The sequence below is a fragment of the Streptomyces sp. NPDC006283 genome (assembly GCF_040613325.1).
Lineage (GTDB): Bacteria > Actinomycetota > Actinomycetes > Streptomycetales > Streptomycetaceae > Streptomyces.
In genome coordinates, this window is record NZ_JBEXRZ010000004.1 from 1 (window position 1) to 57,369 (window position 57,369).

The following is a 57,369-nucleotide window of genomic DNA, read 5'->3' on the forward strand; positions in this document are numbered from 1 at the left end:
GGTCCACCACCCGGCCGGCCGCCTCGCTCGCCGCGAGCTTGGCCGTCGAGGCCTTGGCGTGCAGGGTCTTGCGGTCGGTGTCCGGCTGATCCGCCTCCCAGGCGACCTGGTGGGTGTAGGCGCGGTTGACGGCGATGTCGACGGCACAGTCGGCGAGCATGCCCTGGATCAGCTGGAAGTCGGCGATCCGCGAGCCGAACTGACGCCGTTCCAGGGCCCAGTCACGGGCCAGCTCCAGCGCACGCTCCGCGGCGCCCGTCGTGCGGGCGGCGATCATGAGCCGTTCGTCGGTGAACCACTCCTTGGTGAGTTCGTAGCCGTTGCCGACGCCCCCGAGCACGTCCTCGTCGGGGACGAACACGTCCTCGAAGACGAACTCCGGGTGGCCGTTGACCGCGGAGTGCATGAACCGCGGTACGCGGGTCATCCGCACGCCCGGCGCCTGCTTGTCGACGAAGAAGAGCGTCGGCTGCCGCTCGGGGCCCGCGTCGGCCTGCACCAGCAGGAAGTCCGCGATGTCGCCGCAGGTGACGAACCACTTCTCCCCGTTGAGCAGCCAGCCGTCCTCGGCCCGGTCGGCTGTGCTGGTGCCGGAGCCGGGGTCCGACCCGGCATCGGGCTCGGTGACGGCGAAGGCGTCGAAACGCTCACCGCGGATGACGGGCAGCAGGTACTTCTCGCGCTGAGCCGGTGTGCCGTACGCCAGGACGTTGGCCGGGCGCCAGGGGATGTCCCACAGGCAGTTGGTGACCTTGCCGAACTCCTCCTCGACGATGACCTGGTCGAGCAGGCTGAGCCCGGCGCCGCCCCACTCCGCGGGCATGTTGATCGCGAACACGCCGGCGTCGATGGCCTCGCGGGTCAGCTCGCGGACGGTGTCGGCCGGCAGCGGTCCGCCGGCCTCCTCCGACGCGTTCTCGTACTCCATGAGCCGCTGGGAGTAGGCGGCGGCGCGGGCCTTGAGGTCGGCCTGCTGGGGGGTGTAGCGGAAGTCCATGGGCGTCCTTCTGGGCGTGATTGAGGGTGGTCGGGCGGGTCGGGCGGGCCAGGCAGGCCGGGTACGGCAGATCGGGCTGATCAGGCGAGTACGGCGCGCGCGTCCAGGGCGAGGGCGCCGTCCGGGCGGACCAGGAGGGGATTGACCTCGAGTTCGGCGAACTCGGGGTGGGCCGCGGCGACTTCCGTGACACGGGCGACGGCGTCGGCGGCCGCGGCGATGTCGACGGCGGGCCGGCCGCGGACACCCGCGAGCAGCCCGGCGGTGCGCAGCCCCCGCAGCAGCCGCTCCGCGCGTGCCGGTGGTACGGGAGCCAGCGCGAACGCGACATCGTGCAGGGTCTCGGTCAGGACGCCGCCGAGTCCGACCATCGCGACGGGACCGAAGCGGGGGTCCCGGTCGACGCCCACGATCAGCTCGACGCCGTCGGTGAGGTCGGCCATGGCCTCGACCGAGTAGGAAGGCGCGCCGAGCCGGGCGTGCATGTCCCGGTACGCGGCCAGCAGCGCGGCCGCGTCGGGCAGCCGCAGGGCGACACCGCCCGCGTCGGACTTGTGCAGCAGGTGCAGCGCCTTGAGGACGTACGGCCCGTCGAACTCGGCTGCCGCATCGAGGAGTTGGGACTCGTCGGTGATCTCGCGGGCTGGGGGGAAGCGTACGCCGGCGGCGGCGAGGAGTGCCCGTACGGAGTGGTAGCCGGGATCGGTCAGGGGCACGGCGGGCGGCGGCAGCGGCGGGATACCGGTCGGCTCGACGGGCTCGGTGACGGTGAGCGCGGCAAGGGCGCGCGCCGCGTCCTCGGTGGCGCCGAAGACGGGGATGCCGGCGTCGGCGAGGATCCGGCAACTGGGCGACGCGGGGTACATGGACTGCACGACGAGGGGCTTGGAGGACTCGGAGCGCAGTCGGGCGATCTCCTGGGCGGCCCGGACCTCGCCCTCGGACAGGGCCGTTCCGCCGCCGCCGAGACCGCCCGCCGAGGCGGCGTACCCCCCGAAGTAGCCGGTCATGAGGACCGCGTCGATCTCGTCGGTGGCCAGCAGGGCGCCGGCGGTGGCGGCGTACGAGCGGGGATCCTGCTCGCCCATTCCGGCCAGGTCCACGGGATTGCCGACGGCGGACTGCTCCCACAGCACGGTGCGCAGCCGGTTCTGCGCGCCGTCGCCGAGTTCGGGGACGTCGAGTCCGGCGGTTTCTGCCGCGTCGGCGGCGATGGCGCCGTGGCCGCCGCCGTCGGTGAGGATCGCGGTGCGCCGCCCGGCCCCGGGCCGCTGGGCGTCGAGGGCGGCCAGCACGACCGCCATCTCCCGGGGTGTGCTGACGAGGTGGACGCCCGCGTCACGGCAGGCGGCGGCGACGACGTCGGCGGAGGTCGTCAGGGCGCCGGTGTGGGACTGGGCGCTTCGGGCGGACGCGGTGCCGCGTCCCGCGGTGAGCAGCACGACGGGTTTACCCGCTGCGGCAGCGGCCTCGGTGAACGCGCGGCCGTCACCGAAGTCCTCGGCGTACACGGCGATGGCGGAGGTGCCGTCGTGGTGGGCGCAGTCTTCGACGAGGTCGACGAGGGTGATGTCGGCCTGGTTGCCGAGGGAGACGAAACGGGAGAAGCCACAGCCGTGCGGGGCGAGCCGGAGCTGGAGTTCGAGGGCGAGGTTGCCGCTCTGGCTGAGCAGCGCGACACCGCCGGGGGCGAAGGTGTCGGAGGCGAGATACAACTCGGTGGTGTTGTCGGCGATGCCGAGGCAGTTGGGGCCGACGAGGACGGCTCCGGCGTCGCGGACGCGGGCGGTGATCGCCTGCTGTCGGGCGAGGCCGGCGGCGCCGGTCTCGGCGAACCCGGCGGTGATGGCCACCAGGGCGCGGGCGCCGCAGGCCAACGCGTCGTCGACGGCTGCCTCGAACCCGGACCCGGGAACGGAGATGACGACCAGGTCGACCGGCTCACCGACGGCGGCGACGCTGGTGGCCGCGGTACGGCCCAGCACGGTGCCGCCTCGGCGGTTGACGAGGTGGACGGGGCGGCGCCCGAGGGCGCGCAGGGCCTGGGCGGCAATCGCGTGGCCGTATTTGGCGGGGTCGTCGCTGGCGCCGACCACGGCGACGGACTTGGGATCGAAGAGGGACGTCAGGTCCCGGCCAGGGATGCGGGGCATGTCACTTCTCCAGCCGGAGCGCGGAGTTGGGACAGCTGTCGGCGCAGGCGCGGGCGGCGCTCTCCTCGCCGGGCGGAACGTCCGCGGCGACGACGGAGGCGTAGCCCCACTCGTCGAGTTCGATCCGGTCCGGGGCGTGTTCCTGGCACAGGCCGTAGCCCTGGCACCGGGTGGAGTCCAAAAGGAGTTTCATGGTGGTCCTTTCGACGGTCCGTCTCAGGGACGGCGAGCGGGCGCGAGCGCGGCCGTGGGGACGTGGACGGGCAAGGAGTTGTCGGACACCTCGGGCACGGGGACGGTGAGGCGGGCGCCCGTGGCCACCGGATGTGCTTCCGCATGTGCACCCGGCGTGCCGGCAGCGGCGGCGCAGGCGGGGCAGGGGGCGGCGAGATGGGCGTCGACGAGGGCGGGGAAGGTGTGGAGCAGGCTGCCCGCGTTGCCGGCCGCGGCATCGAGGAGGCCGCAGGCGCCGCGGCCGGGCAGCCCCGCGGACCAGCGCCCCAGCGCGCCGACGACGTCGTCCGCGGCGGTCCCGGTGGACAGCCTCTGCAGGGCGTCGCGGATCGATCCCGAGCCGGCGACGCACACGCCGCACTGGCGGGCGCTCTCGGCGGCGAGGTGCGCGGCGGCCTCCGCGGCGGCGGTGACGGGACAGTCGTGCGGGCCGAGGAAGCGGACGGCGCCGCAACCCAGCGCGGTGCCCGCGTCCGCGAGACGGCCGGGGTCGACCGGCAGGTCGAGTGAGCGTTCGGCGACGAGACCGCCGAACAGCCCGCCCATGAGCGCGGCGTGGACGCCCGGGCCGCCGTGGGCGAGCGCCAGGCTGCGCAGGGTGGTGCCGTAGGGGACCTCGGTGAGCAGTGGGGCGACGCCGGCTCCGGAGAGGGTCATCAGGGTGGCGTCGGCGATCCGGCGGCCGAGGGCCGGACGGGCGGCGATGAGCGCGATGCGGGCGAGGGTCTCGACGTTGGAGACGAGAGTGGGCTCGTCGCCGACGCCTCGCTGGAACGGCCGGGGCGGCTTGGCGAGCGGCAGCGCCGGGCCGCCGTTGATGCGGCGCACCACCGCGGTCTCCTCGCCGGCGACATAAGTGTGCTCGGTCTCGACGATCTCGACGGGCAGGGGCGGAGGATGCTCCGCGAGGGCACGTCGCACGCGGACGGCCGCGGTGGGGTCGGCGAGGTAGACGTACGCGCGCCGGGCCCCGACGACGGCGGCCGCTCGTGCGAGTCCGTCGAGCACGAGGTGGGGGCGGGCCCGGAGCAGCCAGCGGTCCTTGACGGAGCCGGGTTCCCCTTCCTCGCCGTTGGCGACGACGACGGGGGCACCGCCGGCGTCACGCACGGCCGCCAGTTTGGTTGCGGTGGGAAAGCCGGCACCGCCGCGGCCGCGCAGCCCGTTCGCGGCAAGATGCCCGAGCAGCGCGTCGGGGGTGGTGGCTGCGCCGTATCCGCCGTGGGCGACGTACGCGGCGGCGGTTTCGAGACGGTCGGGCCGCGCGCCGAGGACCGTGCCGAGGTGGACGGACGCTTCGGGCAGCGGGCCGTGCTCGGGCCCTTCGGTGCCCGAGCCCTGGCAGGGCCCGGGCACAGGACCGTGACCGTGCACTTCGGTCGTGGGGCGGACGGCGGGCATCAGGGACCGGACGGCGGTCCGCGTGAGCGTGAGGGCTCGCGTCGTGGTCATGCGCGCCCTCCGGGGCGTGGGGTTGCGGGGTGGCCGGCGGGGTCGCCGGCGCGCAGGGTGCGCAGCGCGCACTCCAGGGCGCGGCGCTGCGGGGCCGTACGGGCATAGGCGCTCCCCGGGAGGCCGATGAGCATGTGGTGGTGGTCGAGGACCACCTCGGCGGCAATGCGGGCCGCGCGGCGGTCGCCCGGCCGGGTGCCGTCCGCGACACCGGTCACGAGGTCGGTCACTTCGGCGAGGTACCGCAGCCAGCTGCGTTCACTGCCGTGCAGGATCAGGCGCTGCACCCGGCGGTTCTCGACGGCGGATGCCGCCGGCGGACTGCGCAGGGCCGCCACGTTCGCGGGCAGTTCCCGTTCCGGCTCGGGCGTGAGGCCGAGCCAGACCAGACTCCGACGACCGCTCATGCGTGCCTCCGGTCAGAGGTGTGCGGACCCGGTCGATGCCGGGAGTGACCTGTGGGTGCCGAGAGCCCGGACGGGCCGGGTGCGGCGTGGTGCCGGGAGCCCGGGGCCACCGGGTGCCGGCGGGATGCCCGGAGGCCCCGAAGGGCCGGCGCCTCGGGCACCGCGAGAGGAGAGGGAGTCGCGAGAAGACAGGGAGTGAAGACAGAGGGGCCGTGACGAGTCGCGGCGAGGCCGGACGAGATGCGCCCGGGGCGGGCCGCGTTCGGAGACCGGCCCGTCGCGGCGACAACCAGAGACTAACTAACTGATTAGTCAGGCCGCAACCCTTGACAAGAAACAAGCCAGGTCCCCAGGCTAACTAATCAATCAGTCAGCGTTGGGCGCTCACCCTGGAGTCAGCCGATGCACGCGAAAGCCCCCGCCACTGCCCCCGCGACCACGGGCCCAGCCCCCGCCGCACCACCGGGTTCTCTCCCGTCCGCGGCCGCCGAGGCCGCCCCGCCCTCCCCCGGCGAGGCCGCCCCGCCCTCCCCCGGCGAGGCTCTGGCCGCCCGCTACTACACCGACCCGGCCGTCGCCGCCGACGAGAACCGGCACATTTTCGCCAAGTCCTGGCAGCTCGTGTGCCACGAGTCGGACCTGCCGGGCCCGGGCGCCCGGCTCACCGCGACCGCGGCCGGCCGCGAGGTCCTGGTCGTCCGCACCGAGGACGGCAGTCTCGCCGCTCATCTCAACGTCTGCCGGCACCGCGGCACCCGCCTGGTCTCCGCACCCGAGCCGGACGGCAAGGCCATCCGCTGCCCCTATCACGGCTGGACGTACAAGCTCGACGGCCGGCTCGTCGGCGCCCCGGAAGCCCGGCAGATCCCGTGCCTGGACAAGCCGAAGCTCGGGCTCTTCCCGGTCCGCGTCGAGTCGTTCCTCGGCTTCGTCTTCGTCAACCACGACCCCGGCGCCGTGCCGCTCGCCGAACAGTGCGCCGGACTCGCCGAGGCCGTGGGGCACTATGCGGGGACCGATCTGGTGCCGGTCGGCCGCAGCCGTATCCATGACCTCGACGGCGCCGAGGTACAGCACGCCAACTGGAAGGTGGCCGTCGACAACTACCTGGAGGGCTATCACGTACCGGTCGCCCACCCCGGCCTGATGCGGCTGCTCGACTACCAGGGCTACACCTGCGAGATCGACGAGTCCTACGCGCTGTTCGCCTCCCCGCTGCGCGACAAACCCTCGTCGAACTGGCCCGAGCGCCTCTACCAGCGCATCGCCGCTCCCATGCCCGGCCTGACCGAGGCCGATCGCCGGGTCTGGCGGTACGCGGTGATCTATCCGAACACACTCATCGACTTCTACCCCGACCATGTGCTTGCCTGGACCGCGATCCCCACGGGAGTCGACCGCGTCGCCGTACCCGGCGCGTTCTACACCCGGCGCGGCACTTCGCTGCGGACCCGCATCGCGCGGCGGCTCAACATCCACATCGGCTGGATCACCAACGACGAGGATGCCGAGCTCGTGGCCCGCGTACAGAAAGGACTCTCCACCCCGGGATTCGAACCGGGTCCGCTGTCCCGGCGCGAGTCGGCGGTCGGCTGGTTCGCCGGACGGGTACGGGCGGATCTCGCCGCGGATCCCCCGGACGGAACGGCCTGAGCCGCGAGCCGCAGCCACGGACGACGCCACCCGCCCCGGCACACCGGCTTCCCGCCCGCACCCGGCACCCCTCACGACACAACACCGCACCCGATTCCGAGCCGCGTCCACAACGGCACCGCCCCCGAACGGCGCCGGCTCCCAGGTCCCGCACGGCCCACGCCGCCCCACGTGTGCGCACGGACCCCAGCTCCCCTGATCCGTGTCCGTCCCCAGCACGGACCCCACGGAGAGGACCACCGATGTCCCCCGAGGCACTCCCCCTGTCCCGCCGATCCTTCCTGCGCACCGGTTCCGCCGCGGCGGCCGGGCTCTCTCTCGGCATCACCGCGGCCGGTTGCGGGTTCACCTCCGCCGCCCCGGCCGCACAGGAGACCAGCGACGAACCCATCGAGATGAAGATCGACGGCGACCTGGTGTACTTCAACTGGGCCGACTTCGTCGACCCGGCCATCTTCGCCGGGTTCGAGAAGGAGTACGGCGTGAAGGTCGTGCAGTCGAACTTCGACTCCATGGAAGGCATGGCCGCCAAGCTCAACGCCGGCAACCGCTACGACATCATCTTCCCGACCGCCAAGTGGGCCCAGCGGCTGACCGAAGGACACCGGCTGCGCCGTATCGATCACTCCCGGCTGCGCAACGCAGACGCCGTGCTCGCCCACTACGACTACTTCGCCGACCCCTGGTACGACCCCGGATCGCGGTACACCCTGCCGTTCACCATGTACAAGACGGGCATCGGCTGGCGGAAGGACAAGATCGGCGACGACCTGTCCGGCTCCTGGGACGACCTGTGGGCGCCGCGCGCGAAGGGCCGTGTCTTCGTACTGGACGACCGTGACGAGGTCCTCGGCATGGCCGCTCTGAAACTCGGCCTCGACATCTCCACCACCGACCCGGACGGCCTCGGTGAGATCACCGGGACGCTGCGCTCGCTCCGTCCCCATCTGCGCGGCTTCTCCAGCGACAGCTACAACAACCTGCTCACCGGCAACGCGGTCATGACACAGGCCTGGAGCGGTGACATGGCCGCCATGCTGAACCAGGCCGAGGACCCGTCGGTGTTCGGCTTCCAGACGGCGAGAGAAGGCGCGCCCGTCAACTCCGACTGCTACGCCATCCCGTCCGACGCTCCTCACCCCGGCACGGCGATGCTCTTCATCGACTACATGCTCCGCCCGGAGAACGTCCGCAAAAACATCGAGTACATCGGCTACCCGATGCCGGTCCACGGGACGGAGGACACCTACGCCGCGCTGGTCGAGCCCTTCCCCGAGTGCCTGGTCTCCTCCGACGACCTGAAGGACGACCTGTATTTCCGCAACGGCGACGCGCAGGGCGAACGGGCCCGGGACGCCGCCTGGACCCGCGTGAAAGCCGGCTGACGCCATGGCCGGCTCCAAGACACCGGTCCCGGCGCGGCCGGGGCCCGACACGCACCGCCTTCCTCTCGGGAAGGCCGCCGGGGAACCCGGCCCGGACGGTGCCCCGACGCAGCCCGCACGCACCGGCCCCTCCGCCGCGGGCAACCGTCTGTGGACCGTGCTGATGCTGCCCGGCACGCTGTGGATGGCCGCGTTCCTCATCGGCTCGCTGATCCTGGTCGCCACGCTGGCGTTCGGCACCACCGACCCGCTCGGCAACCCGCGCTTCGGCTTCAATCCGGAGAACTTCGCGGCACTCGCCGAACCGGCCTACCGGGCCGTGATGGTGCGCTCTCTCGGGTACGCACTGCTGACCTGTCTGATCTGTCTTCTCGTCGCGTATCCCGTCGCCTACGCGATCGCCCTGCACGGCGGGCGCTTCAAGACGCTCCTGATCGCCGCGATCGTCGTGCCGTTCTTCGCCAACTACCTGGTGCGCATGTACGGCTGGTCGGTGGTCCTGTCGGACGACGGACCGCTCCTGAAGGCGCTGCGCGGGATCGGGCTCGTCGGCGACGACGCCAAGGTCCTGCAGACCGGGGTCGGGGTCGTGGCGGGGCTCGTCTACGGCTTCGTCGTCTTCATGATCATCCCGCTGTACGCCGCGCTGGAGCGCATGGACGTGTCCCTGATCGAAGCGGGACGCGACCTCTACGGCGGTCCACTGCGGACCTTCGTCCACGTCACGCTCCCCGCCACGAGACAGGGCGCGGCCGCCGGCTGTGTCCTCGTGTTCCTGCCCGCCATGGGCGACTTCGTCAGCGCCCAGTTGATGGGAGGTCCCGACCAGATCATGATCGGCAACCTGATCCAGGACAAGTTCTTCCAGGGCCAGAACTGGCCGCTCGGCTCGGCGCTGACGATGCTGATGATGGCCGTGCTCTTCCTCGGCATGCTGGGCTATCTGCGGCGTGCCCGCAAGGACGAGGCGGAGGCGGTCCGATGACGGCCCGAGCCGCCGGCTCCCGGCGGACACGCCGCGGCACCGACCGCAGGCCCCGGTTCGCGATCGCCGTCACCGCCGCCTTCTTCGCACTGCTGTATCTGCCCATCGGCGTGGTGGTGCTCTTCTCCTTCAACTCGCAGAAGTCGCTGACCGTCTTCAAGGACTTCAGCCTGCGCTGGTACGGAGCGTTCTTCCGGGACCAGGTGCTGCTCGACTCGCTCGGCATGAGTCTGCGGGTGTCCCTGGTAGCCATGGCGGGCTCGCTGATCCTCGGTGTGACGCTCGCCCTCGGCCTGGTCCGCTGCCGGAGCCGGCTCGGTTCGCTGGCCGGTCTGATCATGCTCGTTCCGCTCGTCACGCCCGAGATCGTCACCGGCGTCGCGGCGATGCTCCTGTTCAAGGGCATCGGGATCCCACTGTCCACGGGCACGGTGATGCTGGCCGAGATCACCTTCTCGATCTCGTACGTGACCGTCATCCTGCGCTCCCGGATCGCGGCGCTGAACCCAGAGGTGGAGGAAGCGGCCATGGACCTCGGGGCGACGCGCTGGCAGTCGTTGCGGCTGGTCACCCTCCCCGCGCTGCTGCCCAGCATTCTGGCGTCCGCGGTGCTGATCTTCGCGCTGGTCTTCGACGACTTCGTACTCGCATACTTCACGACCGGTGTCGATCCGCAGCCGCTGTCCGTGCGCATCTACTCGGCCATCCGCTTCGGTGTGCAGCCGACCATCAACGCGGTCGGCACGCTGATGCTCGTCGGGTCGATCACCCTCATCGCCCTCGCGTTGTTCATTCCGCGCCTGTTCGGCCGGCGCGGCGGCCTCGATCTCCTCTCCGGGAAGTGACACCCGTGACCACGACGACCACGACCACAGCCGCCACGACCGGCACCGACGACGCGCCCGCCGTCCGGCTCGACAACATCTGCAGGAGCTACGGCGACTCCTACGCCGTCCGGGACCTGTGCCTGGACATCGCGCCGGGCGAGTTCTTCTCACTGCTCGGCCCTTCCGGCTGCGGCAAGACAACCTCACTGCGGATGATCGGCGGGTTCACCGATCCCACCGAGGGCGCGATCCTGCTGAGCGGCAAGGACGTCACCGCCCTGCCGCCGAACAAGCGGGACGTCAACACCGTCTTCCAGAGCTACGCCCTCTTCGACCACCTCTCGGTGGCCGACAACGTGGCCTTCGGCCTCAAACGCAGGGGTGTGGGCCGAGCCGAGATCCGCGAACGGGTCGCCACGATGCTGGACCGGGTGCAGCTGGGAAGCCTGGCGGACCGCAAGCCCGCCACCTTGTCCGGAGGCCAGCGCCAGCGCGTCGCTCTGGCCCGGGCGCTGGTCAACCGGCCGCAGGTGCTGCTGCTGGACGAGCCACTGGCCGCGCTGGACCTGCGGCTGCGTCGGCAGATGCAGGTCGAACTGAAGCAGATCCAGCGCGAGGTCGGCATCACGTTCGTCTTCGTCACCCACGACCAGGACGAGGCGCTGACCATGTCGGACCGGATGGCGGTGATGAACGAGGGCCGGGTGCAGCAGTGCGGCACACCCGAGGACGTCTACGAGCGGCCGGCGAACAGCTTCGTCGCCTCCTTCATGGGAACGTCCAATCTGGTGCCCGGCACCTATCGGGCCGGTGCGGTGGTCATGGACCAGGGCCCTGCGCTGCCCGTCGGCCCCCGGGAGGGAATCGCCGAGGAGAGCCGTGTGAATCTCGCGATCCGGCCAGAGAAGATCTGGCTGTCCGACCTCGGGCCGGGGATGGCGCGGGTGAACGGGGTCGTCCGGGAGACCGTGTACTCGGGTCCGACCACGACCTATCTGATCGAACTCGCGCCCGGCGTCACGGTGTCGGTGCTGGAGCAGAACACCGACCGTTCGCGGATGGAGGACCGCTGGAGCGGCGGCGAGCACGTGGAGATCGGCTGGCTGCCGGAGCACTGTCTGGTCCTCGACTGAGGCGCCCTCTTCCCCCGGATCGAGCTCGAACGAAGGAACGCTTCTCCATGCATCATGACGTGATCGTGCTCGGCGCCGGACTCGCCGGACTCGCCGCCGCGCGGGACCTCGCGGCCGGCGGCGCCGACGTGCTGGTCCTCGAGGCCCGTGACCGGGTCGGCGGCCGGGTCGAGCAGACATCCCTCCCCGACGGGCGGCTCGTCCAGCTGGGCGGCGAGGTCGTCGGCCGCGCCCACACCGCGTATCTGGCCCTGGCCGCCGAACTGGGTCTCACGCCGATTCCCAGCTATGTCGCCGAGCCGGGGGTCATCGCCAGGGCCACGCCCGAGGGCGTCTCGGCCGGGGACCCGCCGCACTGGTTCGGCCCCGGCGACGACGCCTGCCACCGCCGCGTCACCGGCGTCTTCGCCGCCCTCGCCCGGACCGTCGACCCCGACGACCCCTGGAGCCACCCCGAGGCCCCGTCCCTCGACAAGGTCTCCGTCGCCGACTGGCTGCGGGCCGAAGGCGCCTCCCCGAGCGTCGTACGCCTCTGGGAGATCGGCCAACTCGCCCTGGCGAGCGGGTCGTACGAGCGGACGTCCCTGCTGTCCGCCCTGCGCAAGCACGCGGCCGTGCCCGGCGGTGACCGGACAGCCGCGGGCGGGCACTCCTCGGACCAGGTCGAGCACTACGACTACGAGGACTGGGAGGGCCTGCGGATCGCGGAGGGCTCGGCAACCGTGGCCCTGCGCATGGCGGACGAACTCGGCGCACGCATCCGGCTCGGCGCGCAGGTCGAAGCCGTCGACGTCCGCCCCGCCGGCTGCTCGGTGCGCCTCTTCGGCGGCGAGAGAGTGACCGCGGACGCCGTGGTCAGCGCGCTTCCCGTCGGCCCGCTCCGGTCCATCGCCGTCACCGGGGTGTCGGACCGCCGGATCGCCTCGCTGCACCGCCAACGGCAGGCCGTGGCAGCCAAGTTCGCCGCCGCGTACGACAAGCCGTTCTGGCGGGAGTCCGGGTACAACGGTCTCTCCGAGTGCGAGGGCGTCCTCGGCAGCACGTGGCCGCAGAACGAGGGTGTGCTGTCGGCTCTCGTCCCGCCCGAACGGTACGGCGTGCTGCTGAGCACGCCCCAGGAGCGCAGAGAGCGGGAACTGCTGGCCGAGATCGCCCGCCTGTACGGCGACGACGCACACCGTCCGCTCCGTTGCTGGGTCCGTATGTGGGGCACCGATCCATGGACGCAGGGCTACGTCACGCAGTGGACACCCGGCGACGTCATGGCGGTCGGACCGCTGCACGGCACCCACGAACCGCCCTTCTACGTCTGCGGCTCGGACCAGTGGGTCGCCGGCTATATGGAGGGCGCGGTCCGTACCGGACGCGCCGCCGCGAAGGAGGCGTTGCGCCGTGGCTGAGCGACGACACCTCACCGTGCACAACCACATCGGCGGCGACGACCTGCCCGCCGCGACCGGTGCGACCATGCGTCTGACCGACCCGGTGACCGGCACCACCCGCCGCACGGCGCCCCTGTCGGGGCCGACGGACACCGACGCCGCCTGCGCGGCGGCAGCCTCGGCGTACGAGCGCTGGTCGGTGACGACGCCGGCGGAACGGCAGACCGCGCTGCTGCGCATCGCCGACGCACTGGAGGCGCACGCGGACGAGCTGGTCGCGGCGGAGACGGCGGACACCGGCAAGCCGTCGGAGCTGTTCCGCTCCGACGAACTGCCCGCGATCGTCGACACCGTGCGGTTCTTCGCCGGCGCCGCCCGGAATCTGCCAGGTGCCGCCGCAGGCGAGTACACCGAGGGGCGGACCTCGTTGCTGCGCCGTGAGGCGGTCGGCGTCTGCGCCCAGATCACCCCCTGGAACTATCCGCTGATGATGGCGGTGTGGAAGGTGGCACCGGCGATCGCCGCCGGGAACACGAGTGTTCTCAAACCGGCGGACACCACACCGTCGTCGTCCGTGCTGCTGGCCCGTATCGCCGCGGAGCACCTGCCGCCGGGCGTACTCAACGTGGTGTGCGGCGACCGTGACACCGGGCGGGCGCTCGTCACGCACCCGGCGGTCCGGCTGATCGCGGTCACCGGCAGTGTGCGGGCGGGGCGCGAGATCGCCACCGCCGCGGCCGCCGACCTGAAGCGCGTGCACCTGGAACTGGGCGGGAACGCCCCCGTCATCGTGCACGACGACGCCGATGTGGAGTCGGCGGCCGCGCAACTGGCGGCAGTCGCGTACTACAACGCGGGCCAGGACTGCACGGCGCCGACACGGCTGCTGGTCCATGCGTCGCTCCACGACGCCTTCGTCGACGCGTTCGCCGCCCATGCGTCGGCGCTGCGGCCGGGAGTCGACTTCGGCCCGCTCAACAGCGCGGGCCGGCTCGCCGACGTGGAGGGCCTGCTGAGCAGACTGCCGGGCCGGGCGAAGGTCCCACTGGGCGGCACGCGCATCGAAGGGCCCGGCTGCTTCCACGCCGCGACGGTGGTCACCGGGGTCCGTCAGGACGACGAGATCGTGCAGGAGGAGATCTTCGGCCCCGTCGTCACCGTTCAGTCCTTCACCGACGAGCAGGAGGCTCTGCGACTCGCGAACGACACCCGCTACGGCCTCGCGGCGAGCGTCTGGACCGCCGATCACGACCGCGCCATGCGGGCGACGCGAGCGCTGCACACGGGCATCGTGTGGGTGAACACGCACGGGACCACGGTGTCGGAGATGCCGCACGGCGGCGTGCGGCACTCCGGATACGGCAGCGATCTTTCGATGGCGGGGCTGCTGGACTACACGCAGGTCAAACACGTGATGCTGTGAATGAACGCCATGCTGTGAACGGGCACCACCCGCCGGGAGCAGGTGGCGGCCCGTGTCAGCGCAGCGGGTCTTCGACCTTCGCCGCGGAGAGCAGCTCGAGCGAGAGGTCCCACAGCTGTGCCGCCAGGGCATGCCGGCGTGCCGTGCGGCTGGGCGTCTCCGGTCCGGCGGGCCCGAAGGCGAGCCGGCGCGGACCGTAGAGGGTGCCGTTGCGTGCGGCCGGGTCGGTCGCGGCGCGCAGTGTCGGCCAGGCACCGGCGGCGGCGGGCTGCGCGGCGACCCTGTCGAACAGGGAGAGCACCCGGGCCTGTACGCCGGTGTCCTTGCCGAGCTCGGTGGCCGCGTAGCCGGGGTGCGCGGCGAGGGACAGTGCGCCGCGGCCCTCGTTTCGGCGGGCGAGTTCGGCGGCGAAGAGCATGTTGGCCAGCTTGGACTGGAAGTAGGCGATCCAACGGTTGTAGCGGCCGTGCTCGAAGTTCAGGTCGTCCAGCCGGATACGGCCGGGGCGGTGTCCCATGCTGGTGAGGGTCACGACACGGGCGCCCGGTGTGGCGTTCAGCCGCGGCAGCAGCCGGAGCGTGAGGGCCATGTGGCCCAGGTGGTTCACACCGAACTGGGTCTCGAAGCCGTCGGCTGTCCGGGAGCGGGGCACGGCCATCAGGCCCGCGTTGTTGATGAGCAGGTCGACGCGCTCGTCCGGCAGGTCTTCGGTGAATCGCGCGATCGACTCCTGGTCGGCGAGGTCCAGCGGTGCCGTGCGCAGGCGGGTGGGTTCGATGCCGAGGCCGACCAGCGACCGGCGTGCGGCTGCGGCCTTCTCCTCGTTGCGGCAGGCCATCACCACAGTCGCCCCTTGCCTCGCGAGGACGCGGGTGGTGTGGAGCCCGAGTCCGGTGTTCGCACCGGTCACCACGGCGAGGGTGCCGTCGGCGAGGCGGGGGACGTGTTCTTCGGTCCAGCCGGTCATGGCGCATCTCCTTAACATGAACTCAGGTTCACCATCTATAGTGAACCTGAGTTCATGTTCGGTCAAGCAGGCGACAAGCAGGCAACAAGCATCCAGCGGGAGACTCCAGTGGTCCGTGCCGACTCACTGCGCAATCGGGAACGCATCCTCACCGCCGCCGGCGCTCTGCTCGCCGCCCGGGGCGAGGGCGTGGGGATGGACGAGATCGCCGCGGAAGCCGGGGTGGCCGTAGGGACGCTGTACCGCCACTTCCCCACGAAGTCCGATCTGATCGCCGCTGCCCTGGCCGAACTCACCGAGCGACTGGTCGCCGATGTCCGGTCCGCGGCCGACCGGGTGGACAACGGTGCCGACCCGGTCGCGGAACTCCGCGGCCTGCTCGAGTGGCTGATCACCAAACCGGCCGCTGACAAAGCGATCAAGGCGGCCGCGACCGGACTCGCCTCCGACGCCCTGCAGGAGATGGAGAGCCGCGGTTTCGCCGAACTGGACCGCATCACCGCCGTCGCACACGCCCGCGGCCTCCTCCACCCGGACATCACCACGGCGGACTTCGCCCTCATCGCCGCCACGGCGCCCGACGACACCCTGCCCGCGGCGGCCCGCGACCGCTGGATCGAACTGGCGCTCCGCTCGGTCCTGGCCTGACACCGACAGGGCACGCGAACCGACGTCACGGCCACCGCCCCGGACAGGGCCCAAGTGGTCGGGGTTCACCGAGGTGGCGATACCAGGCCTACCTCGTAGGCCGTGATGACGAGTTGGACCCGGTCGCGGGCTTCGAGTTTGGCGAGTAGCCGCGCTATGTGTGCCTTTGCGGTGGCCACGCTGATGTAGAGATGAGCGGCGATCTCGCTGTTGGACATGCCGCGTCCGACGAGGGTCAGTACCTCGCGTTCCCGCTCGGTGATGTTCCCGACCGGTCGTGGATGCGGGGCCGGTTCGGGGCGGGCGGCGAACTCTGCGATCAGGCGGCGTGTCACGCTCGGTGCAATCAGGGCGTCCCCTGCGGCGACCACGCGGATCGCCACGAGGATGTCGTCCAGCGCCATGTCCTTGACGAGGAACCCGCTCGCACCTGCTCGGAGCGCGCCGTAGATGTACTCGTCATCATCGAACGTGGTGAGGACGAGGACGCGCGTCGCCCCGCCGGATGCCGTAATCATCCCGGTGGCCTCGATGCCGTCCATGCCGGGCATGCGGATGTCCATGACTGCCACATCGGGCTCGGCGTCGCGGACCAACTGGACCGCTTCGGCGCCGGTTCCGGCCTCTCCCACGACGTCGATGTCGGGAGCATCGGCCATCAGAACGCGCAGGCCGTTGCGGACGAGCGGCTGGTCGTCGGCGAGCACAACGCGGACCGTCATCAGATGTGTACTCCTTCGGGGAGGGGAAGCCGGGCCGCCACGCGAAAGCCGCCCTCGGGCCGTGGCCCGGCGGTGAACTGGCCGCGCAGCAGGCCGGCGCGTTCCCTCATTCCGGTGATGCCGTATCCGGTGCCGGAGGTGATGCCGCCGCGGCCGTCGTCAGCGACCTCGATAATCAGTTCGCCGTCGTGACAGCCGATGGTGACGCGGCAGTCGGGTGTGTCCGCGTGGCGTACGACGTTGGTGAGGGCCTCCTGGACGATCCGGAAGGCGGCCATGTCGATATCAGGAGGCAGGGGGTGTCGTTCTCCGAGCCATCGCACGTCGACATGGACGCCGGCGTTCCTCGTCGACGCGGCCAGCCGCTCGAGATCGGCCAGCCCCGGGGCCGGCTCGCGTGGCGAGGCCTCCGGCCCGGCGCCCGGTTCGGCGCGACGCAGTCCGCCCAGAGTGCGCCGCAGCCCGGCGAGGGTCTCCCTGCCGGTGTCCTCGATGGTGGCCAGCGCGTTGCGGGCTTCGTCCGGCTGCGTGTCGATGACCCGGCGGCCCACGCCCGCCTGGATGGCGATGACGCCGATACTGTGCGCGATCATGTCGTGCAGCTCGCGGGCGATCCGGAGCCGTTCGGCGGCGACGGCCTGGGCGGCGGCCTGGGCGGCGGCCTGGGAGCGCAGCGCCGCGGCGTGCTCGCGGCGTTCGCGAACCGAATGGCCCGTCATCCAGGCGGCGGCGAGCGCGAGAACGAGGACCACGACCGCACGGGCGAAGCCGTCCGTCCCCGTCCCGAGGCCCGCGGCGACGGCGACCTGCACGCCGAGCGTCATCACGGCAGCCGTGACCGCGATGCGGCGAGGCCGGGTGGCCACGATGTGTCCGACGGCGAGATCGTTCGCCAGAACCAGCAGATATACGACTTGCCAGAACGGGCTTGTCGTCGCCGTGAAGTACGTGCCGAGAAGCATCGGCGCCAAGGCCGGCAGTGGGTGGCGGCGCAGCAGTCCGAGAGGCAGGACCGTGACCGCAGCCGCTGAGAGAGACGGCAAGGCGGGGGAGTCGAAAGGCGTGCCGCGTGCCGCGAAGAACAGTGCGAACGGGTAGGCGATGGCCCCGCACCAGGCCAGAGCCGCCCGCGCGGCCGGCCGCAGGTGCCAGGACAGCAGGGGTCGCGGCTTGGCGGACATGAGGCGATCGTAACCGCCTGAACAGCGGCGGAAATTGGCCTGCGGGCGTACGCCCACGGGATACAAGCTTTCCCGCGAGTGCAGCCGACGGGCCGTTGCCGGGCGGAGTGACTCCCCGGCACCGTTGGCCGGGTGATCGAAGTCAAGAAACTGACCAAGCGATACGGCAGGACCACTGCCGTCAACGGCCTGACCTTCACCGTGCGCCCCGGGCACGTCACCGGATTCCTCGGACCCAACGGCGCCGGAAAGAGCACCACTCTGCGGATGCTCCTCGGCCTGACCGAACCAACCAGCGGCACCGCCACCGTCGACGGCCACCTGTTCCGGGACCACCCGCGCGGCATGCGCCACGTCGGCGCCCTGCTCGATGCCCATGACGTCCACGGCGGACGCAGCGCAGCGGCCTACCTGTCCGCCCTGGCCCGCAGCAACGGCATCCCGCGGCGGCGGGTGGACGAGGTCCTTGAGGAAGTCGGACTGGCTCCCGTGTCCCGGCGCCGCATCGACGGGTTCTCCCTGGGCATGAAGCAACGGCTCGGCATCGCCACGGCACTGCTCGGCGACCCCCCGGTGCTGCTGTTCGACGAGCCGGTCAACGGCCTGGACCCGGAGGGCGTGCGGTGGGTACGCGGCCTGTTCAGGCGGCTGGCCGCCGAGGGACGCACCGTGTTCGTCTCCAGCCATCTGATGAGCGAGATGCAGAACACCGCCGAGCATCTGATCGTCATCGGCCGGGGCGAGCTGATCGCCGACGAGAGCGTGACGGAGTTCGCGGCCCGCGGCACCCGCCGGAGCGTGACCGTGAGGACGCCCGACGCCACCGCGCTGGCAGCTGTGCTCAAGGCCGAGGGCGCTTCACTGCAGCAGGACGGCTCGGGCGCAGAGGAGCCGCTCACCGTGTCCGGCCTGAGTGCGGCTCGCATCGGGGAGCTCGCCTTCCACCACCGCATCGTGCTCCTTGAACTGGCCACCCGCACCTCCTCGCTGGAGGAGGCATTCATGGAACTCACCGCCGACAGCGTCGAATACCTCGCAGGAGAATCCCGATGACCCCGACCACCACGCAGCCGGCGGCCGTATCCACCGCCGTACGCGCCCCCGTGCCCCGCGCCCGCTTCCGGGACCTCCTCGCCGCCGAGTGGATCAAGCTGTGGTCGCTGCGCTCCTATGCCTGGGCGTTCGGGGCCAGTGCGCTGGTCGTCATCGGAATCAACATCAGCGCCGCCGTCGCCGACTACAAGAACTGGCCGACCTACAACGAAGGGATCCGGGCCCTCTTCGTCCCGATCTGGGCCATGCGGGACGCCTTCACCATCGGCGCCTCCATGGTCCTGATCCTCGCCACCGGCAGCATCGGTGCCCTCATGATGGTCGGCGAGTACAGCACCGGACAGATCCGTACGACCTTTGCCGCCGTACCGGCCCGCCGTTCGGTCGTGGCGGCCAAGATGGCCGTCGTGACGGCAGTCATGGTCGTCTACGGCACGGTCGTCGCGGGGACCTCGTTCGGCGTGACGCAGGCCGTCCTGTCCGGTCGGGACATCGGCCTGTCCCTCGACCACCCCGGCGCGTTCCGCGCCGTGGTCGCGTCCGCCCTGCTCGCGCCGGTTTGCGCGCTCATCGGCATGGGCCTCGGCGCCCTCATCCGGCACACCGCGACCACCATCGTGACGTACACCGGCATCCTTCTGCTGCTGCCGTTTCTTCTCAACGACCGCCACCGCTGGTCGTCCGCCATCCTTCACGCGCTGCCCCACAGCGCGTGGGAACGACTGGTGCAGGTGGGCGACCCCTTCGAATCGGCGCCCTACCCGGCGACCCTCAGCGGGTCGTGGATCGTGTACGCGGCCTGGCCACTCGCCGCAGCGGTCATCGCCATGACCGCTGTCCGCCGCCGCGACCTATGAGCGCGCAAGCCCCACGCCACTGCTTACAAGGCCCGCACGTCCACCGAGGGCGGACCTGCTGGATGCACGCGGGATCATGCAGCAGCCCGCTCGACGAATCCGAAGTAGCCGGTCCCCGGATCAGCCCGTGGCGGGTTCCCGGCTGTCCGGGTCATGCTCCAGAGAGATGTCGGTGGACTTGACGAGCGCCACGACGGAGGTGCCGGCCGCGAGGCCGAGGTCCGAGGCCGCGTCCTTGGTGATGGCTGCGGTGAGACTGCCGCCTTCGATGTCCATCTTGACACTGGCCATGGCGCCCCCGCTCGACACCTCGCTCACCGTGCCGGGCATCTGGTTGCGGATGCTCACGCCGTCCACGGGGGCGGTGGCCAGGGCCACTTCGGTGGCCTTCACCAGGATGCGCACCGTGGCACCTTCAGCGAGACCGAGATCATGGACGGCGTCGGCCGTGATGGCGGCGGTGACGTTCTGGCCGCCCTCGAGGCGGACCTTGACGGCCGCCATGGCTTCGCCCGTGGTGATCGACGTGACGGTGCCGGGAAGCTGATTACGCATGCTCAGGCTCATGAACGAACGCCCCATCCTGCACTGAAGAGCCGGGTTTACACACCCTTTCAGCACTGTAACCCCGCCCCCGCGGATCATTTCCCGCCACGCGCCGCCCGCGCGAGGAGGGCGACGCCGATCGTTTGGCCGTTCCTCCAAGCGATCTGGCATTTGCGACGAAGAACCAACGGATCGGTTGTATTTGAGAGCCAATGGGTCCTACGGTGACGCGTATGCAGTCCTACACCATCGGACAGGCGGCGCGTCTGCTCGGCGTCAGCCCTGACACCGCCCGCCGCTGGGCGGACGCCGGCCGAGTCGCGACCCATCGCGACGAGGGCGGGCGCCGCCTCATCGACGGCCGGGATCTGGCTGCCTTCTCCATCGAGGTCGCCCAGGGCGGCGGGAGCGGCGACGAGGACGTCTCCTACACGTCCGCGCGCAACGCGTTCCCCGGCATCGTGACCGCGGTCAAGCTCGGTGACGTGGCGGCGCAGGTGGAGATCCAGGCGGGCCCTCACCGCCTGGTGTCCCTGCTGACCAGGGAGGCCGTCGAGGAACTGGGACTCGAAGTCGGCATGCAGGCCACCGCCCGCGTGAAGTCGACCAGCGTGCACATCGACCGCACCTGACCCCTCACGCATACAAGCGGCGCCCCCGTCACAGGCGCGGCTCACCACCATCCGCCCGGACGGCCCCTGCCGGCCACACGCCCCCAGGAGAACCACCCTCATGTCTTTCAGCTTCACCAGACGCCGCACCGCGGCCGTCGTGACGACCGCTCTCCTCGTGCCGCTGGCCGCCTGCGGCACCGGCGACGGCACGACGGACTCCGGCGCCAAGGCCACCGAGCCTGCCACCAGCGCCCCCAGGGCCGATCTGACGGTCCTGGCCGCCGCTTCGCTGACCGATGTCTTCAAGACGGCGGGCGCGGCGTACGAGAAGGCACACCCGGGCACCAGAGTGACGTTCTCCTTCGCCGGGTCGCAGGAACTCGCCGCGCAGGTGAAGCAGGGCGCCCCCGCCGACGCCCTGGTCACCGCCGACACCAGGACGATGGACGGGCTGAAGGCCGACACCGGCGCGCCGACCGTCATCGCCAGGAACCGGCTGGTCATCGCCACCGGCGAGGGCAACCCGAAGAAGGTCGGCGAGCTGAAGGACCTCGGCGACCCGCAGCTGAAGGTCGTCCTCGCCGCACCCGAGGTGCCGGCCGGCCGCTACAGCAAGAAGATTCTCGACGCCCAGAAGATCACGGTGAAGCCGGTCTCCCAGGAGCCGAACGTTCGTGCCGTCCTGAGCAAGGTCGAGCTCGGCGAGGCCGACGCCGGCCTTGTCTACAAGACCGATGCCGAGAAGTCCGTCGACAAGGTCGACGCGGTCGCGATCCCCGACGACCAGAACGCGATCGCCGAGTACCCGGCCGCCACGCTGAAGGCGTCGAAGAACTCCGAGGCCGCCACCGCGTTCGTCGCCTGGCTGAGCACTCCCGAGGCGCAGAAGATCCTCCAGGACGCCGGCTTCCAGCAGCCGTGACCGCACCATGACCGCCTACTGGGGCTGCCCGGGTCGGGGGGCCGGGCAGCCCCCGTACGGCCGGCGCCGCTCCCCTCCCGCGAGCCCGGGGAACCCTCGATGAAACACCACCTCCGCACCCTCGTGCCGACATCGGCGGAGAGGCCGCGTGCCGCGCGGCCTCACGCGCCGCTCGCCCTGGCGGTCCCGGCGCTGCTGGCCGTCGCGTTCCTGCTGCTCCCGCTGATCGGGATCCTCGTCCGCACATCCTGGGGCGAGCTCGGTGCCCATCTGACCAGCCCGGGCACCACCCAGGCGCTGCGGCTGTCGCTCGTCGTCTCACTCTGGGCCCTCGGCCTGTCCCTGCTGCTGGGCGTGCCGCTGGCCTGGCTCCTGGCCCGGACGGACTTCCCCGGCAAGGCGTTCGTCCGCTCGCTCGTCCTGCTTCCGATGGTCCTCCCGCCCACCGTCGGCGGTGTCGCCCTCCTCCTCGCCTTCGGCCGCCGCGGCCTGCTCGGTCCCTGGCTGGAGAACACCTTCGGCATCACCCTGCCCTTCCACACCTCGGGCGCGGTTCTCGCCGCGACCTTCGTCGCCATGCCCTTCCTCGTCATCAGCCTCGAGGGAGCGATCGGCGGACTGCGCCCGCGTTACGAGGAGACCGCCGCCTCTCTGGGGGCCTCGCCGATACGCGTGTTCTTCACCGTGACGCTGCCCATGGTCGCTCCGGGACTCATCGCCGGCGCCGCCCTCACCTGGGCGCGGGCTCTCGGCGAGTTCGGCGCCACCATCACGTTCGCCGGCAACCTCCCCGGCACCACCCAGACGCTGCCCCTGCAGGTCTATCTGCTGCTTCAGGAGGAGCCGGAGGCGGCGACGTCCGTCTCGCTCCTGCTGCTCGTCATCGCCATGCTCGTGCTCGTCGCGCTGCGCGGGCGTTGGACCGGAACGCCGAGCGACCGGACGCGGCACGCCCCACGCCCGGCCGACGAGCCCGTCCCGGTCATCGCGGCGCGTCCTGCGGAGCCCGAACCGCTGGTGCCTGAGGCCCTGTGGCCCCTGCACGCCGAGGTCACGGGCTTCACCCGGCTGACGCTGGACGCCGAGCCGGGCACCACGATCGCGGTCGTCGGCGCCAACGGCGCGGGCAAGACCACACTCCTGCGCGCCCTCCTCGGCCTCACCCCCCGCGCGCACGCCACCGTGCGGCTCGGCGACACCGACGTCACCTCGCGACCTCCGCACCGCCGGGGAGTGGCCTGGGTCCCCCAGGACGGCGCCCTCTTCCCGCACATGAGCGCACTCGCCAACACCGCGTACGGCCTGCGCGCTCACGGCGTCCCCCGCGCCGAGGCCCGCCGCGAGGCACAGCAGTGGCTCGACCGGCTCGGCGTCGGTCACCTCGCGCGCCGCAGGCCCGCACAGGTCTCCGGCGGACAGGCACAACGGGTCGCCCTCGCCCGCGCGCTCGCCGCCCGGCCACGGCTACTGCTCCTCGACGAACCGCTCGCCGCCCTCGACCAGACCACCCGGGCCCATGTACGGCACACCCTGCGCAGGCATCTCGACGGTTTCGGCGGTGTCTGTCTGATCGTCACCCACGATCCGGTCGAAGCCGTCTCGCTCGCCGACCGGGTCCTCGTACTCGACGACGGACGCCCCCTCCAGGACGCCCCGCCCGCCGAGGTCGCCCGCCACCCCCGCTCGCCTTGGGTGGCCCGCATGCTCGGGCGGAACGCCTGGCCGGGCACGACCACGACCGAAGGACTGGAGCTGGCCGGCGGTGGACGGCTGGTGATCGCGGACTCGACTCCGGCGGGCACAGAAGTACTGGCGATCATCGCGCCCGAGGCCGTGGCCGTGTACCGCGACAAGCCCGGCGGAAGCCCACGCAATGTGTGGTCCGGCACCGTACGGGAGATCACCACATCGGGCAGCAGGCTCCGTGTGCTGATCACCTCCGACCGGGCCCCCGACCTCGTCGCGGAGATCACCCCGCAGGCTGCGGCGGACCTCGGCCTCGCGGACGGCACGCCCGTGTGGACGAGCGTCAAGGCGACCGAAGTGACCGTCGTGGCCCTGTGAAACGGCTCGGACCAGCCCGGCGCGGCCTGGACGACGGGCCGAGCGCGGCGTGTGCGACAACAACCGTGCGGCCACGCTCAGCGGACCCGGCGCTGCTGCCCGGTGGCCGCTTCTGCACCCGTCACGGGCAGCGCCTGCAGTACCAGGACCGAGAGGTCGTCCTCGACGGGACTGGGACCGAAACCGTGCACCGTCTGGCGGATACGCTCGGCCACGGCTTTCGCTCCCAGCCCGGCGCATTCGCCGAGCACCGCGGACAGGCCGTCGCCGTCGTCCAGCTGCCGGTGACCGTTCCGGCGCTCGGTGACCCCGTCGGTGACGCACAGCAGTGTCTCGCCCGGGGCGAGACTGAAGGAGCCGGCCTCGAAGACCGCGTCGTTGTCGATGCCGAGCAGCATCTGGGGTTCCGCCGCGGCCACCACTGAGCCGTCGGTCAGCAGGCGCAGGGGCAACGGGTGCCCGGCGCTGGCGATCGTGCAGCGGGGGCCCTCGGTGCCCCGGCCGAGCTGCAGCTCCCCGTACAGCATGGTGAAGAACCGCGGGCGGGCCTGTTCGCCGCCGTTCGCGACGGCTTCCGCGCTCTCCTCCGCCATGGCGGCGTTCAGCCTCCGGAGCACCGACTCGACGCCGTGGCCCTCGCGTGCCAGCAGTCTGACCAGGTACCGGGCGAGACCGGTGACCGACATCGCCTCCGGATCCTTGCCCTGCACGTCGCCGAGCATGAAGCCCCAACGGCGCTCCCCCATCGGGAACAGGTCGTAGAAGTCGCCGCCGACCGTCTGGCCCTCGCCGTGCGGCTCGTAGACGATCGCCGTCTCGACGCCCGGAATGCTGGCCAGGAATTCGGGCAGCTGATTGCGCTGCAGAGCCCGGCTGATCGTCTTCTGCCGGGTGTACCGGCGGGCGGTGACCAATGACTGCGCGATCCGCCGCGCCACGTCCTGCACCACGTTCGCCAGGCTGTCGGTCATGCGGAGCTGCCCGGTCCTGCCCAGGAGGAGCACGCCCTGGCAGACGCCGCCGGCGACCAGGGGGAACGCCAGCGCCGAGCCCCGCGTGCCCGCGTCCCCGGCAGTCTCCGGCCAGGGCCACGGGATGCTCGCCACACTGAGAACGGCGGGCGGTACTTCTTTCAGCAGTTCCTGGCGCAGCGCGTCGATGCGCCACTCCTCGGCATGCCAGACCTGGGACAGCCGCATGCGGTCGCCGTCCCCGGCCAGCCATACACCGCACCAGTCGGCGAGCCGGGGCACCAGCAGTTGTCCTGCGAGTGCGGCCACAAGATCCTCGTCGAGCTGGCCCGCGAGAAGCTCGCTGCCCTCGGCGAGGAAGGTGGGACCCGCCTGGTCGGGCCACTCGGCGATGAGCCCGTCACGGCCACCGACCGGTACCGATGCGCCTGCCCCGGAGTCCTGCCGGACGCCCCGCGGCGACGCCGTGGGCTCGGGGGCCCGGCGGCGCTCCGGCCCCGCAGTCTCCAGGCGGAACCACACCGACTTCCGGTCCTGGCCGTAGGTCACCCCCCATGACGCGGCCAGCGCGGCCACGATCCGCAGGCCGAGGCCCCGCCCGCCGGGCAGGTCCTCCGGGGCGCTCAGCGTCCGGGTGGGGTGGCGGTCGGTCACCTCGATGATCACGGCGACGGGCGCGTCCTTGTCGCCCGCGGGTGCCGAGGGGCCGGGCTCCCCCTCCGGGCGTGAACGGCTGCGGCCCCCTTCCAGCGAGCAGATGACGTCGATGTCCGTGCCGGCGTGCATGACGGCATTGGTGGCCAGCTCGCTGACCAGCAGCTCCGCATCGCCTCTGACCTGTTCGAAGTCCTCGGTGATCGGCTGGGACGCGGCCACGACCATCGCGGCCTGCTCGGCGAGAGTCGCGTGCACGAACGCGCGCGCCTCGGAGGCCGCCCGCTGGCTGGCCTGGAGCGTCGTTCGCGATACGCACCTGTCCGGTTGCGAGATCAGAACCGATCCAGAGGGCAGAGCCGACCAAGGAGATACAGCGGCCATATACGTCCTCAGTGATCTTTCATCAGATACCTCACTAAACACATATAGTGTGACGTATCTGCCCAGGTCGACGATAGGGGTGGACTGCCATGGCGCTCGACCCGGTTTCGGCCGACTCCCGATTCACGACCGGGGAACCGCCCGAGTCAGCGGAATCCCCAGACCCGCCCGAGGTCACGAAACTCGCTCCCTCCCCCACGCGCCCGGACCCCACATGGGTGCGCAGCAGCGACTTGCGCCCACTGGTCACCGCTCTGCAATCACTGCGCGACGGTGACTTCACCGTCCGCGTGGACGGTGGGCAGGAGGGGGTCCTGACAGAGATCGCCGGCATGCTCAATCAGATCGCCGTGCGCAACGAGCATCTGGTCAGCGAACTGCAGCGGGTCCGCCGCGAGGTCGTGCGGCACGGCAGACTGGACGAGCGGCTCTCGGCAAGCCCGGGGCAGGGCTCCTGGGTGACGGGCGTGGACTCGGCGAACACACTGCTCGAGGCCCTGGTGTCGCCGGTGTCGAACGCCACGCGCGTACTGGACGCGGTGGCGGACGGGGAACTGACGCAGCGCATCGACATGCACGACGGCAACCGCCAACTCCGTGGCGACCTGCGGCGTCTGGCGCGCTGCGTGAACCGCACGGTCGACCAGCTCTCGCTGTTCACCGGCGAGGTGACGCGGGTGGCCCGCGAGGTCGGCACCGAAGGCCGGCTGGGCGGCCGCGCCCATGTACGCGGCCTGTCCGGCGACTGGCGCCTGGTGATCGAGGCGGTCAACACGATGGCGTCCCGGCTGACGTCGCAGGTCCGGGACATCGCCGTCGTCACGACAGCGGTGGCGCGCGGCGACCTCACCCAGCACGTGACGGTGGAGGCCACCGGTGAGGTGCTGGAACTGAAGCTCACGGTCAACACGATGGTCGACCAGCTGCGGGCGTTCGCCGACGAGGTGACACGCGTGGCACGCGAGGTCGGCACCGAAGGCCAGCTCGGCGGCCAGGCACACGTCGGGGACGTCTCCGGCGTCTGGCGGGACCTCACCGACAACGTCAACTTCATGGCGTCCAACCTCACCTCCCAGGTCCGCAACATCGCCCAGGTGGCCACCGCCGTCGCCACCGGCGACCTGAGTCAGAAGATCACGGTGGACGCGAAGGGCGAGATCCTGGAACTGAAGTCGACGATCAACACGATGGTCGCCCAGCTGTCGGCGTTCGCCGACGAGGTGACACGCGTGGCACGCGAGGTCGGCACCGAAGGACAACTCGGCGGACGCGCCCAGGTCCGCGGCGTCTCCGGCGTCTGGAAGGACCTCACCGACAACGTCAACTTCATGGCGTCCAACCTCACCTCCCAGGTCCGCAACATCGCCCAGGTCACCACCGCCGTCGCCCAGGGCGATCTCGGCAAGACGATCACCGTGGAGGCGAAGGGCGAGATCCTGGAACTGAAGTCGACGATCAACACGATGGTCGCCCAGCTGTCGGCGTTCGCCGACGAGGTGACACGCGTGGCACGCGAGGTCGGCACCGAAGGACAACTCGGCGGCCAGGCACACGTCAGGGACGTCTCCGGCGTCTGGAAGGACCTCACCGACAACGTCAACTTCATGGCGTCCAACCTCACCTCCCAGGTCCGCAACATCGCCCAGGTCACCACCGCCGTCGCCGACGGGGACCTCTCGAAGAAAATCACCGTGGACGCCCGCGGGGAGATCCTCGAGCTGAAGGACACGGTCAATACGATGGTCGACCAGCTGCGGGCGTTCGCCGACGAGGTGACACGCGTGGCACGCGAAGTCGGCACCGAAGGACAACTCGGCGGACGCGCCCAGGTCGGTGGCGTCTCCGGCGTCTGGAAGGACCTCACCGACAACGTCAACTTCATGGCCGACAACCTCACCTCCCAGGTCCGCAACATCGCCCAGGTCGCCACCGCCGTCGCCCAGGGTGACCTGTCCAAGAAGATCGACGTCGACGCGCGCGGCGAGATCCTCGAACTCAAGACGACCATCAACACCATGGTCGACACGCTCTCCTCGTTCTCCGCCGAGGTCACGCGCGTGGCCCGCGAGGTCGGCAGCGAGGGCCAACTGGGCGGCCAGGCACGGGTCGAGGGCGTCTACGGCACCTGGAAGCGGCTGACGACGAGCGTCAACGAACTCGCCCTCAATCTGACCACGCAGGTCCGCGCGATCGCCGAGGTCGCCAGCTCCGTGGCCCAGGGCGACCTCACCGGCTCCATCGCGGTCGAGGCCAGCGGCGAGGTCAACGAGCTGAAGAACAACGTCAATCTCATGGTCTCCAACCTCCGCGAGACCACGCGGGCCAAGGACTGGCTGGAGTCGAACCTCACCCGTATCGCCGGTCTCATGCAGGGCCACCGCGACCTGGTCGAGGTCGCGGACCTGATCCTGCGTGAGCTCACCCCGCTGGTCAACGCGCAGTTCGGGGCGCTCTTCCTGGAGGAGGCCGGTGCCAAGACCGGCCGGGGCCTGAAGTTCATCGCCGGTTACGGCAGCGCCGAAGGCCCGGGCGACAGCACCCACCCCGGCACCAGGAAGCCGGTGCGGGGACTGATCGCCCAGGCCGCCGTGGAGAAGAAGCGCATCCTCGTCGACGCGGTCCCGCCGGGGTACATCAGCATCGAGTCCGGGCTCGGCTCGGCACCGCCGACCAGCATCGTCATCCTCCCGATCCTGTTCGAGGGCGAAGTGCTCGGTGTCATCGAACTCGCCTCGTTCAGCAGGTTCAGCGAGGTCCATCTGGCCTTCATCGACCAGTTCGTGACCACCATCGGCGTCTCGATCAACACCATCCTCTCCAACGCGCGCACCGAGGCCCTGCTCTCGGAGTCCCAGCGGCTCACCGCGGAACTGCGGCGCTCCAACGCGGAACTGGAGGACAAGGCCGCCCTGCTGGCCAGCTCGTCGCAGTACAAGTCGGAGTTCCTGGCCAACATGTCGCACGAGCTGCGCACCCCGCTGAACTCGCTGCTGATCCTGGCCCGGCTGCTGGCCGACAACCCGGACGGTCATCTCGCCGATCAGGAGGTGGAGTTCGCGGCCACCATTCACCGGTCGGGATCGGACCTGCTCCAGCTGATCAACGACATCCTCGACCTGTCGAAGATCGAGGCCGGCCGGATGGACGTCCATCCGAGGAAGCTGCCGCTGACCAAGCTGCTCAACTACATGCATGCCATGTTCCGGCCGCTCGCGAGCGAGCGTGGACTGTCCTTCGACGTCACGGTCGGCGACGGCGTGCCGAGCGAGCTGTACTCCGACGAGCAGCGGCTCCAGCAGATCCTGCGGAACCTGCTGTCGAACGCGGTGAAGTTCACCTCGTCGGGCAGCGTGGAGCTGCGGGTCGAGCGGGCAACGGGCCACGAGATCGAGCGGGAGGGACTGCCGACGAGCGAACCGGTCCTCGCGTTCTGCGTCGAGGACACCGGCATCGGCATCCCGCGGGAGAAGCTGGCCGTCATCTTCGAAGCGTTCCAGCAGACCGACGGCACCACCAGCCGCAAGTACGGCGGCACCGGGCTGGGGCTGTCCATCAGCAGGGAGATCGCCGGCATGCTGGGAGGCCGGATCGTCGCCGACAGCGAACCCGGCGTCGGCTCCCGGTTCACGCTGTACGTGCCCGCGCGCCACACCGCGGCCATCGCGCCCACGACCGAACCTCCGCCTGTGTCCGCGGGCCGAAGCGCGGATACCACGCCGCAGCCCGTCCCCCTGCTGCCGGCCGGGCCGCTCACCGCTCCCCCGGCGCCACGGACGACGAGCGTCCCGGAGGCCGCCTCCAGCAGTGTGGCAGCGGCCACCGGCCGGGACGCGCCGGGCTGGCCGGAGACGACGCGGCTCAAGGAGTGGATCACCGGCCGTCCGCGCCAGGTGCTGGCCGGGCGCACCATCCTCATCGTGGACGACGACATCCGTAACGTCTTCGCACTCATGCATGTGCTCGGACGAGTGGGCATCACCGTCAAGTACGCCGAGAACGGACGCGAAGGTCTCGAGATGCTGGACCGTGCTCCCGCCATCTCGCTGATCCTGATGGACATCATGATGCCCGAGATGGACGGGTACGAGACGATCGGCGCTGTGCGGAACTCCCCCCGCTTCGCCGACCTGCCGATCATTGCGCTGACCGCCAAGGCCATGCCGGGCGACCGGGAGAAGGCGCTCGAAGCGGGCGCATCGGAGTACGTTCCCAAACCCGTGGACGTGGACCACCTGCTGTCCGTGGTCTGCGATCTGCTCGACCCGCGGGGTCGCTCCGCGAGTCCGTGGCCCGTGCAGGCGCCGGACGTCGCCGAGGAAGACGACGAAGACCCGTCGAGGCAGAGGTCATGAGCACACATCCGACCGAGAAGTGCAGCATCCTGATCGTCGACGACATCGAGGAGAACCTGATCGCGCTCGAGGCCCTGCTCGGCCCGCTCGGACAGGAGTTGGTGCGCGCCCACTCCGGCGAGGAAGCACTGAAAGCCATGCTGCGGCAGGACTTCGCCGTTGTGCTGCTCGACCTCCTGATGCCCGGCATGGACGGCTTCGAGACCGCCGCGAACATCAAGCGTCTGGACCAGACGAAAGATGTGCCGATCATCCTCCTGACCGGGGCCGAGGTCGAGTCGGACTACGCCTACCGCGGATACTCGATCGGCGCCGCGGACTTCCTGACGAAGCCGTTCGACCCATGGCTGCTGCGCACCAAGGTCAGCATCTTTCTGGACCTGTATCGAAAGAACCGCCAACTCGCCGCCCAGGCCGAGCAGCTGCGACGTCTCTTCGCCGAGGCCAGGACCGCCAGCGCCCCCGGGGACCGTACAGAGTCGGCCGACGCCCTCGCCGAACGACGCGAGAAGAGACTGCGCTCCTCGGAGAGCGCACCCCGCGCCGCGACTGCACGGACCGAGGAACGGCTGGCGGAGGTCGGCGAACAGCTGGCGCAGATCGAACTCCTGCTGCGCGACACCAACAGCTCCGATGCCCCCACTCTCGCCGACCGCGTCGCCGAACTCGAACGAGCCGTCGGCGGCCTGCGCCTGGGCCCGGAGTGACGTGACAGATCAGGATCGTCCCTGACCCGGCTGCCCCGGCGACGTCGCACACAGCATGGCTGCCGCCGTGTTCCCGAGCCGCGCGAAACAGTGGCGGAGCGGTGGGCCGCCTGCTCGGAAAGGCCGGGCGAGCTCCGGCTGTGCCGGTACCAGGAAACGGCTGCAGTGGCACGCCGGGCGCGTGGGCCGACGGTGCTCTGACGCGGCGAACGGAAACCATGACGGGGCTTTGATGCGGCTCCCCCTCGGCGATCCGTGCGGCCAGGACCGCCTGCTCGAGGGCCTGCCGGACTCGCATGTGGAGTGACGCAGCCGGCTCCCGGGCGCTTCCCGTAATGGCCGCATCAAAGCTCCGGGCATACCCGTAAGGAGCCCATCAAGGAGTGCCGACGCCTCGCTGAAAGCGCGGTTTGCTAATTCTCGGCCACACGGCCGATTTTCTACTCATCACTTCATCCAGGAGCTCACGATGGCCGACGTGGCCTTCGTCGTCACCACGCTCGCGGTTTTCGCGCTGGTGGCTCTCATCGCCAAAGGGGTGACCAGGCTGTGACTGTCGAGAACGTCGTCGGCCTCGTTGTCGCCGTCTCCCTGCTCGGATATCTCGTCCTCGCCCTTGTGTACCCGGAGAGGTTCTGAGCACCGGTATGAGCCCCCAAACCGCTGGCGTGCTCCAGCTGCTCGCGCTGATCGGCGCACTCGCGCCGGCGTACCGCCCCCTGGGCGACTACATGGCCCGCGTCTACTCCTCCGAGAGGCACTACCGGCCGGAGAAGTGGATCTACAAGGCGATCGGTGCCAATCCGTCCGCCGAGATGCGCTGGCCCGCCTATCTGCGCGGCGTCCTGGCCTTCTCCGCCGTGAGCGTCCTCTTCCTCTACTTCCTGCAGCGCCTGCAGGGCAGCCTGCCCGGCTCCCTGGGCTTCGCATCGATCGACCCGGACCAGGCGTTCAACACGGCCGCGTCGTTCGTGGCGAACACGAACTGGCAGTCGTACTACGGCGAGCAGGCCATGGGCCACGTCGTGCAGACCGGCGGCCTTGCGGTGCAGAACTTCGTCTCCGCCGCCGTCGGCATGGCCGTCGCGGTGGCGCTGGTACGTGGCTTCGCCCGCTCGCGCACCGGCGAGCTGGGCAACTTCTGGTCCGACCTGGTCCGCGGCACCGTCCGCATCCTGCTACCGCTCTCGGTGATCGGCGCGATCGTCCTGGTCGCCTGCGGCGCCATCCAGAACTTCGCCGGTATCCACGAGGTCGGCCAGTTCACGGGTGGCACCCAGCAGTGGAACGGCGGGGCGGTCGCCTCCCAGGAAGCCGTCAAGGAACTGGGCACCAACGGCGGCGGCTACTTCAACGCCAATTCCGCCCACCCCTTCGAGAACCCGAACCCGTTCTCGAACCTCTTCGAGATCTTCCTGATCCTCGTCATCCCGTTCGCGCTGACCCGCACCTTCGGCAGGATGGTCGGCTCGATCAAGCAGGGCTACGCGATCCTCGGCACGATGGTGACGATCTGGCTCGGGTTCACCGCGCTGATGATGTGGACCGAGTTCGCGCACCACGGACCGGCGTTCGAGATCGCCGGCGGTGCGATGGAGGGCAAGGAGACCCGCTTCGGGATCGGCGGCTCGTCGATCTTCGCGGTGGCCACCACCCTCACCTCGACCGGCGCGGTGAACTCGTTCCACTCCTCCTTCACCGGGTTCGGCGGCGGGATCACGATGCTCGGCATGCAGCTGGGCGAGATCGCGCCCGGCGGTGTCGGCTCCGGTCTCTACGGCATGCTGGTCATGGCGATCATCGCGGTGTTCATCGCCGGGCTGATGGTCGGCCGCACCCCCGAGTACCTCGGCAAGAAGATCGGTACCCGTGAGATCAAGTTCGCCGCCTGCTACATCCTGATCACGCCGGCGCTGGTGCTCGCCTTCACTGCCGCGGCGATGGCGCTGCCCACCCCGGCGAACTCGATGACGAACTCCGGCGCGCACGGATTCTCCGAGATCCTGTACGCCTACACCTCCGGCGCCAACAACAACGGTTCCGCGTTCGCCGGCCTCAACGCCGACACCCAGTGGTTCAACACCACCATCGGTATCGCGATGCTGCTCGGCCGGTTCCTGCCCATGGTGTTCGTGCTGGCGCTGGCCGGCTCGCTCGCCGAGCAGAAGCCCGTGCCCGAGACCGCGGGCACGCTGCGCACCGAGAAGCCGCTGTTCACCGGGCTGCTGGTCGGCACCATTCTGATCATCACCGGTCTGACCTACTTCCCGGCGCTGGCGCTGGGGCCGCTCGCCGAAGGACTGGCGTCATGACCAACGACATCAAGAAGCAAGAGGACGCCATGTCCACCGCGACTCCGACCTGTGCGCCCCACCAGGACGTGCCCACCGGACACAAGCCGGATGCAGGGCGAGTCGGCGGGGGGCTGTTCGACCCCAAGCAGCTGATCAAGTCCTTTCCGGACGCGATCCGCAAGCTCGATCCCCGGGTGATGATCAAGTCGCTGGTGATGTTCGTGGTCCTGGTCGGCTCGGTCGTCACGACCGTGCTGGCCCTCAAGGACCCGAGCGACTGGTTCGGCTGGGCGATCACGGCCTGGCTGTGGCTGACCACGATCTTCGCCAATCTGGCGGAGGCGGTGGCGGAGGGCCGCGGCAAGGCGCAGGCCGACACCCTGCGCAAGGCCAAGACCGACACCGTCGCCCGCCGAGTCGTCGGCGGGACCGAGGAACGGGTGCCGGGCACCGATCTGCGCATCGGCGACCTCGTGGTCTGCGAGGCCGGCGACATCGTCCCCGGCGACGGTGACGTCGTCGAAGGCGTCGCGTCGGTGGACGAGTCCGCCATCACCGGTGAATCGGCACCGGTGATCCGCGAGTCCGGCGGTGACCGGTCCGCGGTCACCGGCGGTACGAAAGTGCTGTCCGACCGCATCGTCGTCAAGATCACGACGAAGCCCGGTGAGACCTTCATCGACCGGATGATCAACCTGGTCGAGGGCGCCGCCCGGCAGAAGACACCCAACGAGATCGCGCTCAACATCCTGCTCGCGTCGTTGACCATCGTCTTCCTGCTGGCGGTCGTGACGCTGCAGCCGTTCGCGATCCACGCGGGCGCCGAGCAGTCGATGATCGTGCTGACGGCGCTTCTGGTGTGCCTGATCCCGACCACCATCGGCGCGCTCCTGTCCGCGATCGGCATCGCCGGCATGGACCGGCTGGTGCAGCGCAACGTGCTCGCGATGTCCGGCCGTGCGGTCGAGGCCGCGGGCGACGTCTCGACCCTCCTTCTGGACAAGACCGGCACGATCACCCTGGGCAACCGGCAGGCCGCGGAGTTCGTCCCGGTCAAGGGTGTCACCGAGGCCGCGCTGGCCGACGCCGCCCAGCTGTCCTCACTGGCGGACGAGACGCCCGAAGGCCGGTCCATCGTCGTCCTGGCGAAGGGAAAGTACGGGCTGCGCGGGCGCCACCAGGGCGAACTGATGGGCGCCGAGTGGGTGGCCTTCACCGCCCAGACCCGGATGTCGGGTGTGGACGTGGACGGGCGCATGGTGCGCAAGGGCGCGACCGGATCGGTCGTGGCCTGGGTCAAGGAGCGGGGCGGCAGTGTTTCGGAGGACGCCCAGGCGCTCACCGACCGCATTTCACAGGCTGGTGGCACGCCGCTGCTGGTGGCTCTGGAAGATACGGAAGGCGCCCGGGTCCTGGGTGTCATTCACCTCAAGGACGTCGTCAAGGACGGCATGCGGGAGCGCTTCGACGAGCTGCGCCGCATGGGCATCAAAACGGTCATGATCACGGGCGACAACCCGTTGACCGCCAAGGCCATCGCCGAGGAGGCGGGTGTCGACGACTACCTCGCGGAGGCGACGCCCGAGGACAAGATGGCCCTGATCAAGCGCGAGCAGGCCGGAGGCAAGCTCGTCGCGATGACCGGCGACGGTACGAACGACGCCCCCGCGCTGGCCCAGGCGGACGTCGGGGTGGCGATGAACACCGGCACCTCGGCCGCCAAGGAAGCCGGGAACATGGTCGACCTCGACTCGAATCCCACCAAACTCATCGAGATCGTCGAGATCGGCAAGCAACTCCTCATCACCCGAGGCGCACTCACCACCTTCTCCATCGCCAACGACGTCGCGAAGTACTTCGCGATCATCCCCGCGATGTTCGCGGTGGTCTATCCGGGCCTGGACAAGCTCAACATCATGGGGCTGTCCTCGCCCCAGTCGGCGATCCTGTCGGCCGTCGTCTTCAACGCGCTGATCATCGTCGCCCTGGTGCCGCTCGCCCTCAAGGGCGTGCGGTACCGGCCGACCAGTGCGGACAAGATGCTCCGCCGCAACCTGGGCCTGTACGGGCTCGGGGGGCTGATCGCGCCCTTCATCGGCATCAAGCTCATCGACCTGCTCATCTCCACCATCCCTGGCATCGGGTGACGTCATGAACAACTCTGTACGCAACACAGCCCGCCTGATCGGCGCCGGCCTGCGGGCCCTGCTCGTCCTCACCGTGATCTGCGGGATCGTCTACCCGCTCGCCGTGACAGGGGTGGCTCAGGCCCTGTTCAACGACAAGGCCAACGGCTCCGAGATCAGGTCCGAGGGCAAGGTGGTCGGTTCCGCACTCATCGGCCAGACCTACAACCTGCCCCCGAAGAATCCGGACGACGCCGAGGAAGCCGCCCGACCGGACCTGAAGTGGTTCCAGCCCCGCCCCTCCAACGGCCTCGGCAGCAACAGCGTCAACACCCAGTACTCACTGATCCTCTCCGGCGCGACCAACCGCTCCGCGGACAACGCCGAACTGGTCCAGTGGGTCACCGACGCCAAGAAGGCCGTCGTCGCGGACAACAAGGCGAAGGGCTACGAGCCCAGGCCCTCCGACGTGCCCGCCGACGCCGTCACGTCCTCCGGCTCCGGACTCGACCCCCACGTCTCCCCCGAGTATGCACAGCTCCAGGTCCACCGGGTGGCCGAGAAGAACAAGCTCACCGTGCAGCAGGTCGAGAAGCTGGTGAAGGACCACACCGAGGGCCGGACCCTCGGCTTCATGGGCGAGCCCCGTGTCAACGTCCTCGAGCTCAACATCGCCCTCAAGGCGCTGACCCAGAGCTGATGTACGACGCGGCCGAGGCCGGGAGCTCGTGGCCAGCGCCCTCGCCAACCGCGTCGAACTCCGGGTCGTCGACCGGGGCCCTGGCGTACCGGACGAAGCCAAGCACCGGATCTTCGAACCCTTCCAGCGCCACGGAGACGCACCACGCGGCGCCGGAGTCGGCCGCGGCCTCGCCGTCGCCCGCGGCTTCACCGAAGCCATCGGCGGCAACCTCACCGCGGAGGACACCCCGGGGGCGGCCTCACCATGGTCCTCACCCTGCCCAAGGCAGCGGACGCCCCCGAGGTTCCAGCCACGGCCATCATCTGAAAGGCGCGTACGGCGCGCACGCCCCGCCCGGGCACACTTCCTCGGCTTCGGCGTCAGTGTTAAGAACGCGACATGAATCGTGTTGTCGCGCGCTGCAAGAAGTACTCGGCGGCAACCTCCTGGTGTGGCAGATTCCTGGGGTCCTGACCGTGGCGTGCGCCGAACCATGCTCGCGCTGGCCGCTGCTGCCGTGCCCCTGATCGCGCTGGGCGCAGCTCTTGACGTTCTGTGGCTGCTCGGAATCGGTGCATGGCTGCTCATCGCCGCTTTCGCGATCGCACTGTTCCGTCGGCCTTAAGAACTGCTATCGGAATGGCTTCAGGCGTCGCCAGCAGATGAGTGAGCAAGCGAGGCTGAGGAACGCTTCGTGGATGTCGTCGCGTACTTCCCAGCGGATCCGTAGCCGGCGGAACCAGTGCAGGTGGGCGAAGGTCCGCTCGACGACCCAACGGTCGGTGCCGAGGCCTGATCCGTGGGGGACTCCGCGTCGGGCGATGACGGGTTTGACGCCCAAGGCCCAGGCGAGTCGCCGGTACTTGTCGTGGTCGTAGCCGCGGTCGCCCAGCACCGTCGAGGGCCGGCGGCGAGGGCGGCCGCGCTTGCCCCGGATCGGCGGGACCGCCTGCAGGAGGGGGATGAACTGAGTGACGTCGTTGCGGTTGCCGCCGGTCAGGGTGACTGCAAGCGGAATGCCCGCGGCGTCGGTGATCAGGTGATGCTTGCTGCCGTTTCTGCCCCGGTCAACGGGGCTTCGTCCGGTCTTGGAGCCCCTTTTAACGCGCGTATGTGAGAGCCGTCGACCACGGCACGGGAGAGGTCCAGAGCGTCCGCTCCACGAAGACGAGCGAGGAGATCCTCGTGCAGTCGCGGCCAGACGCCGGCTTCGGTCCACTCCGCCAGGCGGCGCCAGCAGGTCATGCCCGAGCCGAAGCCCAGCTCCTGCGGCAGGTGTTCCCACGCGATCCCGGTATGCAGCACGAACAGGATGCCTTGGAACACCAGCCGATCCGGATGCCGCTTCCGCCCCGGATGACGAACCCGACGCTCCACCCTCGGCAGCAGCGGCTCGATCACCGCCCAAAGCTCATCGTCCACTTCCCACGGCTTCCGCCGAACCACCCCACACCCCCAGATCAACACTCGGGAGGCCATCCAACCAGCCCGAAGATCATTTCGTTAGGGGTTGTAAGAGGCCCAAGCGGAGCTCAGCGCCGCTGGACCGGATGGCCGTATCCGGGTGAACAACAGAGCCACCTGCTTGTTGCTGGGTGCCCAAATGTTGCGGCTTCGCCCTCCTCCCGGCCTGGATCGCCCACAACCTCGACGATGCCCACACCTCAGCCTTTCCCGCGTGCCTCGCCCGTGCCCTCGGCACCGGGACGTGCTCACCTTCGGCCTTGTGCCTTTTCGGTGAGGGCTCGTGGGTGGACAAGCTGTCCGTGCAGCTCGCCTCCAAGATGCGTTGCGTCTCGGTGCAGTTGGAAACCGAGTCTGTGCGCGAGGTATGCAATCCGTTGCCGACCACGGTGGCATCGGGTGAGCTCCGCGGGGTGAGAGTCCCGACCGTTCCCGAGAGGCCGCTCGCCGTGGGGGCTCCCGGACAGGCCGGTGGCGGTACCGGCCTGTCCGGGGGCACTTCCGGTCAGGCGAGGCGCGGTGCCAGGGCCCGCGAGCCCGGCATGATCCCAACGAGAGGCCCTAGGTCAGCGACTCCCCGGCATCCACGCCGCCGACGACCGTTGAGAGCAGCCGCAGCCGTCCGTCCCGGTCGCCGTCCCACTCGGCGACGCACAGGTCGGCGCGCGTGCCCACCTCGATCACACCGCGATCGGTGAGGCCGAGCGCGCGCGCCGGATTGGCCGACGCCATGGCCCATACCTCGGCGAGGGTGAAGGGGGTCATCTGCACGGCCCAGCGCACGCAATCGAGCAGTGAACGGCCTGATCCCGCGAGCAGTTGAGTCCCGCTCAGCCGCAGCCTGCCGGACGGTTCCACGGTGACCGCTCCGCCCACCGGTGTGCGGTACTCGCCGGTCGGGCAACCCGCCAGAGCGACAGAATCGCTGACGAGCACCGCGCGTCCGATCCCCTTGGCCCGGACCATGGCGACGAAGGCGTCGGCCGGCAGGTGGTGACCGTCCGCGATGAACGTGGCGATCAGCGCGTCCTCGGCGAGCTGGGCCCACACGTGGTTCGGGTGCCGCGGCAGGACTGCGTGCGTGCCGTTCCCCAGGTGTGTCGAGAGTCTGGCGCCGGCACGTGCGGCGGCGCGCACCTGCGCCGGCGAGGCGTCCGTGTGCCCCACCGCGACGACGATCCCGGCCTGCGTCGCGGCGCGGATGTACTCCGGGGCGCCGGGTCTTTCCGGGGCGAGCGTGACGATGCGGACCAGGCCCGGTGCGGCGGCGAGCCATAGCGCCAGCTCCCGCGGATCGGGGTCGCGCAGGTGCCGGAGGTCGTGAGCGCCGCGCGGACCGTCCGCCGCCGCCAGGTACGGGCCTTCGATGTGCACGCCGATGACGGTCTGGGCCACGAACGGAGCGCGCTCACGCGCCTCTTCCACGGTCCGCAGCGTCGAGAGGATCCGCTCGCGCGAGGCGGTCACCACGGTGGGGCAGAAGGAGGTCACCCCGTGCGCCCAGAGCGCACGGGTCAACTCCCCGACCGTGTCGGCCGAGACGTCCTCGGCGTTGACGTCGTGCCCGGCATAGCCGTTCACCTGGAGGTCGACCAGCCCCGGCAGCAGCAGGGGGCGGCCGGGGCGCGCGCCCACGGGCTCGATCGATGCGATACGGCCGTCCTCGATGCACAGCCGCACGTCGCGGCCGTCGAGCAGCCGGCCGTCGAGGCGGGTCACGACGCCCCTTCGAGGTGGCCCGCCGCCGAACTGCCGGATGTGAGACGGCCCGCCGCTGCGGCGTCCAGGTACACCGAGACCGCCGGGTGGGTCCTGATCGCGCTCGCCGGGCACTGCGCCTCCACCGGTCCTTCGAGGGAGGCGGCTACTGCCGCCGCCTTGTGCGAGCCGTGCACCGTCACGACCACCGCGGAGGTGCTCAGCAGTGCGGGCACCGTCAGGGTCAGGGCGTGGGTCGGCACGTCCTCCAACGCGGGGAAGAGCCCCTCCTCCACCTGCTGCCGGCGGGACGCCTCGTCCAGGCGGATCAGACGGACGGTCTCGGGGTCGTCGAACCGGCCGGCGCCGGGTTCGTTGAACGCGATGTGGCCGTTCATGCCGATCCCCATGCAGACCAGGTCCATCTCCGCCGCCCGCACGAGTGCCGCGTACCGGGACGCCTCCCGAGCCGGTCCGCGGCCGGGTCTCATACGCTCGAACCGCCCCGGCCCTGCCGCTTCCAGACGCTCTTCGAGCCATGCGCCGAAAGCATGCGGGCTCCCCTCCGGCAGACCCACGTACTCGTCCATGTGGAAGGCGTGCACACTGCTCCAGTCGACCAGGGGGTCCTTCAGCAGCGTCCGCAGCATCTCATCCTGCGAGGGGGCCGAGGCGAACAGGACGCGGGCCCGTCCCTTCGCGGCGACGGCCGCACGAAGGATCCGTGCTGCCTCGCGCCCGGCGGCCGCTCCCGTCGCAGCGGCGTCGCGGAAGACGTGCACGCTTACGCCGTCACCGGCGCTCTCCGATCTGTCCGGCAGACTCATCGTTCCACCCTTCAGTGCAATCGGTTGCAGCGACATTAAGGGCTGCCACACGACGGGTCAACACAGGGCGGGCCCGGCACCGTTCGACGGGTGACCGACTGGACGTCAGACGGGGCGTCCCGTCGAGCCGCGCAGGGTGAGGGTGCCCTCCAACCGGACGTCCCGGACCTGTTCCCCCGCCATGCGCCTGCGCAGTGCGTCGACGGCGGCCTGTCCGAGCCGGTCCATCGGGGCGGATATCGTGGTGAGCGCGGGTGTCACGGCACGGGCGAGCAGCACGTCGTCGCAGCCGACGACACTGCATCCGGCCGGCGTCCGGACTCCGGCCTCTGCCAGTCCACTCAGGACTCCGCACGCCATCAGGTCGTCGAACGCGAAGGCCGCCGTCGCCCCGGATGCCACCAGCGCAGGGGTCGCCTCGCGCCCGCCCTCGAAGGAAGCCGGGAAGGCCCCGAGCTCCACCAGAGTGACGCGGGTGCCCTGCGCCCAGGCGCGGACGGTGGCCGCCCGCTGCCGGGCCGCCCACGACGACGAGGGGCCACACAGCAACGCGACCCTGCGATGGCCCAGTTCCTCAAGGTGCCGGCCCGCGTCGGTGAGGGCCACGGTGTTGTCGCAGACGACCGCCGGGAAGCCGCGCATCCTGCGGTTCACGACGACGGCCGGGAGGCCCTCGGCGGCTCCCTTCAGTTCGGAGGACGAGCGGGGGGAGGCGATCAACAGCCCGTCGACCTGCCCCCTGAGCTGCTTGATCAGCCCGATCTCCGCCGCTGCGCTCTCCTCCGCGTCGACGAGCATCACGGAGGCCTCCATCTCGGCCGCCGCCCGCTGGATCGCCCTCACCAGCGGCGGGCAGAACGGGTTGGTGATGTCGTGGACGAGCAGTCCGATCGTTCCCGTCCGGCCGGTCGCGAGCCCGCGGGCGGCCTTGTTGGGCCGGTAGCCCAGCTCCCGGGCCGTTGCGTGAATACGCTCCCGCACATCGGCGTTGACAACCTCGGGCCGGCTGAAAGCACGCGAGACCGTGGCAGCGGAGACACCACACATCTGGGCGATCGAATAGATCGTCGCCTGCTTCATTCCGCCTCCACATTCTTCGTCCACCGATCGGTACCGCACAGCCGCACCGAGACACTATTGTACTAGCCAGTACTGCAATCGGTTGCACATCTGGAGGTCTGCGCATGAGGTCCGCAGCGCGGGAACAACTGGAGCGCGTCGTCCTGCCGTACTGGCTGGAGCGAGGCCCGGACCGGGATCGGGGCGGGTTCCTCACGTGCTACGACAACCGCGGCCGCAGCCTCGTCTCGACGGACAAGTTCACCTGGTCGCAGGGGCGCCTGGTCTGGCTGCTGGCCCGGGCGGCACGGATGGCCCGGGGTGGGCTCCTCGACCTGGACGTCGGCCTTCTGGAAGGCCTCGCGGTCCGCGGTGCGCACTTCCTGGCGGACCACGCGATCCGCCCGGACGGCACCTGTCACTTCGTCGTGGACGTGGACGGCGTCCCCAAACCAGGGCCGACCGGGGAGACGCAGAGCGTCTATGCCGACTGCTTCGTGGTGATGGGGCTGGCCGAGCTTGCCGGGACGACGGCATCGCCGTACTGGCTGGAGCTGGCCGAGCCCCTGTTGCGCCGCGCCACCGCCGACATCACGGCCGGCCGGGCAGCGACGCCGCCGTACGAGGTCCCTGCGGGCCACACCGCCTTCGGCCCGAGGATGATCCTGCTCAACGCACGGCTGGAGCACGCCCGCGCTCGTGACCGCCTCGGCCTGCTGACCGGGGAGGACGTGGCGGCGCTGTCCGCCGCACGCACGGCGATGCTGTCGCACCGCAACCCTGACGGCACGTTCACCGAGATCTTCTCCCCGACAGCCGGTGACACCTCAATGTTGGCCAGGCACCGGGTGCCCGGTCATGCGATCGAGGGCATCTGGGTGGCGCTGGAAGCGGCGGAGTTGACGGGAGATCGGCACGATGTACCGGCGCTCCTCGAGAGTGTGGGCGTGCTCTGCCACTCCGCCTGGGACCCGTGCCACGGAGGCCTCTTCCGATACGTCGACACCGATGGGCCGGTGGCTCCCCGCGGCACCGTGAACGGCTCCGCGTACGAGGACCTGGTCACCGGGACCTGGGACACGAAGCTGTGGTGGGTGCACACGGAGGCCGCCTACACGACCGCACTCGGCGCGCGCCGGTTCGGCGACGGAACCTGCGCGGCCTGGGCGGAGAAGATCTGGGACTACACGCTAGAGACCTTTCCCGGCAGGGACGAGGGCGAGGAGTGGATCCAGATCAGGGACCGCGCGGGCCGCCCGCTCGACCGGGTCGTGGCGCTACCGGTCAAGGACCCGTTCCACATAGCCAGAAACCTCATGCAGCTGGTGGAGTTGCACGAGAACGCGGGCTGACACCAACGCACGGTCGTCCAGGCGATCCCCGGGCCGGCGGACCGATCGCGGCCGTGTGCTGCCCCGTGAGGGTGCGGCCGCGACCGGTCCGGCGCCTACCTCGTCTCCGGCGTCCAGCGGTACAACGTGCTGCCGCGGTTGTAGTAGTAGGAGCCGAGGCTGCCGTCGGCGCGACCAGCAGGGCCAGTGCCGCCAGCACGGCCTGGACGGCCGTCGCCGGGCCTCTGGCGAATCGGTGCAGTCGTCGTACGGGGTTGACCATGGTTTTCTCCCTGCGTCGGACGGTCGCTGGGTCTCCCTGTCCCGCAGTGCACGCGCCTTGGACGGCGCCCTACTTGAGCCCGCTCATCATCACGCCGCGTACGAAGAACCGCTGGAGGCAGATGAAGACGAGGACCGTCGGGACGAAGGTGACGACCGCGGCGGCCATGGTGGTGGCCAGCGGGGTGTCCTGTGTCTGGAGGCTGTTGAGGCCCACGGTGAGCACGAAGTTGTCGGGGCTGCGCTGCGAGACCAGTGGCCACAGGAAGTCGTTCCAGTGCCACAGGAAGACGAACGTGCCGAGGGTCGCCATGATCGGTTTGGTCTGCGGCAGGATGATCGACCAGTAGACCCGGAACTCGCCGGCTCCGTCGATGCGGGCGGCCTCGATCAGTTCGTCGGGGATGTCCTGGATGAACTGGCGCATCAGGAACATCGCCTGGGCATTGGCGATGGTGGGGACGATCAGGCCCCACATGGAGTCCAGTCCGCCCATCTCGGAGACCAGGATGAACTGCGGGATCAGGGTCAGGTGCCCGGGCACCATCAGCATGGCGACGAAGACCCAGAAGACCAGTTCGCGCCCCATGAAACGCTTCTTGGCGAAGGCGTAGCCGGCCATCGAGGCGAACAGCAGCACGAGGACGACCGACACCAGCGAGTAGACGGCCGAGTTGACCGCCCAGCCCAGCACCCGGTCGCTGCTCAGCGCGTCGTACAGCGCCGCTGCCGAGACGTCCCTCGGCAGCAGGGAACCCGGCATCTCGATGCTCTTCCCCGGCTGCAGTGCGAGCGCGACCATGGCCCAGAACGGGAAGAACGTGATCAGCGCGCACAGAGCCAGGGGGATGTGCATCCACTGGGGCCGGCGCCTGCGCCGCTCCGGCCGCCTGACGGATCGCACCTTCGGGGCCTCGACCTCGGCGGGCCGCTGGGCGAGTGAGGTCATGACTGCCCCTTGTTCATCAGACGGCGCTGCACGAGTGACGTGATGAGGGTGAGCACCAGCAGCACGACGCCTGCCGCGCTGGCATATCCGAAGTCGAAGTACCCGAAGCCCTGGTCGTAGATCATGTACGTCAGCGAGTAGCTCGCCCTGACCGGTCCGCCACCAGTCATCACGTAGATGGTGTCGAACACCTGGAACGAACCGATGATCTCCAGGATGAGGACGAAGAACAGGGCCGGCTTCAGAAGGGGAAGCGTGATGTGCCGGTACCGGTGGCGCCATTTGGCGCCGTCCACGTGAGCCGCCTCGTAGTACTCCCTGGGGATCGCCAGCATGCCCGCCAGCAGGATGAGCATGTTGTAGCCGAAGCCCTTCCATGCGCTCACCACCGCCAGGGCGGGGATGACCATGGTCTCGCTCTGCAGCCAGTTCACGGTGGGCAGTCCTACCAGCCCGAAGAGCCAGTTGAGCGGACCGTCGTTCTTGAAGATCCAGACCCAGATGATTCCTGACATCACGGTGCTGGTCACCACGGGCAGGAAGAAGACCGCACGGTAGACGCTCATTCCGCGAAGCGTCCGGTCGCACAAAGTGGCCATTGCGAGGGACACCACGAGGCTGAGCGGGATGGCGATGACGGTGTAGTAGGCGGTCACCTTCAGCGAGTTCCAGAACAGGGGGTCCTGGAACAGCCGGGCGAAGTTGTCCAGGCCGATGAACTCGACGTCGCCGTTGATGCGGTACTCGGCCAGGCTCAGTGCCGTGCCCATCAACGTCGGGACGATCCTGAAGACGAGGAAGAAGAGCACGTACGGGAGGATGAAGACGTAACCGGCGAGCGCGGCGTTGGAGCGCCACCACGGTCGGCCCGGTCGTCCACGTTCCGGGATCGTCCCGGCCTTGGCGGTCTGCGCGCTCACGGCGCCTCCTTCGGACTCGAGGTCGGTGCGTGGCCGTCACCGGCCACGCACCGGCCTCCGGTGAACCGGGTCAGCCTCGTGCGAGCAGGGCGTTGACTTCCTTCTCCGCCGCCGCGAGCGCGGCCTTCGGCTCGGTCTTGCCCAGCAGCACCGCCTGGAGGTGGGGCTTGATCAGGTCCATCAGCTCCCGGGCCTTCGGGTGGATCACTCCGGCCCGGACGACGTCCAGGTACTTCTCGCCCTCGGCGATCTCGGGGTCGTCGGTGAAGAGCCCGGCGCCCGAATCCCGCGGCGCGTAGTAGCCGTTCTCCTTGTCGAACTTCCTCATCTGCTCGGGGCCGGTGAGGAAGTCGACCCATGCCTTGGCCGCAGGCTTGGCATCGCTGCCCGCGAGCACGGACAGACCCCCTACCGAGCCTGCGGCAACCCGGACCTTGCCGGTCAGCGGCGGGGCCGCCTCAAGGTGTTCGGCGGGCAGCACCTGGCGCAGGGCGGGGATGCCGGCGGCCGGCAGGAAGGCCGTCTTCGCCTTGCCGAAGTCGCTCTGCTCGACGGGCTCCATGGAGGTGAGGCTCTGGGCGGAGGTCCAGCCCCGGTCCACCAGTTTCTTGACGAACTCCAGCGCTTCCAGCCCTTCGGGGCTGTTGAACGCGGCTTTGGTGCCGTCCTCGTTGAGCACTTCGCCGCCCGCCTGCCACAGGTACGGGTAATACGAGTGGTTGAGCGTCAGGGTGAGGTCGGCCACGTAGTCGGTGGGGACGTATCCCGCCGCCTTGGCCTTCGGGGCCATGGCCTCCAGTTCGTCCCAGGTCGTCGGGCACTTGTCGATGCCCGACGCGGAGAGGACCTCGGTGTTGCAGACGCCGGTCAGGCTCTGCATCAGCAGGGGGACCCCGTAGAGCTCGCCGTCCCAGGTCATGGACTCCAGGGCCGATTTCTTGAAGTCGTCGCGGTCGTCCTCGATCACGTCTCCGACCGGTTCGAGCGTGCCCTCGACGGCGAACTTCGGGATGAAGTCCGGGTTGAAGTACACGACGTCCGGGCCCTGCCGGCCGGCGATCGCCGTCACCAGGGTCTCCTCGCGTTTCTCCCAGGGCTGCACGACGACCTCGACGTCGGCGTTGGGGTACTTCTTCTTGAACTCCTTGACGATCGGGGCCCAGTAGTCGTCCTCACCACTGACACCGATGGGGTACGTCCAAAACGTGATCGACCCCTCCACCGCCTTGGGGTCCTCGGGTATCGCCGCGTCGTCCGTGGTGCCGCACGCGGCACTCAGCATCGCGGTCGCCAGGACCATCGCCGCGATCCGTGGCTTCAGTCTGCCGCTCATGAGGTGGGTCCTCTCCGGAAGGTCGGCGCTGTCACACTCTTGCAATGCAATCGGTTGCAGGGACCGTAGTTCCGCCTCCCTTGCCCGTCAAGGGTGCAACTTGCCTGAATTTTCAGGTGGTTGTCACGCCAGAACGTCGTACGTCTGCGGCAGCACCTCATGAACGAGAGGCTCCCCGGCGAAGAACCGCTGCAGCTCTTCGACGACGGTTCTTCCCTGTGCCCTGCGGGCCTCCAGCGTCCCGCCGGCGATGTGCGGTGTGACGACGACATTGGGAAGGCCGAGGAAGGGGCTGGACGACGGGAGGGGTTCACTGTCGAACACGTCGAGCCCGGCCCTCAGGCGCCCGGACACGACCTCGGAGAGCAACGCCGTCTGATCCACCACCCACGAGCGTGCCGTGTTCACGAGCACCGCACCGTCCGGGAGCATGGCGAGTTGGCGGCCTCCGACCAGGTGCCGCGTCTCAGGCGTCGCCGGGGCGTGGACGGCGATCACGTCGCAACTGCCGAAGAGTTCGTCCAGGCCCACCGTCTCCACCCCGAGGGCCGCGGCCGCCTGCGGATCCGCGTAGGGGTCGTAGGCCCGGACCACCGACGTGCCCAGCGCCTTGACCATCCGGGCGTAGCAACTGCCCGTACGGCTCAGGCCCACCACCCCCACCCGCCGAGCGGACAGGGCTTGGCCCAGTTCGGGCCGGCGGGCATCCGCCCAGTCCTTGCCCGTCCACAGCCCGCGGTCGTAATGGTGCAGGTTGCGGAGCAGCGCGAGCGTCAGAGTGAGCGCCATCTCGGCCACGGCGGGCGCCATCGCCGCCGCCCCGCCCTGTGTCAGGCGCGGCCCGCCGCCGAGGAGTTCGCGGGGGTAGAGGCGACGGACCGACCCGGCGGTGTGAGCGGCCAGAGCCAGCCGGCTGCCCCGCACTTCCTGCGGCCGGAACGGCACGGTGCTCCATGACGTCACGACGGCGTCGCAGGAGTCGGCCACACCTGGGGGCAGGGCGCTGCGGCGCGGGCCCGCGCCGAACCCGACGACTGCCATGTCGTGCAAGTCCTGCTGAGCGGCCGGGCAGAAGAGCAGATCGAACTCCTCAGGGGCCACTGCGACACAGATGTGCGGCCGGTTCATCGTGATGTGTCCTCTCAGCTGCGCGAACGTAGAAGGGCCGCGGCGGGTCGGCCGGGACGTCCGCCCGTGCCGACGACACCGCGGCGTCTCACGGTACGGTCCCGCCTATTGACCTGCAATCGGTTGCACCCGAGACTCGATGTCGTCGCCTTCCCACTCGGAGATTCGATGGACCGGCAGAACCCGCTCGCTCACGTGAAGGACTCTGACCGACCTCTGACCTGGACCTTCATCGGTGACAGCGTCACCGCAGGCACATGGCACACCTATGGCGCGCGTTCCTACCCGGAGTTGTTCGCCGAGCGGATGCGGGAGATGGCCCGTACCGCCGACGTCTTCGTCAACACCGCGGTCAGCGGATGGACCGTGCAGGAACTCGACCTGCATCTGGACCGGATCGCCCTGAGGTTCTCCCCCGATCTGGTCGTCGTGGGCATCGGGCTCAACGACACCCGGCACGGCACGGCCGGCCTGGCCGACTTCGCCTCCGCCTACCGTCGCGTCGTCCGCGCCGTGCATGGCACGGGAGCCACCGTCGTCGTGCAGACCCCCAACGACACTCTCCCGACCGCTCCGCAGCACGTGGTGGACCATCTGCCGCGCTACGCCGACCAGATCCGGTCCGTCGCCGAGGACACCGGGGCGCCGCTCGTCGACCACTACGCCGTCTGGACCGACCCGGCGTCACCCGCGCCGGAGCACTGGTACGCGATGGGCTGCCACCCGGGGCCGCACGGCCACCGCGCCATGGCCCGCACCCTGCTGGATGCGTTCGGCGCCTGGGATCCCGCAAGCCGCTCCGGCCGGCTCACCATCCCCTGAACACCACCCGTGAACCACGAACAGGAGCACCCGTGCGAGATCCAGCCGCCCTGGAAGAACGCCTCTCCCGCCCCGGTGAGGCACTCGTCGAGGACCTGCGCCGCCTCGAAGGCGACATCGTCGTCCTCGGTGCCGCGGGGAAGCTCGGCCCCAGCCTCGTGCGCCTGGCCGTCAGAGGCGTGGCAGCGGCGGGCACAGGTGCCCGGGTCGTCGCCGTGTCCCGCTTCGGCAGACCGGGTTCCGCCGAGGAGCTGCGCGACGCGGGCGCCGAGGTGGTGTCCGCCGACATCACGGACGAGGGCGCCCTCGCTGCCTTGCCGGACGCGGCCAACGTGGTGTATCTCGTCGGCGCCAAGTTCGGCACGGAAGGCAACGAGCACGCCACCTGGGCCACCAATGCCTATCTGCCGGGTCGCGTGGCCGAGCGCTACGCCGGCGCGAGGATCTCCGCGCTCTCGACGGGGAACGTCTACCCGCTGGTGTCCGTGGGCTCCGGCGGCTGCAACGAACAGGAGCCGGTGGGACCGGTGGGCGAGTACGCCATGTCGTGCCTCGGCCGGGAGCGCGTGCTGACGCACTTCGCGCGGCAGAACGGCACACCGATGGCGCTGATCCGTCTCAACTACGCCGTGGAGATGCGCTATGGGGTCCTGGTCGACCTGGCCCGGCAGATCGCCGCCAAGGAGCCCGTCGATCTGACCACCGGGTTCGCCAACGTCGTGTGGCAGGGCTACGCCAACGAGGTGACGCTGCGAGCGCTGCTCCACGCGGACGTGCCCCCCTTCGTCGTGAATCTGACGGGCCCGGAGACCCTGTCCATCCGCAAGGCGGCGATGCGGCTGGCCGAACTCCTCGGTGCCGAGGTCACGTTCAGCTCGGCGGAGGCCGAAACGGCACTGCTCTCGGACGCGTCCCGCTGCCACGGCCTGTTCGGCTACCCGCAGCTCGGTGTCGACGAGTTGCTCACCGCCACCGCCGAGTGGGTCCGGTCCGGCCTGCCGCTCCTGGACAAACCGACGCACTTCCAGAGCAGGGACGGCAAGTTCTGATGCCCGGCGCCCAGCAGGGTCAGGACCCGCTGAAGCGGTTCCGCGCCGGCACGGCGATTCCCGCCCACCCACTGGCTCTGGACTCCCGCCTCGCGCTGGACGAGCGCCGCCAGCGGGCACTGACGCGTTACTACCTCGAAGCGGGCGCGGGCGGGATCGCCGTCGCCGTCCACACCACCCAGTTCGCGATCCACGAGCCCCGCCGGGGCATGCTCCGCCCGGTCCTGGAGCTGGCCGCCACGACCGCCGCCGAGTACGGGGACACCGGAACCGTCCTCGTGGCGGGAGCGTGCGGCGAGACCGCACAGGCGGTGAAGGAGGCCGAGCTCGCCGCCGACCTCGGCTACCACGCCGTACTGCTCGCCCCGTTCGGGGCGGGCTCGCTCAGCGAGGACGAGCTGGTCGACCGCGCGGCAGCCGTGGGCACCGTGCTGCCGATCATCGGTTTCTATTTGCAGCCGGCGGTGGGCGGCCGCTTGCTCTCACGCGGCTTCTGGACGCGACTGGCCGACCTTCCGTCGCTGATCGGCATCAAGGTCGCGCCGTTCGACAGGTACGCGTCGCTCGACGTCGTGCTGGGGGTCGCCGCCTCCGGCCGCCGCGCGGAGGTCTCCCTCTACACGGGCAACGACGACCACATCGTCGGCGACCTGCTGTCGATACACCCGGTCGACGGCGCAGAAGCGCTGGAGTTCGTCGGCGGGCTGCTCGGCCAGTGGTCGGTGTGGACGCACTCGGCGGTCCGGCTGCTCGCGGACGCGCGCCGCGCCAAGGCCGGGGACCATACGGCGCTGCGCGAACTGATGGCCGTCGACTCGGCGCTCACGGACGCCAACGGGGCGATCTTCGACGTCGCCGGCGGCTTCCGCGGGTGCGTACCCGGCATTCACGAAGTGCTGCGGCGTCAGGGGCTGCTCCAGGGGCTGTGGTGCCTCGACGAGGACGAGGTCCTCTCCCCCGGGCAGCTCGAGGAGATCAACAGGATCTGGCAGGCCTACCCGCATCTGCGGGACGACGCGTTCGTGGCCGAGCACATCGACCGCTGGCTGTCCTGAGGACGACCGCCCGCTGCCTGCCCCGCAGTTGACCCACGACCACCTGTACCCGACCTTCCGGAGGGCCGCTTCATGTCAGTGAGGCGCATCGGCATCATCGGCACGGAGAACTCGCACGTCGACCAGTTCGTCCGATTCCTCAACATCGAGGAGCGGCACCCGGGGAACCGCGCCGTCGCACTCGTCGGCGGGCGAACGGAACGCAACGAGGCACTGTGCCGCACGGGGAACATCGGCCTGGTGGTCGAGAACCCCGCCGACCTGATCGGCCACGTCGACGCGGTGATCGTCAGCAGCCGCGACGGCAGGACCCACCGCGAGCAGGCAGAGCCGCTGCTGGCGGCCGGGCTGCCGGTGTTCGTGGACAAGCCGTTCGCGGGATCGGTCGCCGACGCTCAGGCGCTCATCGCGGCCGCCGAGCGCTCCGGCGCCACGCTCGGGTCCGGCTCCGCGCTGCGGTTCGTGTCCGGGATCTCGTACCTCACCGACCACGCGGGGCAGTGCGGTGCGCTCCGCCAGGTCGCCATGACCGGCCCGGCGGACCCGGACAGCGAGTACGCGGGCCTGTTCTTCTACGGCATCCACCAGGTCGAGGCGGCACTGCAGTTGCTCGGGGACCCGGTCGTCGAACCGGGCTCGCTGACCACGACCGCAAGCCGGCACGGGGACACGGTCGTCGCTCTGACCCGTATCGGGGACGTCTCCCTCACCTTCACCTTCGTCACCCCCTCCGACGGGGAGCAGACGTCCTTCCACGCCACCCTGACCGGCACCAGCGGGGTCTGCGCCGCCGCTCTCACACTCCCCGCGGACTACACGGCACCACCGCTCGCCCGCTTCATCGACGCCTGCGACCGCAACGAGCCGCAGAAGGACCGTTCCGCGGTGCTCGCCCCGATCGCGGTACTGGAGTCCGTCACCGACGCCCTGGCCTCCGGCGCCCCCTACGGAAAGGACTGATCATGCCCCTGTCCGCAAGCCCGCTCCGCATCGCCGTCATCGGCGTCGGCATCATCGGCAAGGCCCATGCACAGCGGCTGTCGAGCGGGGCGGCCGACGCCGTCCTGGTGGCCGTGGCGGACGCGAACCCCGAGGCCGCCCGCGCCGAGGCCGCCCGGTGGGGCGTCGCCGCCGACACCGTGGACGGCGTCCTCGCCCGGGACGACGTGGACGCGGTGATCGTCGCCGTCCCCAGCGGTCTGCACGCCCAGGTCGCGGTGGCCTCTCTGGACGCCGGGAAGCACGTCCTGCTCGAGAAGCCCATCGAGGTCACGGTCGAGGCAGCGGACGAGATCATCGACGCCGAGAAGCGTTCGGGGAAGGTCCTCAGCGTGGCGAGCCAGCGCCGGTTCGCCGCCGAGAACCAGTATGTGTTCGGTGCGATACGCGACGGACACCTGGGCCGGGTCACCTCGGCCACGATCGAGGTGGCGCTGTGGCGCTCGCAGGAGTACTACGACTCCGGTGACTGGCGCGGCACCTGGGCGCTGGACGGTGGCGGCGCCCTGATGAACCAGGGTGTGCACCTGGTGGATCTGGCCCTGTGGCTGCTCGGCGAGGCGGACGAGGTGTACGCGCACACGGGGCTGCTCGCCCATGAGCGCATCGAGGTCGAGGACACCATCACGATCACCTCCCGGCTGCGGAACGGGACGCTGCTGACCTTCCTGGCCACGACAGCCGCCTACGACGGCCTGCCCATCCGGTACGCGGTTCTCGGAGACGGCGGCTCGGTAGTGATCGAGGACGAGAAGCTCACACGTTTCCACTCTCTGAACGGATCGTCACCGGCCTTCGACGGGACGCCGGTCGACCAGCCACTGGCTCAGCTCGAAGACTTCGTCGCAGCGGTGAAGAACGGCGGGACGCCACTGGTCACCTCGGCCCAGGCCCGTGCGGCGGTCGCCTTCATCGAAGCGGCCTACCGGTCAGCGCGCACCGGTGCGCCGGTGCGGCCCCAGTGAGCGGGCGGCCTGCCGGGCGGGTGGACGCGGATCCTCGGGGCCCGGCCGAGGCACAGCCCAGCAGAAGTCCCTCACCCGATGGAGGCAGATACCGATGAACGAGCACAGCAACAGGCCACCTCTGTCCCGCCGCCGTCTGCTGGGCGGCATCGGTGCCTGCTCCATGGCCGGGGCGTTCGGGGTCCTGGGCTACGGGGCACCCAGCGCGGGCGCCGCCGCCGCCGACGGCGAGATCGTCGACTTGGGCGTCGCCATGCGGACCGTCAACGTCAGGAGCGCCAGAACGGGCCGGATGCCGGACGGCACGCCCGTGCTCTTCGCCTTCAGTGACGGCAACCCGGTCAGTTTCAACGTGCTTCGGCTCGACACCGGCGAGCGGATCGACGGCTTCCCGTGCGGGCCGGACACCGTCGGGTCGTCCATGGTCCAGCACCCCGACGGGACGGTCTACTTCAGCGTCAGGGCCCCCTCGGCGGGGCGGTTGCTGCGGTACGTCCCGGCCTCGCACACCATCGAGACGGTCGCCACGGGCGTCGTGGGCGAAACCATGCTGAGGACCCTGGTGGTGGACCCGGCCTCCGGAGTCCTGTACGGATGCACCTATCCCCACGCGAAGGTGTTCTCCTACGACCCCTCGACCAAGGCCGTCCGGGACTACGGCTCCGTGGTGACCGACGGCGCCTACGCGTGGGGCTTCGACCTCGTCGGCGGCAAGCTCTGGGTGGGCACCGGCATCGGGACGGCGCACCTGATCGAACTCGACCCGGCGACGGGCACGGCGAGCGAGATACCGCTGCCCGGCGAGTTCGCCTCGGAAGCGACCTACATCTACGGTGTGCGCACCCGCGGCGACGTCGCGCTGGTGGCGGTCAATCCGCCGCTCGGCGGTGTCAACACCCTCGTGTGGGACGTCGCCGGACGCCGGTGGCTGCAACCGGACACGCTGCACCAGACGTTGGAGGCCAGTGGGGCCGCCAGCACGGTGGACTCCACCGGACGTTTCTACTACGTCAGCGACGGCGAGCTGTACGCGTACGACACCGCCACCCGCAGCTCGTCGCCGACCGGGATGGCCGGCAGCCCCATCGGCGACCGCGTGCCCGGCACGCGGTCGGTGGACGTGGTCGAGACGGCGACCGGTGGCACAGCACGTCGCGAAGCGGTGGGCGTGGCCAACACCGGGGTGATCTGGCGCTACGACCTGGACGCCCGTACAGGCACCACCGTGCGCGGTGTACCACTGGGGTCCCCGGCGACCCTCCACAGCATCGGCGTCGGGCCGGACGGCAAGGTGTACACGGGCGCCTACCTCAGCTCAGGCGTGATGGCACGGGTGTCGACGTCCACGTACGAGATCGAGGAGCTCTCCGGGCCGGAGCAGGCCGACCACATCGTGACGCACCAGGGCAGGATCGTGATCACGAGCTACCCCAACGCCGTGGCCTACGTGGGAGAGACCGACCCGTGGGACTGGGGCACCCGGCCTGCGCACCTGTTCAGCATCGGCCGCTTCAGCGAGTACGAGCAGGACCGGATGTTCGACGTGGTGAGCGTGCGGGACAAGCTCGCCTTCGGCAGCGTGCCCAACTACGGCACCCTCGGCGGCGCCCTGGTTCTGGCCGACCTCGACGGGAATGTCGAGGTGCACAGAAACGTCGTCCAGGACCAGAGTGTCACCGCCCTGGCGGCGCGGGGGCCGCTGGTGTTCGGAGGGACGTCCGTGCACGGCGGGCTCAGCACGACGCCGAAGGCCACGGAGGCGGTGCTGTTCGTCTGGGACATCCGCACCGGGAAGAAGGTCTTCGAGACCGTCCCGGTGCCGGGGGACGCCATCATCCACTCGCTGCTGGTCGACCGGCGCCGGCTGTGGGGCATGAGCAGCACGGGTGTGGTGTTCGAGTTCGACCTCAGGACCCGCACCGTCGTCCGTGCGGTCGATGTCGGTCTGCCGGACACCAACAGCTGGGGGCGGCTGGGCAAGCTGCACCGGCACGACGACGGACGGATCTACGGGAACGCCGGCGGCAAGCTGTTCCGCATGGATCCGGCGACGCTCGCGGTCACGGTCCTGGCCACCAACGCCAAGGTGTCGGCGCTCGCACCCACGGGCGAGATCTTCTTCGGCGACAGCACCAACGTCTATGTGTACAAGCCGTGACCGAAGCCCCCGACCGGCAGAGCGTCCGCGTTGCGGTAGGACGTCCCCGCGGCCCGCGGCCACCTTCGTCGTCCGATGTCCGACGAGCAGAATGGAGTGCACCATGCCCTTGAGTCGCCGTTCACTTCTGGCCGGCGCATCGGCCGGGGCGGCCCTGGCGGTCGGCGGCGACGCGTGGCGCGCCGCCGCGTACGCCGGGGAGAAGACCCCGGCCCCCGTCGGTTTCGGCCCCGCGTCCCTCACCTCCGCGGTCCGCGGTGCTGCCGTGATCGGCAACAGCGTGTTCATCGCCTCGCGCTTCAACACCCCCGAACAGAAACTACGGCTGGCCGAGTTCGACGCCACCACCGGTGAGGCGCGGTCCGTCGACGATCTCGACATCCCCAGTTCGGGCGGGAACAAGATGGCCGCCGACGACCGATACGTCTACATCGGACCCGCCGGCAGTGCGTACGTGTGGCGCTTCGACCCGCGGACCAAGGAGCTGCTGCCCTGGGCCAAACCGGGCACGAGCACCACGTGGTTCTACGAGATGGTGGTCGAGGGCGGCCACCTCTACATCGGGACGTACCCGGACTGCACGGTCAGGCGTATCCGGCTCTCGGACGTCACGATCGAGACGTACGGCCGGATCTCCACCTCGAAGTACGCGACCGCCCTCGCCGTCGATGACGAGTACGTCTACGCGGGCTCGGCGGCTCCGGGAGCCCTGCTGCTCTGGCCCAAGGAAGGCGGCACGCCGATCGACCTCACCGCGCACCTCAGCGACTCGCCGGTCGGCATCCTCGACCTGGCGGTCCGGGACAAGGTGATGTACGTCGCCAGCGGCCGCCAGCTGATCTCGCTGCGCACCGACGGTTCGGCGCGGGTCTCGCGGGAGATCCCCGCGGAGGACCGCTACGTCGACCAGGTGGCGGTCGGCAGCGACGGCAAGGTCCACGCACTGGCAAGGCTCACCTGCAACGTGTACGAGGTGACCGCCACCGGTCTGGAGAAGGTCGGACAGCCGATCGAGGACGTCGAGAACCAACTGCTCGCGCCACAGCCCGACGGCAACCTGATCGGAGTCAGCGGGCTCGGGCACATCTGGCGCATGGCGCCGGGCGGCACGGCAAGCGTGTGGCAGAGCGCGACCCGCGGGTTCGGCTATCCCGAGATCGTCCAGTCCATGCTGCTGAACAGCCGGGGCACGGTGTGGGTCGCGGGCCACTACGCGATGACGGTCCATCGGCCCGCGCGCGGGACCAGCGTCCGTTTCGACATCAACGGCGAGCCCAAGTCCCTGGCGGAGGGGGCTCGGGGCACGGTGTACGCGGGCCTGTACCCGAGCACGCAGATCGTGGCGATCAGTCCCGGCAGGCACGACATCACCGTCCTCGGAACGCTGGGCAACGAGCAGCTTCGCGCCCGGCGGATCCACACCGACCTCCCTCGCAACCAGTTGCTCGTCGCGTCCAGTCCGGCGACCACCAAGCACACCGGCGCGCTGACCTTCGTCGACCTGGCCACGAACCACTTCGACGTGCACCGGGAGTTCCTGCCGGAGCAGAGCGTCATGGACGTCGCGGTGTCGGGCACCACGGCGTACATCGCGGGCGACACCTACGGCGAGGTCACCAGCGGTCCGCTGCGTCCGACGGCGCAGGTGGCCGCCGTCGACATAGTCACCCGTCAGCTGCTGTGGCGGGAGGAGATCAAGCCGGACTGGGCGTCCTACGAGAGCGTGCACGTCGTCGGCCATCTGCTGTACGCGATGGCCCGCCGGCCGCGTGGCGCGTGGTTCGCCTACGACCTGACGACCCGCACGGTCGTGATGGAGGGTGACCTCGGGGGCTACGGCCAGTTCAACGGCGCCCGCGGCCGGGTCTTCTCGTGGGTGCACTGGACCAATGACATCTGCGAGTTGCCCACCGGCACGGGCGGCGCGGCAACCACCCTCTACGACAACGTTCCGCGCGGGTGGTACAACAGCCCGATGTTCAACTTCACCCGCAGCGGCAGGGCGACCTGGGGCATGCGGGGAACCGATCTGACGCTGTTCCCGCTGCCCAGGGCCGGCTAGTCAGACCCTGTCCTGGCGAGCCGCCCCGGGCAGGACCTGGCGGAGTTACGGGCCGTCAGGCCCGGAGGCGGCGGAAGCGCCGGTGCGCGATCACTGTGCGCACAGTGCTTCCGCCTGGTCCCGGACGGCGTCCACGAGCGTCCGGTCTGCCGCGTGCTCGAAACCGAGGAACGCCAGGATGCCGCGCACCGCCGCCGGGAGGGGGCCCTGGGCGAGGGGCACGATCCGCGCGGCATCGGTGTCCGTCACCGGAACGCCCGACCCTCGCAGGTGGCAGATCCAGGCGGCCAGCACGCGCACGGCGCCCTGCGGCACCCGGCCGGCGGCGCGCTCCCGGCGCAGCACCGGCAGGATGCGTACCGGGAGCTTCTGGGAACCGTCGGCGGCAATCTGGGCGAGCGCGTGCCGGATCCGGGGATTGGCGAAGCGGTCCAGCAGTGCCGTGCGGTACGCGGCCGACTCCTCGTGCGGCAGCGTCAGATGCCGGGACGCCTCGGCCCACCACTCCGCCAGCCAGGCGCGGCACACGGGGTCCGCGACCGCGTCGGCCACCGTGGTCCGGCCGCGGATGCCGCCGGCGTAGGCAAGGAGCGAGTGCGCGCCGTTGAGCAGCCACAGTTTGCGCTGCTCGTACGGCGTCACGTCGGCCACGAACCGGGCCCCTGTCTCCTCCCAGCGGGGCCGTCCGGCGGGAAATTCACCACTGATGACCCATTCCGAGAAGGGTTCGGTGACCACTGGGGCCGCGTCGGCGAGGCCGGTCGCCGCGGCGACGGCGGCCAGGTCCTCGTCGGTCGTCCGCGGGGTGATCCGGTCGACCACGGTGGTGGCGAACGTGGCACACCCGTCGATCGCCGCGGTCAGTTCGGGGCGGCCGGTGTGCCGTGCCAGTTCGCGGACGGTGTTCTCCAACACCGTGCCGTTGTCGGGGAGATTGTCGCAGGAGACGACGGCGATGCGACCAAGTCCGCGCCGGTCGCGGGCGGCCAGCCCTGTCAGCAGTTTGCCGGCGGCGGTGACGGCCGGGGCCGTGGGGTCGGCGCGCAGCGCTGCGATGTCCGCCCTGACGGTGTCGGCCCCGGTGTCCAGTCCGCCGTCGGGGCGGCGGAGGTAGCCGGCCTCGGTGACGGTCAGCGTGACGACGGCGAGGCCTGGGAGTCGCCAGTGGTCGGTCCACGCCCGGTGGTCGTGGCCGGCGTGGGTGGCGGAGAGTCCGGCGAGGGTGTCGAACCGGTCTCTGTCGCTGCCGCGGGTGAGCAGCGTGTAAAGGCCGTCCTGTGCGGACAGTGCGTCGGCGAGGCAGGGCCGGCGACCGGTGAAGGCCGCGATGCCCCACTGTCCGGCGTCGGACGCCCTGGCCGTGTACCAGGCCTGGTGCGCGCGGAAGAAGTTGCCCAGGCCGAGGTGCAGCATGCGCACCGGCGCTGGGCAAGCGGCTCCTGCAGCAGCGCGCGACAGGAGGGGAGTGTTGCCGGCGGACCGCGAAGTCGAAT

At 70.3% G+C, this 57,369-nt stretch carries 47 protein-coding genes and 1 pseudogene; 29 read left to right on the plus strand and 19 right to left on the minus strand.

Annotated features, from left to right (window positions below; genetic code table 11):
- From ABZ070_RS01675 to ABZ070_RS01695, 5 genes are all read right to left on the minus strand, one after another.
- On the minus strand, nt 1-997 hold a 997-nt coding region (locus ABZ070_RS01675), incomplete at its 3' end, for an acyl-CoA dehydrogenase family protein (RefSeq protein WP_356628755.1).
- A gap of 80 nt (nt 998-1,077) precedes the next feature.
- Nucleotides 1,078-3,150 carry an acetate--CoA ligase family protein gene (locus ABZ070_RS01680; RefSeq protein ID WP_356628757.1) on the minus strand — a complete coding sequence of 691 codons (2,073 nt, stop codon included), beginning with the start codon at nt 3,148-3,150 and terminating at the stop codon, nt 1,078-1,080.
- A 1-nt stretch (nt 3,151) separates the two neighbouring features.
- Nucleotides 3,152-3,343, minus strand: coding sequence for a ferredoxin (locus ABZ070_RS01685; RefSeq protein ID WP_356628759.1), 192 nt, complete (start codon nt 3,341-3,343; stop codon nt 3,152-3,154).
- A gap of 23 nt (nt 3,344-3,366) precedes the next feature.
- Nucleotides 3,367-4,836 carry an NADH-ubiquinone oxidoreductase-F iron-sulfur binding region domain-containing protein gene (locus ABZ070_RS01690; protein ID WP_356628761.1) on the minus strand — a complete coding sequence of 490 codons (1,470 nt, stop codon included), beginning with the start codon at nt 4,834-4,836 and terminating at the stop codon, nt 3,367-3,369.
- The gene (locus tag ABZ070_RS01695; protein WP_356628763.1) at nt 4,833-5,243 is read right to left on the minus strand and encodes a hypothetical protein; all 411 of its coding nucleotides are present in this window, start codon (nt 5,241-5,243) and stop codon (nt 4,833-4,835) included. The genes ABZ070_RS01690 and ABZ070_RS01695 overlap by 4 nt, the downstream gene beginning before the upstream one ends.
- A 402-nt stretch (nt 5,244-5,645) precedes the next feature.
- Here ABZ070_RS01695 and ABZ070_RS01700 point away from each other — a divergent pair, with 402 nt between their 5' ends.
- The 7 genes from ABZ070_RS01700 to ABZ070_RS01730 all read left to right on the plus strand — a co-directional run bounded on the left by ABZ070_RS01700 (nt 5,646) and on the right by ABZ070_RS01730 (nt 14,031).
- Nucleotides 5,646-6,896 (plus strand): aromatic ring-hydroxylating dioxygenase subunit alpha, encoded by a 1,251-nt coding sequence (locus ABZ070_RS01700; protein ID WP_356628765.1) that lies wholly within the window; start codon nt 5,646-5,648, stop codon nt 6,894-6,896.
- Between the two features lie 242 nt (nt 6,897-7,138).
- Nucleotides 7,139-8,281 (plus strand): extracellular solute-binding protein, encoded by a 1,143-nt coding sequence (locus tag ABZ070_RS01705; protein ID WP_356628767.1) that lies wholly within the window; start codon nt 7,139-7,141, stop codon nt 8,279-8,281.
- A 4-nt stretch (nt 8,282-8,285) separates the two neighbouring features.
- Nucleotides 8,286-9,266, plus strand: a complete 981-nt coding sequence (locus ABZ070_RS01710) for an ABC transporter permease (RefSeq protein ID WP_356628769.1) — start codon at nt 8,286-8,288, stop codon at nt 9,264-9,266.
- Complete coding sequence (locus ABZ070_RS01715) at nt 9,263-10,111, plus strand: ABC transporter permease (RefSeq protein ID WP_356628771.1); 849 nt, start codon at nt 9,263-9,265, stop codon at nt 10,109-10,111. The genes ABZ070_RS01710 and ABZ070_RS01715 overlap by 4 nt, the downstream gene beginning before the upstream one ends.
- 5 nt (nt 10,112-10,116) lie before the next feature.
- Nucleotides 10,117-11,226: an ABC transporter ATP-binding protein gene (locus ABZ070_RS01720; RefSeq protein WP_356628773.1), complete on the plus strand. Its 1,110-nt coding sequence runs from the start codon at nt 10,117-10,119 to the stop codon at nt 11,224-11,226.
- A 47-nt stretch (nt 11,227-11,273) separates the two neighbouring features.
- Complete coding sequence (locus ABZ070_RS01725; protein WP_356628775.1) at nt 11,274-12,626, plus strand: NAD(P)/FAD-dependent oxidoreductase; 1,353 nt, start codon at nt 11,274-11,276, stop codon at nt 12,624-12,626.
- The gene (locus ABZ070_RS01730; protein ID WP_356628777.1) at nt 12,619-14,031 is read left to right on the plus strand and encodes an aminobutyraldehyde dehydrogenase; all 1,413 of its coding nucleotides are present in this window, start codon (nt 12,619-12,621) and stop codon (nt 14,029-14,031) included. Before ABZ070_RS01725 ends, ABZ070_RS01730 begins: the two co-directional genes overlap by 8 nt.
- Before the next feature lie 55 nt (nt 14,032-14,086).
- Here the strand turns inward: ABZ070_RS01730 and ABZ070_RS01735 are convergent, their stop codons facing one another.
- Entirely contained in the window at nt 14,087-14,998 is a 912-nt protein-coding gene (locus ABZ070_RS01735; protein WP_356628779.1) for an oxidoreductase, read from the minus strand.
- A 54-nt stretch (nt 14,999-15,052) separates the two neighbouring features.
- Here ABZ070_RS01735 and ABZ070_RS01740 point away from each other — a divergent pair, with 54 nt between their 5' ends.
- Nucleotides 15,053-15,646 (plus strand): helix-turn-helix domain-containing protein, encoded by a 594-nt coding sequence (locus tag ABZ070_RS01740; protein WP_356628781.1) that lies wholly within the window; start codon nt 15,053-15,055, stop codon nt 15,644-15,646.
- A gap of 65 nt (nt 15,647-15,711) precedes the next feature.
- Here the strand turns inward: ABZ070_RS01740 and ABZ070_RS01745 are convergent, their stop codons facing one another.
- Nucleotides 15,712-16,368 (minus strand): response regulator transcription factor, encoded by a 657-nt coding sequence (locus tag ABZ070_RS01745; protein ID WP_356628783.1) that lies wholly within the window; start codon nt 16,366-16,368, stop codon nt 15,712-15,714.
- Nucleotides 16,368-17,549: a sensor histidine kinase gene (locus ABZ070_RS01750; protein WP_356628785.1), complete on the minus strand. Its 1,182-nt coding sequence runs from the start codon at nt 17,547-17,549 to the stop codon at nt 16,368-16,370. Before ABZ070_RS01750 ends, ABZ070_RS01745 begins: the two co-directional genes overlap by 1 nt.
- 132 nt (nt 17,550-17,681) lie before the next feature.
- Here ABZ070_RS01750 and ABZ070_RS01755 point away from each other — a divergent pair, with 132 nt between their 5' ends.
- Nucleotides 17,682-18,602 (plus strand): ATP-binding cassette domain-containing protein, encoded by a 921-nt coding sequence (locus tag ABZ070_RS01755; RefSeq protein ID WP_356628787.1) that lies wholly within the window; start codon nt 17,682-17,684, stop codon nt 18,600-18,602.
- Nucleotides 18,599-19,459 (plus strand): ABC transporter permease, encoded by an 861-nt coding sequence (locus tag ABZ070_RS01760; protein WP_356628789.1) that lies wholly within the window; start codon nt 18,599-18,601, stop codon nt 19,457-19,459. Before ABZ070_RS01755 ends, ABZ070_RS01760 begins: the two co-directional genes overlap by 4 nt.
- 120 nt (nt 19,460-19,579) lie before the next feature.
- Here ABZ070_RS01760 and ABZ070_RS01765 read toward each other — a convergent pair whose 3' ends face one another.
- Nucleotides 19,580-20,026 carry a TOBE domain-containing protein gene (locus ABZ070_RS01765; RefSeq protein ID WP_356628791.1) on the minus strand — a complete coding sequence of 149 codons (447 nt, stop codon included), beginning with the start codon at nt 20,024-20,026 and terminating at the stop codon, nt 19,580-19,582.
- A 212-nt stretch (nt 20,027-20,238) separates the two neighbouring features.
- Here ABZ070_RS01765 and ABZ070_RS01770 point away from each other — a divergent pair, with 212 nt between their 5' ends.
- The 3 genes from ABZ070_RS01770 (at nt 20,239) to ABZ070_RS01780 (ending at nt 23,605) form a co-directional block, all read left to right on the plus strand.
- Complete coding sequence (locus tag ABZ070_RS01770; RefSeq protein WP_356628793.1) at nt 20,239-20,637, plus strand: helix-turn-helix transcriptional regulator; 399 nt, start codon at nt 20,239-20,241, stop codon at nt 20,635-20,637.
- Nucleotides 20,638-20,737: 100 nt separating this feature from the next.
- On the plus strand, nt 20,738-21,541 hold the full coding sequence (gene modA, locus ABZ070_RS01775) for a molybdate ABC transporter substrate-binding protein (RefSeq protein WP_356628795.1): 804 nt from the start codon (nt 20,738-20,740) through the stop codon (nt 21,539-21,541).
- Between the two features lie 99 nt (nt 21,542-21,640).
- Nucleotides 21,641-23,605 carry an ABC transporter permease gene (locus ABZ070_RS01780; protein ID WP_356628797.1) on the plus strand — a complete coding sequence of 655 codons (1,965 nt, stop codon included), beginning with the start codon at nt 21,641-21,643 and terminating at the stop codon, nt 23,603-23,605.
- A gap of 77 nt (nt 23,606-23,682) precedes the next feature.
- Here the strand turns inward: ABZ070_RS01780 and ABZ070_RS01785 are convergent, their stop codons facing one another.
- Nucleotides 23,683-25,488: a SpoIIE family protein phosphatase gene (locus ABZ070_RS01785; RefSeq protein ID WP_356628799.1), complete on the minus strand. Its 1,806-nt coding sequence runs from the start codon at nt 25,486-25,488 to the stop codon at nt 23,683-23,685.
- A gap of 215 nt (nt 25,489-25,703) precedes the next feature.
- On the opposite strand from ABZ070_RS01785, the gene ABZ070_RS01790 reads away from it, so the two are divergent.
- From ABZ070_RS01790 to ABZ070_RS01825, 8 genes and pseudogenes are all read left to right on the plus strand, one after another.
- Nucleotides 25,704-29,966: a HAMP domain-containing protein gene (locus ABZ070_RS01790; RefSeq protein WP_356628801.1), complete on the plus strand. Its 4,263-nt coding sequence runs from the start codon at nt 25,704-25,706 to the stop codon at nt 29,964-29,966.
- Nucleotides 29,963-30,673, plus strand: a complete 711-nt coding sequence (locus ABZ070_RS01795; protein ID WP_356628803.1) for a response regulator — start codon at nt 29,963-29,965, stop codon at nt 30,671-30,673. Before ABZ070_RS01790 ends, ABZ070_RS01795 begins: the two co-directional genes overlap by 4 nt.
- Nucleotides 30,674-31,222: 549 nt before the next feature.
- Nucleotides 31,223-31,312, plus strand: a complete 90-nt coding sequence (gene kdpF, locus ABZ070_RS01800; protein WP_037860493.1) for a K(+)-transporting ATPase subunit F — start codon at nt 31,223-31,225, stop codon at nt 31,310-31,312.
- Nucleotides 31,313-31,320: 8 nt separating this feature from the next.
- Complete coding sequence (gene kdpA / locus ABZ070_RS01805; protein ID WP_356628805.1) at nt 31,321-32,985, plus strand: potassium-transporting ATPase subunit KdpA; 1,665 nt, start codon at nt 31,321-31,323, stop codon at nt 32,983-32,985.
- Nucleotides 32,982-35,114 carry a potassium-transporting ATPase subunit KdpB gene (gene kdpB, locus ABZ070_RS01810; protein WP_356628807.1) on the plus strand — a complete coding sequence of 711 codons (2,133 nt, stop codon included), beginning with the start codon at nt 32,982-32,984 and terminating at the stop codon, nt 35,112-35,114. Before kdpA ends, kdpB begins: the two co-directional genes overlap by 4 nt.
- A gap of 4 nt (nt 35,115-35,118) precedes the next feature.
- Nucleotides 35,119-35,793 (plus strand): potassium-transporting ATPase subunit C, encoded by a 675-nt coding sequence (locus ABZ070_RS01815; RefSeq protein ID WP_356628809.1) that lies wholly within the window; start codon nt 35,119-35,121, stop codon nt 35,791-35,793.
- A 31-nt stretch (nt 35,794-35,824) separates the two neighbouring features.
- Nucleotides 35,825-36,102 (plus strand): annotated as a pseudogene (locus ABZ070_RS01820) (sensor histidine kinase); the annotation flags it as partial.
- 124 nt (nt 36,103-36,226) lie between these two features.
- A complete protein-coding gene (locus ABZ070_RS01825) occupies nt 36,227-36,400 on the plus strand; it encodes a hypothetical protein (protein ID WP_356628811.1) in 174 nt (57 codons plus the stop codon).
- A 6-nt stretch (nt 36,401-36,406) separates the two neighbouring features.
- Here ABZ070_RS01825 and ABZ070_RS01830 read toward each other — a convergent pair.
- The 4 genes from ABZ070_RS01830 to ABZ070_RS01845 form a co-directional block, all read right to left on the minus strand.
- Nucleotides 36,407-37,254 (minus strand): IS5 family transposase gene (locus ABZ070_RS01830; protein WP_356628813.1). Its coding sequence is split into 2 segments (ribosomal slippage): nt 36,407-36,877 and nt 36,880-37,254, totalling 846 coding nucleotides; the frame shifts between segments, so codons are not numbered across the junction.
- A 546-nt stretch (nt 37,255-37,800) separates the two neighbouring features.
- Nucleotides 37,801-38,958 (minus strand): amidohydrolase family protein, encoded by a 1,158-nt coding sequence (locus tag ABZ070_RS01835; RefSeq protein WP_356628815.1) that lies wholly within the window; start codon nt 38,956-38,958, stop codon nt 37,801-37,803.
- Nucleotides 38,955-39,764 (minus strand): 6-phosphogluconolactonase, encoded by an 810-nt coding sequence (locus ABZ070_RS01840; protein ID WP_356628817.1) that lies wholly within the window; start codon nt 39,762-39,764, stop codon nt 38,955-38,957. Before ABZ070_RS01840 ends, ABZ070_RS01835 begins: the two co-directional genes overlap by 4 nt.
- A gap of 105 nt (nt 39,765-39,869) precedes the next feature.
- The gene (locus ABZ070_RS01845) at nt 39,870-40,844 is read right to left on the minus strand and encodes a LacI family DNA-binding transcriptional regulator (RefSeq protein ID WP_356628819.1); all 975 of its coding nucleotides are present in this window, start codon (nt 40,842-40,844) and stop codon (nt 39,870-39,872) included.
- Nucleotides 40,845-40,948: 104 nt separating this feature from the next.
- On the opposite strand from ABZ070_RS01845, the gene ABZ070_RS01850 reads away from it, so the two are divergent.
- Nucleotides 40,949-42,175 carry an AGE family epimerase/isomerase gene (locus ABZ070_RS01850; protein WP_356628821.1) on the plus strand — a complete coding sequence of 409 codons (1,227 nt, stop codon included), beginning with the start codon at nt 40,949-40,951 and terminating at the stop codon, nt 42,173-42,175.
- Nucleotides 42,176-42,506: 331 nt separating this feature from the next.
- Here ABZ070_RS01850 and ABZ070_RS01855 read toward each other — a convergent pair whose 3' ends face one another.
- From ABZ070_RS01855 to ABZ070_RS01870, 4 genes are all read right to left on the minus strand, one after another.
- On the minus strand, nt 42,507-43,385 hold the full coding sequence (locus tag ABZ070_RS01855; RefSeq protein ID WP_356628823.1) for a carbohydrate ABC transporter permease: 879 nt from the start codon (nt 43,383-43,385) through the stop codon (nt 42,507-42,509).
- A complete protein-coding gene (locus ABZ070_RS01860; RefSeq protein WP_356628825.1) occupies nt 43,382-44,305 on the minus strand; it encodes a sugar ABC transporter permease in 924 nt (307 codons plus the stop codon). The genes ABZ070_RS01855 and ABZ070_RS01860 overlap by 4 nt, the downstream gene beginning before the upstream one ends.
- A gap of 70 nt (nt 44,306-44,375) precedes the next feature.
- The gene (locus ABZ070_RS01865; RefSeq protein ID WP_356628827.1) at nt 44,376-45,638 is read right to left on the minus strand and encodes a sugar ABC transporter substrate-binding protein; all 1,263 of its coding nucleotides are present in this window, start codon (nt 45,636-45,638) and stop codon (nt 44,376-44,378) included.
- A gap of 123 nt (nt 45,639-45,761) precedes the next feature.
- Complete coding sequence (locus tag ABZ070_RS01870) at nt 45,762-46,766, minus strand: hydroxyacid dehydrogenase (RefSeq protein ID WP_356628829.1); 1,005 nt, start codon at nt 46,764-46,766, stop codon at nt 45,762-45,764.
- 195 nt (nt 46,767-46,961) lie between these two features.
- On the opposite strand from ABZ070_RS01870, the gene ABZ070_RS01875 reads away from it, so the two are divergent.
- From ABZ070_RS01875 to ABZ070_RS01905, 7 genes are all read left to right on the plus strand, one after another.
- On the plus strand, nt 46,962-47,588 hold the full coding sequence (locus ABZ070_RS01875) for an SGNH/GDSL hydrolase family protein (protein ID WP_356628831.1): 627 nt from the start codon (nt 46,962-46,964) through the stop codon (nt 47,586-47,588).
- A gap of 32 nt (nt 47,589-47,620) precedes the next feature.
- Nucleotides 47,621-48,637, plus strand: coding sequence for an NAD-dependent epimerase/dehydratase family protein (locus ABZ070_RS01880; protein ID WP_356628833.1), 1,017 nt, complete (start codon nt 47,621-47,623; stop codon nt 48,635-48,637).
- Complete coding sequence (locus ABZ070_RS01885) at nt 48,637-49,692, plus strand: dihydrodipicolinate synthase family protein (protein WP_356628835.1); 1,056 nt, start codon at nt 48,637-48,639, stop codon at nt 49,690-49,692. The genes ABZ070_RS01880 and ABZ070_RS01885 overlap by 1 nt, the downstream gene beginning before the upstream one ends.
- Before the next feature lie 72 nt (nt 49,693-49,764).
- Nucleotides 49,765-50,652 carry a Gfo/Idh/MocA family oxidoreductase gene (locus ABZ070_RS01890; protein ID WP_356628837.1) on the plus strand — a complete coding sequence of 296 codons (888 nt, stop codon included), beginning with the start codon at nt 49,765-49,767 and terminating at the stop codon, nt 50,650-50,652.
- 2 nt (nt 50,653-50,654) lie between these two features.
- Nucleotides 50,655-51,656, plus strand: coding sequence for a Gfo/Idh/MocA family oxidoreductase (locus tag ABZ070_RS01895; protein ID WP_356628839.1), 1,002 nt, complete (start codon nt 50,655-50,657; stop codon nt 51,654-51,656).
- 94 nt (nt 51,657-51,750) lie between these two features.
- Nucleotides 51,751-53,814 (plus strand): hypothetical protein, encoded by a 2,064-nt coding sequence (locus ABZ070_RS01900; protein WP_356628841.1) that lies wholly within the window; start codon nt 51,751-51,753, stop codon nt 53,812-53,814.
- A 103-nt stretch (nt 53,815-53,917) separates the two neighbouring features.
- The gene (locus ABZ070_RS01905) at nt 53,918-55,876 is read left to right on the plus strand and encodes a hypothetical protein (protein ID WP_356628843.1); all 1,959 of its coding nucleotides are present in this window, start codon (nt 53,918-53,920) and stop codon (nt 55,874-55,876) included.
- Between the two features lie 90 nt (nt 55,877-55,966).
- On the opposite strand, the gene ABZ070_RS01910 is transcribed toward ABZ070_RS01905, so the two are convergent.
- Entirely contained in the window at nt 55,967-57,289 is a 1,323-nt protein-coding gene (locus ABZ070_RS01910; RefSeq protein ID WP_356628910.1) for a mannitol dehydrogenase family protein, read from the minus strand.
- Nucleotides 57,290-57,369 lie beyond the last annotated feature (80 nt).

What these genes read in the sequence shown, in the direction of transcription:
- kdpA (WP_356628805.1), top strand. Translation starts at nt 31,321, where the DNA reads ATGAGCCCCCAAACCGCTGGCGTGCTCCAGCTGCTCGCGCTGATCGGC.
- ABZ070_RS01870 (WP_356628829.1), bottom strand. Translation starts at nt 46,766, where the DNA reads ATGAACCGGCCGCACATCTGTGTCGCAGTGGCCCCTGAGGAGTTCGAT.
- ABZ070_RS01895 (WP_356628839.1), top strand. Translation starts at nt 50,655, where the DNA reads ATGCCCCTGTCCGCAAGCCCGCTCCGCATCGCCGTCATCGGCGTCGGC.
- ABZ070_RS01890 (WP_356628837.1), top strand. Translation starts at nt 49,765, where the DNA reads ATGTCAGTGAGGCGCATCGGCATCATCGGCACGGAGAACTCGCACGTC.
- ABZ070_RS01840 (WP_356628817.1), bottom strand. Translation starts at nt 39,764, where the DNA reads ATGAGTCTGCCGGACAGATCGGAGAGCGCCGGTGACGGCGTAAGCGTG.
- ABZ070_RS01865 (WP_356628827.1), bottom strand. Translation starts at nt 45,638, where the DNA reads ATGAGCGGCAGACTGAAGCCACGGATCGCGGCGATGGTCCTGGCGACC.
- ABZ070_RS01815 (WP_356628809.1), top strand. Translation starts at nt 35,119, where the DNA reads ATGAACAACTCTGTACGCAACACAGCCCGCCTGATCGGCGCCGGCCTG.
- ABZ070_RS01780 (WP_356628797.1), top strand. Translation starts at nt 21,641, where the DNA reads ATGAAACACCACCTCCGCACCCTCGTGCCGACATCGGCGGAGAGGCCG.
- ABZ070_RS01845 (WP_356628819.1), bottom strand. Translation starts at nt 40,844, where the DNA reads ATGAAGCAGGCGACGATCTATTCGATCGCCCAGATGTGTGGTGTCTCC.
- ABZ070_RS01795 (WP_356628803.1), top strand. Translation starts at nt 29,963, where the DNA reads ATGAGCACACATCCGACCGAGAAGTGCAGCATCCTGATCGTCGACGAC.
- modA (WP_356628795.1), top strand. Translation starts at nt 20,738, where the DNA reads ATGTCTTTCAGCTTCACCAGACGCCGCACCGCGGCCGTCGTGACGACC.
- ABZ070_RS01700 (WP_356628765.1), top strand. Translation starts at nt 5,646, where the DNA reads ATGCACGCGAAAGCCCCCGCCACTGCCCCCGCGACCACGGGCCCAGCC.
- ABZ070_RS01690 (WP_356628761.1), bottom strand. Translation starts at nt 4,836, where the DNA reads ATGACCACGACGCGAGCCCTCACGCTCACGCGGACCGCCGTCCGGTCC.
- ABZ070_RS01905 (WP_356628843.1), top strand. Translation starts at nt 53,918, where the DNA reads ATGCCCTTGAGTCGCCGTTCACTTCTGGCCGGCGCATCGGCCGGGGCG.
- ABZ070_RS01750 (WP_356628785.1), bottom strand. Translation starts at nt 17,549, where the DNA reads ATGTCCGCCAAGCCGCGACCCCTGCTGTCCTGGCACCTGCGGCCGGCC.
- ABZ070_RS01725 (WP_356628775.1), top strand. Translation starts at nt 11,274, where the DNA reads ATGCATCATGACGTGATCGTGCTCGGCGCCGGACTCGCCGGACTCGCC.
- kdpB (WP_356628807.1), top strand. Translation starts at nt 32,982, where the DNA reads ATGACCAACGACATCAAGAAGCAAGAGGACGCCATGTCCACCGCGACT.
- ABZ070_RS01735 (WP_356628779.1), bottom strand. Translation starts at nt 14,998, where the DNA reads ATGACCGGCTGGACCGAAGAACACGTCCCCCGCCTCGCCGACGGCACC.
- ABZ070_RS01740 (WP_356628781.1), top strand. Translation starts at nt 15,053, where the DNA reads ATGTTCGGTCAAGCAGGCGACAAGCAGGCAACAAGCATCCAGCGGGAG.
- ABZ070_RS01705 (WP_356628767.1), top strand. Translation starts at nt 7,139, where the DNA reads ATGTCCCCCGAGGCACTCCCCCTGTCCCGCCGATCCTTCCTGCGCACC.
- ABZ070_RS01900 (WP_356628841.1), top strand. Translation starts at nt 51,751, where the DNA reads ATGAACGAGCACAGCAACAGGCCACCTCTGTCCCGCCGCCGTCTGCTG.
- ABZ070_RS01685 (WP_356628759.1), bottom strand. Translation starts at nt 3,343, where the DNA reads ATGAAACTCCTTTTGGACTCCACCCGGTGCCAGGGCTACGGCCTGTGC.
- ABZ070_RS01855 (WP_356628823.1), bottom strand. Translation starts at nt 43,385, where the DNA reads ATGACCTCACTCGCCCAGCGGCCCGCCGAGGTCGAGGCCCCGAAGGTG.
- ABZ070_RS01765 (WP_356628791.1), bottom strand. Translation starts at nt 20,026, where the DNA reads ATGAGCCTGAGCATGCGTAATCAGCTTCCCGGCACCGTCACGTCGATC.
- ABZ070_RS01760 (WP_356628789.1), top strand. Translation starts at nt 18,599, where the DNA reads ATGACCCCGACCACCACGCAGCCGGCGGCCGTATCCACCGCCGTACGC.
- ABZ070_RS01680 (WP_356628757.1), bottom strand. Translation starts at nt 3,150, where the DNA reads ATGCCCCGCATCCCTGGCCGGGACCTGACGTCCCTCTTCGATCCCAAG.
- ABZ070_RS01695 (WP_356628763.1), bottom strand. Translation starts at nt 5,243, where the DNA reads ATGAGCGGTCGTCGGAGTCTGGTCTGGCTCGGCCTCACGCCCGAGCCG.
- ABZ070_RS01790 (WP_356628801.1), top strand. Translation starts at nt 25,704, where the DNA reads ATGGCGCTCGACCCGGTTTCGGCCGACTCCCGATTCACGACCGGGGAA.
- ABZ070_RS01710 (WP_356628769.1), top strand. Translation starts at nt 8,286, where the DNA reads ATGGCCGGCTCCAAGACACCGGTCCCGGCGCGGCCGGGGCCCGACACG.
- ABZ070_RS01885 (WP_356628835.1), top strand. Translation starts at nt 48,637, where the DNA reads ATGCCCGGCGCCCAGCAGGGTCAGGACCCGCTGAAGCGGTTCCGCGCC.
- ABZ070_RS01770 (WP_356628793.1), top strand. Translation starts at nt 20,239, where the DNA reads ATGCAGTCCTACACCATCGGACAGGCGGCGCGTCTGCTCGGCGTCAGC.
- ABZ070_RS01850 (WP_356628821.1), top strand. Translation starts at nt 40,949, where the DNA reads ATGAGGTCCGCAGCGCGGGAACAACTGGAGCGCGTCGTCCTGCCGTAC.
- ABZ070_RS01715 (WP_356628771.1), top strand. Translation starts at nt 9,263, where the DNA reads ATGACGGCCCGAGCCGCCGGCTCCCGGCGGACACGCCGCGGCACCGAC.
- ABZ070_RS01745 (WP_356628783.1), bottom strand. Translation starts at nt 16,368, where the DNA reads ATGACGGTCCGCGTTGTGCTCGCCGACGACCAGCCGCTCGTCCGCAAC.
- ABZ070_RS01910 (WP_356628910.1), bottom strand. Translation starts at nt 57,289, where the DNA reads ATGCTGCACCTCGGCCTGGGCAACTTCTTCCGCGCGCACCAGGCCTGG.